50 protein-coding genes, 1 tRNA gene and 4 pseudogenes (1 of these 55 running past the window's edge) are annotated in these 57059 nt (G+C 62.1%); 31 read left to right on the forward strand and 24 right to left on the reverse strand.

Annotation, left to right across the window (positions count from 1 at the left end; translation table 11 throughout):
• Nucleotides 1–225: 225 nt before the first annotated feature.
• The 7 genes from V3B30_RS01575 to V3B30_RS01605 form a co-directional block, all read right to left on the reverse strand.
• Nucleotides 226–681, reverse strand: a complete 456-nt coding sequence (locus tag V3B30_RS01575; protein WP_262082599.1) for a hypothetical protein — start codon at nucleotides 679–681, stop codon at nucleotides 226–228.
• A gap of 43 nt (nucleotides 682–724) precedes the next feature.
• A tRNA-Ile gene (locus V3B30_RS01580) sits at nucleotides 725–827 on the reverse strand.
• Between the two features lie 1945 nt (nucleotides 828–2772).
• Nucleotides 2773–3819, reverse strand: coding sequence for an ATP-binding protein (locus V3B30_RS01585; RefSeq protein WP_262082600.1), 1047 nt, complete (start codon nucleotides 3817–3819; stop codon nucleotides 2773–2775).
• Nucleotides 3816–5465 carry a hypothetical protein gene (locus V3B30_RS01590; protein WP_262082601.1) on the reverse strand — a complete coding sequence of 550 codons (1650 nt, stop codon included), beginning with the start codon at nucleotides 5463–5465 and terminating at the stop codon, nucleotides 3816–3818. The genes V3B30_RS01585 and V3B30_RS01590 overlap by 4 nt, the downstream gene beginning before the upstream one ends.
• Nucleotides 5466–5701: 236 nt before the next feature.
• Entirely contained in the window at nucleotides 5702–6409 is a 708-nt protein-coding gene (locus V3B30_RS01595; RefSeq protein WP_329809620.1) for a hypothetical protein, read from the reverse strand.
• A 2446-nt stretch (nucleotides 6410–8855) separates the two neighbouring features.
• Nucleotides 8856–10820: an AAA family ATPase gene (locus V3B30_RS01600; RefSeq protein ID WP_107432010.1), complete on the reverse strand. Its 1965-nt coding sequence runs from the start codon at nucleotides 10818–10820 to the stop codon at nucleotides 8856–8858.
• Between the two features lie 96 nt (nucleotides 10821–10916).
• Nucleotides 10917–11993: a site-specific integrase gene (locus V3B30_RS01605; RefSeq protein WP_107432011.1), complete on the reverse strand. Its 1077-nt coding sequence runs from the start codon at nucleotides 11991–11993 to the stop codon at nucleotides 10917–10919.
• A gap of 104 nt (nucleotides 11994–12097) precedes the next feature.
• On the opposite strand from V3B30_RS01605, the gene V3B30_RS01610 reads away from it, so the two are divergent.
• A complete protein-coding gene (locus V3B30_RS01610; RefSeq protein ID WP_329809623.1) occupies nucleotides 12098–13039 on the forward strand; it encodes a DNA-binding protein in 942 nt (313 codons plus the stop codon).
• A gap of 221 nt (nucleotides 13040–13260) precedes the next feature.
• On the opposite strand, the gene V3B30_RS01615 is transcribed toward V3B30_RS01610, so the two are convergent.
• Complete coding sequence (locus V3B30_RS01615) at nucleotides 13261–13506, reverse strand: helix-turn-helix transcriptional regulator (protein WP_107379606.1); 246 nt, start codon at nucleotides 13504–13506, stop codon at nucleotides 13261–13263.
• A 95-nt stretch (nucleotides 13507–13601) separates the two neighbouring features.
• Between V3B30_RS01615 and V3B30_RS01620 the strand changes: the two genes are divergently transcribed.
• Together V3B30_RS01620 and V3B30_RS01625 are read left to right on the forward strand one after the other, a co-directional pair.
• Complete coding sequence (locus V3B30_RS01620; protein ID WP_159054961.1) at nucleotides 13602–13742, forward strand: hypothetical protein; 141 nt, start codon at nucleotides 13602–13604, stop codon at nucleotides 13740–13742.
• Between the two features lie 149 nt (nucleotides 13743–13891).
• Nucleotides 13892–14323 (forward strand): NIF family HAD-type phosphatase, encoded by a 432-nt coding sequence (locus tag V3B30_RS01625; protein ID WP_107379604.1) that lies wholly within the window; start codon nucleotides 13892–13894, stop codon nucleotides 14321–14323.
• A gap of 207 nt (nucleotides 14324–14530) precedes the next feature.
• Here V3B30_RS01625 and V3B30_RS01630 read toward each other — a convergent pair whose 3' ends face one another.
• The gene (locus V3B30_RS01630) at nucleotides 14531–14902 is read right to left on the reverse strand and encodes a nuclear transport factor 2 family protein (RefSeq protein ID WP_107379603.1); all 372 of its coding nucleotides are present in this window, start codon (nucleotides 14900–14902) and stop codon (nucleotides 14531–14533) included.
• A 443-nt stretch (nucleotides 14903–15345) separates the two neighbouring features.
• Between V3B30_RS01630 and paoA the strand changes: the two genes are divergently transcribed.
• The 6 genes and pseudogenes from paoA (at nucleotide 15346) to V3B30_RS01660 (ending at nucleotide 22930) form a co-directional block, all read left to right on the forward strand.
• Nucleotides 15346–15960 (forward strand): aldehyde dehydrogenase iron-sulfur subunit PaoA, encoded by a 615-nt coding sequence (paoA, locus tag V3B30_RS01635; protein ID WP_234368037.1) that lies wholly within the window; start codon nucleotides 15346–15348, stop codon nucleotides 15958–15960.
• A complete protein-coding gene (locus V3B30_RS01640; RefSeq protein WP_107379601.1) occupies nucleotides 15957–16904 on the forward strand; it encodes a xanthine dehydrogenase family protein subunit M in 948 nt (315 codons plus the stop codon). Before paoA ends, V3B30_RS01640 begins: the two co-directional genes overlap by 4 nt.
• A gap of 10 nt (nucleotides 16905–16914) precedes the next feature.
• Nucleotides 16915–19112 (forward strand): annotated as a pseudogene (gene paoC, locus V3B30_RS01645) (aldehyde oxidoreductase molybdenum-binding subunit PaoC).
• A 236-nt stretch (nucleotides 19113–19348) separates the two neighbouring features.
• Nucleotides 19349–20287 carry an XdhC family protein gene (locus V3B30_RS01650; protein WP_107379600.1) on the forward strand — a complete coding sequence of 313 codons (939 nt, stop codon included), beginning with the start codon at nucleotides 19349–19351 and terminating at the stop codon, nucleotides 20285–20287.
• Complete coding sequence (locus V3B30_RS01655; protein ID WP_107379599.1) at nucleotides 20287–20892, forward strand: NTP transferase domain-containing protein; 606 nt, start codon at nucleotides 20287–20289, stop codon at nucleotides 20890–20892. The genes V3B30_RS01650 and V3B30_RS01655 overlap by 1 nt, the downstream gene beginning before the upstream one ends.
• A 1579-nt stretch (nucleotides 20893–22471) precedes the next feature.
• The gene (locus tag V3B30_RS01660; protein WP_239496572.1) at nucleotides 22472–22930 is read left to right on the forward strand and encodes a cyclin-dependent kinase inhibitor 3 family protein; all 459 of its coding nucleotides are present in this window, start codon (nucleotides 22472–22474) and stop codon (nucleotides 22928–22930) included.
• 618 nt (nucleotides 22931–23548) lie between these two features.
• Here the strand turns inward: V3B30_RS01660 and V3B30_RS01665 are convergent.
• The 3 genes from V3B30_RS01665 to V3B30_RS01675 all read right to left on the reverse strand — a co-directional run bounded on the left by V3B30_RS01665 (nucleotide 23549) and on the right by V3B30_RS01675 (nucleotide 25955).
• Nucleotides 23549–24604 (reverse strand): alpha/beta hydrolase, encoded by a 1056-nt coding sequence (locus V3B30_RS01665; protein WP_107379597.1) that lies wholly within the window; start codon nucleotides 24602–24604, stop codon nucleotides 23549–23551.
• A 78-nt stretch (nucleotides 24605–24682) separates the two neighbouring features.
• Complete coding sequence (locus V3B30_RS01670; protein WP_199849297.1) at nucleotides 24683–25678, reverse strand: multidrug effflux MFS transporter; 996 nt, start codon at nucleotides 25676–25678, stop codon at nucleotides 24683–24685.
• 4 nt (nucleotides 25679–25682) lie between these two features.
• Nucleotides 25683–25955: a hypothetical protein gene (locus tag V3B30_RS01675; RefSeq protein WP_199849296.1), complete on the reverse strand. Its 273-nt coding sequence runs from the start codon at nucleotides 25953–25955 to the stop codon at nucleotides 25683–25685.
• Between the two features lie 540 nt (nucleotides 25956–26495).
• On the opposite strand from V3B30_RS01675, the gene V3B30_RS01680 reads away from it, so the two are divergent.
• On the forward strand, nucleotides 26496–27311 hold the full coding sequence (locus V3B30_RS01680) for an alcohol dehydrogenase catalytic domain-containing protein (RefSeq protein WP_107379596.1): 816 nt from the start codon (nucleotides 26496–26498) through the stop codon (nucleotides 27309–27311).
• A gap of 63 nt (nucleotides 27312–27374) precedes the next feature.
• Here V3B30_RS01680 and V3B30_RS01685 read toward each other — a convergent pair whose 3' ends face one another.
• The 6 genes and pseudogenes from V3B30_RS01685 to V3B30_RS01710 all read right to left on the reverse strand — a co-directional run bounded on the left by V3B30_RS01685 (nucleotide 27375) and on the right by V3B30_RS01710 (nucleotide 31549).
• Complete coding sequence (locus V3B30_RS01685; RefSeq protein ID WP_107379595.1) at nucleotides 27375–28007, reverse strand: hypothetical protein; 633 nt, start codon at nucleotides 28005–28007, stop codon at nucleotides 27375–27377.
• Between the two features lie 6 nt (nucleotides 28008–28013).
• Entirely contained in the window at nucleotides 28014–28346 is a 333-nt protein-coding gene (locus V3B30_RS01690) for a hypothetical protein (protein WP_199849295.1), read from the reverse strand.
• A 34-nt stretch (nucleotides 28347–28380) separates the two neighbouring features.
• Nucleotides 28381–28557 (reverse strand): annotated as a pseudogene (locus tag V3B30_RS01695) (Tn3 family transposase); the annotation flags it as partial.
• Nucleotides 28502–29305, reverse strand: a pseudogene (locus tag V3B30_RS01700) (site-specific integrase); the annotation flags it as partial. The pseudogenes V3B30_RS01695 and V3B30_RS01700, both read right to left, overlap by 56 nt.
• Nucleotides 29306–29567: 262 nt before the next feature.
• Complete coding sequence (locus V3B30_RS01705) at nucleotides 29568–31301, reverse strand: hypothetical protein (protein WP_159054960.1); 1734 nt, start codon at nucleotides 31299–31301, stop codon at nucleotides 29568–29570.
• Nucleotides 31244–31549 (reverse strand): hypothetical protein, encoded by a 306-nt coding sequence (locus V3B30_RS01710; RefSeq protein WP_239496571.1) that lies wholly within the window; start codon nucleotides 31547–31549, stop codon nucleotides 31244–31246. The genes V3B30_RS01705 and V3B30_RS01710 overlap by 58 nt, the downstream gene beginning before the upstream one ends.
• A gap of 120 nt (nucleotides 31550–31669) precedes the next feature.
• Here V3B30_RS01710 and V3B30_RS01715 point away from each other — a divergent pair, with 120 nt between their 5' ends.
• The 14 genes from V3B30_RS01715 (at nucleotide 31670) to V3B30_RS01780 (ending at nucleotide 43117) form a co-directional block, all read left to right on the forward strand.
• Nucleotides 31670–32020 carry a helix-turn-helix transcriptional regulator gene (locus V3B30_RS01715; protein ID WP_107379593.1) on the forward strand — a complete coding sequence of 117 codons (351 nt, stop codon included), beginning with the start codon at nucleotides 31670–31672 and terminating at the stop codon, nucleotides 32018–32020.
• 174 nt (nucleotides 32021–32194) lie between these two features.
• Nucleotides 32195–32614, forward strand: a complete 420-nt coding sequence (gene copL / locus V3B30_RS01720) for a transcriptional regulator CopL (protein WP_107380821.1) — start codon at nucleotides 32195–32197, stop codon at nucleotides 32612–32614.
• Between the two features lie 109 nt (nucleotides 32615–32723).
• Nucleotides 32724–34592 carry a copper resistance system multicopper oxidase gene (locus V3B30_RS01725; protein ID WP_107379592.1) on the forward strand — a complete coding sequence of 623 codons (1869 nt, stop codon included), beginning with the start codon at nucleotides 32724–32726 and terminating at the stop codon, nucleotides 34590–34592.
• A complete protein-coding gene (locus V3B30_RS01730) occupies nucleotides 34589–36007 on the forward strand; it encodes a copper resistance protein B (protein ID WP_107379591.1) in 1419 nt (472 codons plus the stop codon). Before V3B30_RS01725 ends, V3B30_RS01730 begins: the two co-directional genes overlap by 4 nt.
• 12 nt (nucleotides 36008–36019) lie before the next feature.
• Nucleotides 36020–36352, forward strand: a complete 333-nt coding sequence (locus V3B30_RS01735; protein WP_234368023.1) for a hypothetical protein — start codon at nucleotides 36020–36022, stop codon at nucleotides 36350–36352.
• Nucleotides 36271–36792, forward strand: a complete 522-nt coding sequence (locus tag V3B30_RS01740; RefSeq protein ID WP_234368022.1) for a cytochrome c — start codon at nucleotides 36271–36273, stop codon at nucleotides 36790–36792. The genes V3B30_RS01735 and V3B30_RS01740 overlap by 82 nt, the downstream gene beginning before the upstream one ends.
• 19 nt (nucleotides 36793–36811) lie before the next feature.
• Entirely contained in the window at nucleotides 36812–37321 is a 510-nt protein-coding gene (locus V3B30_RS01745) for a nuclear transport factor 2 family protein (protein WP_012480215.1), read from the forward strand.
• A 173-nt stretch (nucleotides 37322–37494) separates the two neighbouring features.
• Nucleotides 37495–37860, forward strand: coding sequence for a DUF411 domain-containing protein (locus V3B30_RS01750; protein WP_019184727.1), 366 nt, complete (start codon nucleotides 37495–37497; stop codon nucleotides 37858–37860).
• A gap of 70 nt (nucleotides 37861–37930) precedes the next feature.
• Nucleotides 37931–38281 carry a four-helix bundle copper-binding protein gene (locus tag V3B30_RS01755; RefSeq protein WP_012480213.1) on the forward strand — a complete coding sequence of 117 codons (351 nt, stop codon included), beginning with the start codon at nucleotides 37931–37933 and terminating at the stop codon, nucleotides 38279–38281.
• Nucleotides 38282–38459: 178 nt separating this feature from the next.
• The gene (copC, locus tag V3B30_RS01760; RefSeq protein ID WP_005413416.1) at nucleotides 38460–38843 is read left to right on the forward strand and encodes a copper homeostasis periplasmic binding protein CopC; all 384 of its coding nucleotides are present in this window, start codon (nucleotides 38460–38462) and stop codon (nucleotides 38841–38843) included.
• A 10-nt stretch (nucleotides 38844–38853) separates the two neighbouring features.
• Nucleotides 38854–39783: a copper homeostasis membrane protein CopD gene (copD, locus tag V3B30_RS01765; RefSeq protein ID WP_017354978.1), complete on the forward strand. Its 930-nt coding sequence runs from the start codon at nucleotides 38854–38856 to the stop codon at nucleotides 39781–39783.
• Nucleotides 39784–39844: 61 nt separating this feature from the next.
• Entirely contained in the window at nucleotides 39845–42166 is a 2322-nt protein-coding gene (locus tag V3B30_RS01770; protein WP_262082605.1) for a copper-translocating P-type ATPase, read from the forward strand.
• A 28-nt stretch (nucleotides 42167–42194) separates the two neighbouring features.
• On the forward strand, nucleotides 42195–42509 hold the full coding sequence (locus V3B30_RS01775; protein ID WP_049395166.1) for a hypothetical protein: 315 nt from the start codon (nucleotides 42195–42197) through the stop codon (nucleotides 42507–42509).
• A gap of 74 nt (nucleotides 42510–42583) precedes the next feature.
• Nucleotides 42584–43117 (forward strand): DUF305 domain-containing protein, encoded by a 534-nt coding sequence (locus tag V3B30_RS01780; RefSeq protein ID WP_049395165.1) that lies wholly within the window; start codon nucleotides 42584–42586, stop codon nucleotides 43115–43117.
• Here the strand turns inward: V3B30_RS01780 and V3B30_RS01785 are convergent.
• Complete coding sequence (locus V3B30_RS01785) at nucleotides 43114–43335, reverse strand: arginase family protein (protein ID WP_234368021.1); 222 nt, start codon at nucleotides 43333–43335, stop codon at nucleotides 43114–43116. The two genes, V3B30_RS01780 and V3B30_RS01785, sit on opposite strands and share 4 nt — an antisense overlap.
• Before the next feature lie 46 nt (nucleotides 43336–43381).
• Between V3B30_RS01785 and V3B30_RS01790 the strand changes: the two genes are divergently transcribed.
• Entirely contained in the window at nucleotides 43382–43705 is a 324-nt protein-coding gene (locus V3B30_RS01790) for a TonB-dependent receptor (protein ID WP_234368020.1), read from the forward strand.
• Here the strand turns inward: V3B30_RS01790 and V3B30_RS01795 are convergent.
• Nucleotides 43702–44124 (reverse strand): MerR family transcriptional regulator, encoded by a 423-nt coding sequence (locus V3B30_RS01795; protein ID WP_046430629.1) that lies wholly within the window; start codon nucleotides 44122–44124, stop codon nucleotides 43702–43704. The genes V3B30_RS01790 and V3B30_RS01795 overlap by 4 nt on opposite strands.
• A gap of 42 nt (nucleotides 44125–44166) precedes the next feature.
• On the opposite strand from V3B30_RS01795, the gene V3B30_RS01800 reads away from it, so the two are divergent.
• Genes V3B30_RS01800 through V3B30_RS01810 form a run of 3 tightly spaced genes read left to right on the forward strand, consistent with a single transcriptional unit; the run spans nucleotide 44167 to nucleotide 45039 of the window.
• On the forward strand, nucleotides 44167–44523 hold the full coding sequence (locus V3B30_RS01800; RefSeq protein WP_046430614.1) for a mercuric transporter MerT family protein: 357 nt from the start codon (nucleotides 44167–44169) through the stop codon (nucleotides 44521–44523).
• 8 nt (nucleotides 44524–44531) lie between these two features.
• The gene (locus V3B30_RS01805) at nucleotides 44532–44825 is read left to right on the forward strand and encodes a cation transporter (RefSeq protein ID WP_046430611.1); all 294 of its coding nucleotides are present in this window, start codon (nucleotides 44532–44534) and stop codon (nucleotides 44823–44825) included.
• Complete coding sequence (locus V3B30_RS01810) at nucleotides 44779–45039, forward strand: GDCCVxC domain-containing (seleno)protein (RefSeq protein WP_088375505.1); 261 nt, start codon at nucleotides 44779–44781, stop codon at nucleotides 45037–45039. The genes V3B30_RS01805 and V3B30_RS01810 overlap by 47 nt, the downstream gene beginning before the upstream one ends.
• 6 nt (nucleotides 45040–45045) lie before the next feature.
• Here the strand turns inward: V3B30_RS01810 and V3B30_RS01815 are convergent, their stop codons facing one another.
• The 4 genes and pseudogenes from V3B30_RS01815 to V3B30_RS01830 all read right to left on the reverse strand — a co-directional run bounded on the left by V3B30_RS01815 (nucleotide 45046) and on the right by V3B30_RS01830 (nucleotide 51055).
• Complete coding sequence (locus V3B30_RS01815) at nucleotides 45046–48006, reverse strand: Tn3 family transposase (RefSeq protein ID WP_107379589.1); 2961 nt, start codon at nucleotides 48004–48006, stop codon at nucleotides 45046–45048.
• A gap of 36 nt (nucleotides 48007–48042) precedes the next feature.
• Nucleotides 48043–48978 (reverse strand): annotated as a pseudogene (locus V3B30_RS01820) (site-specific integrase); the annotation flags it as partial.
• Between the two features lie 17 nt (nucleotides 48979–48995).
• Nucleotides 48996–50642 carry an NAD+ synthase gene (locus V3B30_RS01825; protein ID WP_046430604.1) on the reverse strand — a complete coding sequence of 549 codons (1647 nt, stop codon included), beginning with the start codon at nucleotides 50640–50642 and terminating at the stop codon, nucleotides 48996–48998.
• Between the two features lie 5 nt (nucleotides 50643–50647).
• Nucleotides 50648–51055 carry a helix-turn-helix domain-containing protein gene (locus tag V3B30_RS01830; protein ID WP_046430626.1) on the reverse strand — a complete coding sequence of 136 codons (408 nt, stop codon included), beginning with the start codon at nucleotides 51053–51055 and terminating at the stop codon, nucleotides 50648–50650.
• Nucleotides 51056–51175: 120 nt separating this feature from the next.
• On the opposite strand from V3B30_RS01830, the gene V3B30_RS01835 reads away from it, so the two are divergent.
• The 3 genes from V3B30_RS01835 to V3B30_RS01845 form a co-directional block, all read left to right on the forward strand.
• Nucleotides 51176–53119, forward strand: coding sequence for a cytochrome c/FTR1 family iron permease (locus tag V3B30_RS01835; RefSeq protein ID WP_049420834.1), 1944 nt, complete (start codon nucleotides 51176–51178; stop codon nucleotides 53117–53119).
• 6 nt (nucleotides 53120–53125) lie between these two features.
• Entirely contained in the window at nucleotides 53126–55513 is a 2388-nt protein-coding gene (locus V3B30_RS01840; RefSeq protein WP_046430586.1) for a heavy metal translocating P-type ATPase, read from the forward strand.
• 459 nt (nucleotides 55514–55972) lie between these two features.
• Nucleotides 55973–57059, forward strand: partial view of a TolC family protein gene (locus tag V3B30_RS01845; protein WP_080342745.1) — the 5' portion only. 200 nt of this gene lie beyond the right edge of the window; the window shows 1087 of its 1287 coding nt (coding positions 1–1087); the start codon lies at nucleotides 55973–55975; the stop codon falls past the right edge of the window.

The raw sequence follows: 57059 nt of genomic DNA on the forward strand, positions 1-57059 counted from the left end.
GCACGCTGCGACCCCAAAGGCTGGTAGAGGTACCAGCTCTAAGGATTTCACGTCAATGCAGGGCGTCTTTTCAGTAGCTCGAGCGAATCCAGGGCATCTTGTCCGAGGGCTCTCAGATCTACGGGCGAACTTCCCCGGCAAGGCGGGCAAGTCTCTTCGGCTACTAGGGTGGCTTGTCCGCGGTAATCAGGAGTCACTCACGCTCAGGCACCGAATAGATAGAGGTTATTCTTCCTCATTGAATTCGATGAGCGCCGCACGCAAGACCGCGGCAGGATCGGTCCTGAGAACCTCCTCAGGGGTCGCGCCGTCCAGTAAAGCGTTGCAACTCATAAACCACTCCACCTCACCCCAGCCGGTCGTGCGACCCTGATCGTCCGGCGTAAACGGCCCTTTTTCTCGCAAGACCGTCAGAATGTCGTACAACTGACTGACGGGCTGGCCATCTTCCCCAAGCTGCCATGCGGGGTAGCGGTAATGGGACGACGGCGGATCCATGTATGCTGCGAGAAGCCGCCACTGCCGGCGGAGCTTCGTTGCTACTGTCGGCAGCGAGTTCTTATGTGCAGGATCGACGATCCTAGATACTTCCGCGGCCGTCAACCAGTGCTCCGCCAACCTCGCGCGCTTGCGGGCAGCGGCGACCAAGATTGGGTGGAGGCTTTCGGAACGGGAACTCACCATCTTGCACCTGCGCTCTAGGACAAGAAGTCCTGCTTGGTGGTGGTGCCCCTGGTCGGAATCGAACCGACGTGTACGCGCTTATCTGGCGCGTGCTCTCACCGGGGTATAAGGCCGGCGCTCTGACCAACATGAGCAACAGGGGCGTGATCGATCTAAGCGATCACGCCGGTATTCGAGGGTCGAGCGAGGCCAGGCAGGTCATAGGACAAGCATACCGGGATCGACACCAGGCTGCCATCAAAGGTGGTTGGTCGTTTGCAGCGCGCAGACACGCGAACGCCGGTGTGCCATAAAGCGAGCGAGTACCTCCGCCTTCCATTTCGGGGCAGCCTTTAGTCAGTTCGTGGTTCCAGAGGGCATCTTTTCGGTCGCCCGTCGGGTCAGGGGCGATTGTTGGTCAGAAAAAGGGCGTCTGTTGGCTTGAGGGAGGGCACTTCTTTGTCGTCATACATGTTCGTCGCATAGTAGTCTGCAGCGTGCATCTTATTGATCTACAAGGTGCGACCCCTCAGTTCCAAGGGCAGATCTGCGTCGGGCATTGCAGAAGATTGTGATTCAAGAATGTTCATTGCAGAACATTCTGATGCGCCAGATATCATTGTAGAAGTTATTGATGCTCCGAGGAGCATCGCGGAAGAAAGTGACTTCCGACTGACCATTGCAGAACATTTCAGCGAGCTGCTACGCCTTTAGGGCCACCAGATGGGTTCACCACTCCCGGCGCGATCTAGTGAGGCACATGTTATGCCAGTACGCATGGCAAGTCTCCCGGCCCTTGCTCAGGCCGGGCGGCGCTAGAGCGCTCACTTTGAGGTCGCTTTCGGCATCCACAGAAGCTTTACGTCGCTGCAGCGCAGCCGGCTTCGTGTCAGCGCAATAGGTTGCAGCGGCGGGGGTGGCCTCTTGCATGCGGAGTATTCAACCTCGCTTAAGGCCTGAAATGCGGCCCGTGCATAGGCCCTGAATAGGATGCGGCTAAACGCGCGATAGTAAGTCGCCAGTCGTGAACCCTCACCGGTGCGCATGGAAATTGCTTCGGCTATCTCCCGCAATGTCGCTTGAGCGGATCGTGATAGCACCCTCCCGTCTAAGAAGAGCCTTCCATGGACAGCATACGCAACCAGGAGGACGACGTGGGCCCTTGGGAATCGGCGCGGCGAATCATCAGTGGTCGACATGCCTAGCAGACGCCTTTCACGTTCAGAGAAGTCACCCGCAGGGAATTTTGAGGCAATGGAGAATGTGATCCTCTCAAGGGCATTGCCCATTTCCCGAGGGAGTTCTAGAAAAAACTCCGCTGCATCCGCGATAGCTGGTGCCAAACCCGCTAGAGCTTCTGATGACAAGGACTGCTCTGGCGTGCATGGGTGCTTTACCACCGACGAGCGAACGAGTGGGCCTGAACTTCCCCTAGTTCCTCCATGCCAAGCAGCTCCTCGTGGAACGAACAACCCAGAGGCCGCTTCAGTCACGCGGGAGTCTCCCTCGCAGCCAAAGAGGTCCCGACGCGAGCGACTTTCATCAGCCCACGTAAGGTATCGCCGCACATGGAATTCCCGCGCTCCTTCTTTCCCCTCAGGATCGGAGAGGAGTATGGATGGCTGAACATGGTCGCGTCCGCAAGAGCAGATGAAAGGCGCAGCGTCAGATTGAAATGATTTCCAGAGGGACGCTCCGCAAGACACGCACTGAGCGACCGTACGCACCCGGTGCCAAGGGCACTGATTGACCCAAGGTAGCTGGAATAGCATAGAGTGATAGCTGCTCTTGAGACACTCCGGGCAGGCCGTTAGATAGGGCCTCCATTGAGCAGCCGCACCATTGAGCGCTTGCCACTTCCGTGGGTCCCACAATGGCGCCAACGCATTGGCCGCCGGCACCTTGTCGACGATCGCGGCCTGTGCTCTGTGTGAATGACAGAGGTGTCTGCACCAATCATCCGAGTACCTTGGCCTAATCCCTAGCAAGCCCAAACTGTCATGGCAGTCTAAGCAGTTGAGCCTGAGAGTCTGAGCCACAAATCCTAAAGGTGAGATGCCCAGCAGCCGGTCAGGCGAATGGTGAAGAATCGCATCGAACGAACGTCCGTCAGGCATCGCCATACTCCATGCCCCCCTCAGGGGCAGCCAGATTTCCCCGATCAGGGGTGAAGTTCAGCTCCGCACAGGCACTGTCGTACTCAACGAGGTCGGAGTACCCGATGGCCATCTTGAGATCCCTGTCTGTCATCTCAGTAAAGCCCGGCCTGGTGATGATCCGTCTTGCAATGTAGTGAGCCATAACGCTCACTGCTTGCAGCGGCCACTCATCGAACTCCTTCCGGCCGGCTGCGGCTCTCTGCTGTACCCCGCAATCCCACAGTCTTTGGCTGCATTTGGCAATCCTGAACGCGCCATCGTAGAGGTGTGGTGCCAGACTCCTGGGTAACGTTGCGCCGGCCCCAGGGGCCATCTCAGCGTCGTCTTCAAACCGCTCAAGAAAGACGCCGAGGTCTTTCGCCGAGCGAATACCATGGAATTGATGAAACTGCGTGAAGAAGCGCCCTCTGATCTGAGGCGGGGCATGGAGCTTGTTGATCGCCTCTTGCTTGTCCGAGGTATGGTTATCCTGGAACAGAAAAATTACGAAGATCGTTTTCCCACGCTTCTCCAATTCGTTATCAAGTGTTGCGAAATGCTGCAGCGCTGCTGTTTCAATCAAATTGGCATCATCGATGACCAAGAGCAGTCGATCCACGTTGGCGTTGTTCAATATCATCTCGATGGTATTGATGACACGATCAATTCTGTTCTGGGCCGACTGTCTCGCGATAGGTCGCTGTCCCAGCTGGGCTATCGTCCAATCCATAAATGCAGACTCGGTGATGCCAATCGCGCGAACAATTGCAGACACGGCCACGCAACTGAATGGACACCAATCTAGGTTTTTGCAGATGTACTGGGAAAGAAATGTCTTGCCAAAGCGAGTTTGTGAATGCAACCCAATGCCGCGGTATCCCTTCTCAATCGCAAGGACGATCTTGGTCAGGGCCTCTTCCATCGCGACGGTTTCAATAATGGGCTCCCCCCTTTCAGAAAAAACTGTTTTGAATGTTCCCAGGCCCGGATCGAGATTCACTTCGTGATTGACATTCATTGCTTATGCCCCCTCCTACCAAGCTTCACCCTTCCCGAAAGGGGAATCACCAGTTCCGCGATGTTGGCTGCTTGAGGCGTGCCTTGAAGTGGACTGTTGGCGATCGTTTTCGGGGGTGCCTCAGGAGACTCGGCCGCGTCGAAGCTGTTCTTGTGCTGCACCTGAATCGAAGCCGCCTCTTTGCTGTCACGGAAGCGTGCCCGCAGGTGGTCCTTATAGGCTAGAACTGCATCCTCGACGCCCAATAGATCAATGTCACCTCGAGCGACCCGCCTGTGGATTAGGCTGCGCAAGGCGAGGCTGTGCTGCGTCCTTGCCCATGGACGGAGTGCGCGAAGCACGACGAACAGCTCTCCTTCCTCGGTGTAGAGGTACATTGTCCGGCCGTCAGTGATGTCGACTTCAGCAGAGTAGTCAGTGCTCACCAGGTCCCATCTATTATTCAGTGCGACTGACCGATATCGTGCGTGTTTGAACTGAACATAGGGCTGCCGGCGATCTTTCTTGCTCCCCTTGATCCGGGCTCGAGTGCTCATGAGCGACATGGCAACTGCGCGCTCCTCGTTGTTTCGTGTCGCGAAAAGCCAGCCGCCGGATGCTGCGTAGTTCCGGAGGACCTCATAAGGGTCGCGCCCTTGGTGAGACCCGTGGCTTTCGACGTTCGACGCGGCAATAATCACATCCATGAGATCCTCCAGTGCATCCCTCTGCAGAGGGTAGTCATCCGGATCGCTGCCATTGGTAAGGCTCTTCTCTGCTTCCTTGCCCCGGGGGCGAAACGCACCAGGCAGTAGGCGGATTGCAGTCTCTTCCTTGCGCTTGTTCCACGCCTCAAGAAGGCCGCGCGTTTCCGGAACTCCACTTGTGCCGTAGTGGATGACTCCTCTTAATTCCGATGTCATGCGCTGACGGTTGACACCAAGGCGGTGAGCCATAGCATTGTCTAAGCTCGTGATTGCTCCGGTTGCTACAAAGCCGAGGGCAGGTGCAGTGCCGATTCCGCTACCAGGGACGTACCTCATGCGTGGGCAGACCAGCTCCTTGGGCTCCCATTTCCGAAGTGTGTTTGCGCAAGTGGTGTTGAAGTCGGCGCCGTTGTAGTTCGTTGCGAATGCCAGTGTCCAACTGCAGCACATGCGGAGTAGCGCAAAGCACCCAGCGATAAGCCAAACGCAGTCGATCTTCTGCATGAACGGATTGCCATCGGCATCATGGCCCTCCACGGAGAAGGAGACGTCTAGTTTGTGACCATCGTATTGGACCCAATCGCCGTATTGGAGAGCAAAGACCTCCTGCAACTGGCCGGCGCTGACAGCGTCTTCCACTTCAAAGTCTTCGTCGACGAAAGGTGTGCCGCGGCGAGAATCCTTGATGAACTCCACGATGCTACGTCGGGCACAAGTTGTGTCGTTTGCAGGGTAGCGATCACCTGGAACCCTCTTGCGAATGAGGGACTTAATCTTCTTGAAGAAGTTCTCGAAAGTGCTGCTGGGAATGTTCCGTTTTGGCAGCTGCCCTGAGTAGGCTGTCAGTCGCTCTTCAAGCTCGGGGAGCAGTTTCAGCACCTTCTTGAAGGCTCCGGGGCCTGCCAACTTGGGAAAGTCTGCGGGTGAGGTGACGATGTTGTTTCGAACTTTGTGCGGCAAGCACGCACGCCAACCCCAAGGCCTACCGTCGGGGGCAATCTGCAACGCGTTTCTGATTGTGGATCCTAACGTGCCAGGATTGACCCCATGACGCCTAGCTGCGCATGCGATAGAAGCGCCTGCGGCTACGGCCTGAAGGGCTTCGCATCGGGCCGTGTAGCTTCGATAGGCTTTCGGCGACAGCTGAGATGGAGCAATCAGATCCCATGATGAGATTTGCTTCAGAGTGAGCATGCTCATACGTCTGCGACCTCTAGGCGCACCTGTGTTCTCGTGGTGAGGCGCTCACTGAAATTGATGCTGAGTACGCCCCTATGGATTAGCAGGCATGTAACACACCGAACGTCCCGCCAGTCGAACGTACCCTTCAGACTGGTCTCAATGCCGTAGAACGAACTCAAGGGGTTGGCATTCATGTGAAGGCAAACAGCGTCAATGAACACATCCACGGCCTTGAGGTCGGCCGCAGACTGGACATACGGTAGAAGTTCAAGGCGTGTCGCATTGGCGACCCGAGCCGTGAGCAGTGACTGCGGCTTACGGATGGTCAGGGCGATTCCAGCGACTTTCGCTGCTTCCATGAGCTTGGCGCAAGCCGCGTTTTCCGCGCGTTCTGCGTAGGTGGTGGGCTTAGTCTGCCGTCGGAACGCGATGAAGCTCTCCGCGCCATCCGTCTTGGCCAGCCAGAAGCAAAGCTCGATCTCCCGGCCTTCGATGGCGAGAGTGCGAGGACGCTCCACGTAGCTCGCCACCGACAAGTCAAACTCTAGCTCCAAGGCCAAGGCCAGTCGGCAGGGCTCGACAACGGCGATGGTCCGGCCACCGTTCTTCGGCGAGAGGAAGTGATAGGCATCAAGCCTGATCTGCTCCCTGGGCGAGAGGCTCCTCGGTGAATAGGGGAGGTGAGACGGGGCCTGCGTGGCGTCAGAACGGGGGCTAGTCATGACGCACCCGATCTAGCCGGCAATCAGGTTCTGCAGACCCAGGTGCACCCTTATGAGATGCTTCCGATTTCGTAGACATTCTCCTACTCCAGTCAGCTCTTTCCCGCACCCGAACTTTCTGAAAGAAAGGGGTGGACGAAGGGGCGAAATGGGAGTAGTTTCGGGCTTGGAATGCATGCCCTAGAGCTACTCCACGCCCGGTTGCCGCCGGGCGTTTTCATTTCTGGCGTCTGCCGCTACAACATGCTCTTGGGGCGCCCGTGTTAGGTTGGCGCATTGACCTGTTTCGATCATGGCTGCGGCGGGCCATGGATCGCAGACGTGCTCTCAAGGAGCCTTAGGTTGGTACTGCCTGGTCAGGAGCCAGGAACTGAGAGGCGAGCCAGTGGGCCACATCCCGTGACAGTGCGAATTTACCGCGCCGCCTCTCTAAGCTGAATACGTGGACTGGAACAGTTCCTCGGGCCTGCGCCTGGCGCAGGCCGTCCAAGGACATGTAACCGAGGGCGCGCCAAAGCTCGTCTTGACCGAGTAGTGGGCCATAGCGATAAAGCAAGTCCCGGGCCAGGATCTCTTCCAGATCCTCTTTGGAAAACGACCGGCTAGCTGATAGCGCGCCACTCACTGACCACCTCCACGCAGGTTCGTCTAGACAACGGTAGACCACCTTTGACTGGAGGGGTTAGAGTAAAGTTGAGCGCGAACTTTACTCTGGTACTACTGGGCCACTCATTGGAGACGCCCTGATGTCCGATAAGGGTTACGCAACATATGACCTCAAGCGCGCGGCCGTGATTCTTAGCCGTGTGGAGGCTGGGGACCCTGTTCGCTTTGCAGACAGGCAAATATGTGTGCTTGAGACCGGAGCTTGGTTTGAAGCCGTTCGACTGAGCGTGGGCACGAACGAAAGCGGATGCCCGCTTACCGCTTACGCTGTAGGGAAGTGCTTGGAACCCACGACTTACATTCCAGGGAAGGACGGCTATACAACGAACAAATGGTCGCGATATGCCGCCGGCTTACATCGACCAACTGTCCGTACACTCAATCAGCTTGATCCGCTGACTCCTGGCGCGAGAGACTGGATTGACGCACCTTACTGGCGATTGCTCAACTGCTCCCGCCCCCTACATGCAGATGACGATGCACTGAGGCAGCTAGCACCCGCTGTTTTCGATGCGTTGTTTAACCGGGCCGCGAGCGGTCGGGGGTTCCTTAAGGCCAAGGCACTCCAAGACCTTTGCCTTGATGAACTAGCTGCCTGCGTCGACGGCATTGAAGCGCTCTGCGCAGCAGTCTGGGTGCTACGCGACGCTCGCGAAAACGGCGATCAGCAGACGTGTCTAGAGGTCGGTGCCCACCTTCACGGAATCCTACTCATGACGGTTTCGTCTGGCGTTCCATTCCTCATGCGATCCTCCCTCATCGCATTCTTTCATAGGCACGTATTTCCCTTGGCGAGTTCAGCTGACGTGATCATCAACCCAACTCTGATGGACATGCTGGCCACCGCAGATGATTTCCTGGTCCATCGGACGCGGCTGGAAGACGAGGGGGAGGTTGGAGATCAGCAGCCTGGGGACACCTCAGGATTGCGAATGATGCTGGACGGCTCCCTGGGCGATGACCTCCTCCACGGGCTCTCTCCCGGGTACAAGCTCAGACCGGATGCCACATCAGTAGAAGCGGCAAGGTTCGTTGCCACCCGCACAGCACTAAAGGCGTGGGGCAAGGAGATCCTCGACGGTCGTAGTCGACAGCGGATTGTCCCCAAGACGGTTTGGCATCGGGTACGCGGCTTGGCGATTGAATCGTTAGCCGGACCCACTGATGTGAGGGTCTTGCAGACCTAAGGGCTGGAGCAACGCCGGGATCCGCACAGGGTTGGTCAACTGACGCTGTGAGAAATTGCCCCGCAGAGGGGAGTAGTTCCTCCGTTCATCAGGAGTGAGGGGGCATGAGGCGTAAGAACGTTTCGGATGAGCAGCACCTTGCTCGCGCTGTCTGTCGCGATAGCACGACGTTATCGGGCTAAGCGGATGGGTAGGAGGCGGCTTGCTGGCTGGTCACGCTTCCGGTAGCGGCTAGCTCAACTGGCAATAGTCAGAAATTACCCCCCCCCTCAACTGCGGAGGTGTGGAGATGGCCTTTGGGCGGTCTCTTGTCAGTTCCGGTGCACCTACTGTCTCGAGAGCATGTCAGAGGTCGCGAAGCGTGGCCCTTGAGCTGGGGCGAACGCCTACCGCATTAACGGATCAGACTGGACTTGGCGCGTCTGAATCGCGCTTTGCGCACTAGGAATCGCATGACCAGAATGGCAGGGAAGGTGCGCACTTGTAGCGCACGATTTCCTGCCACGGGAGCGGGCCCGCCGATGCCCGCGCTCTGTTGGGTGCGCATAGGCAGAGGAAGCTGCTGCCAGCGCGGAGCTCTGCCGGGGGTTCATCTACGTACTGCCCCCTAGCGCCGAATTGATCTCAACGAAAGCCTTCTCAAAGCGGTCCAGCGTTTCGTTGATGGCCATAGTTTCCTCGGCCAGCACGTGCTGATTCTGGATGAGCCAATTGGCAGGGGTGAAATGATCCAGGGGCGGAACGGAAGCCCCCATGACGTTAAACAGTGCTTCGGCCTGTTTGACTTGGCGCGTCAGTGCACCGTTTTGGCTGAATTGCCGGGCGGAAATTTGCCCTTTTCCCTTCAGGCCGTAGGCACCGTTGAGGATGTCGGCGAAGACGGCAGGTGCGAAGAAGTCCTCGATGTCGCTCTCCGACTTTCCGGTGAAATCCGTGGCCACCAAGACGCCGGAAGCCTTCATGATCTGAGACTCCCTCAGCCGCTGGACTTTGCCTTTGTCGCCATTGCCGTAGTCACACAAGGCGACCATGTGGATGCCCTTGCCAGAGAAGAGCGAGGCGAATGATTGCACTTTGTCTATACCGCCTGTCGGGCAGATCACCCACCGGCCGTCCAAGCCTTGGCGCTTGCGCTGCTTGAGCGCGTGCGATGCCGCCTGAAGATAGAGCACATCCGAAGGACCTTCGACCAACAGGGTATGCGCTCCCACAAACAGGCTTTGGGTAACCTCGTAACCGAGATGGGCCTGGAGGGGGAACAGCGTGTCCTGATCGACGCTCAGGACGTCTGCGGAGACCTGTGTGCCCTTCACGGTGGGGCGGCGACGCTGATCGTAGGTGACAACGTCCTCGACGACGCGAACGTCCGCAAGACGATCGGCCGGCACCATAAAGGGCGAGTGGGTGCTGTAGATGACCTGGTGGTCGGGGAGCAAACGTTCGATGATGTAGCGGAGCAGATCAGCTTGCGCCTTTCCATGTAGCGTCAATCCAGGCTCATCCAGAAGGATGATCGCGCCGGGGTTCTTCTTTCGCATTTGCTTGAACTGCGACAGGAAAGAGAAGAACCAGACGAATCCGGCGCTGCGCTCAGACAGGGGCACCGAAACCTTGTGATTGTCATTTCGAATGCGAATTTTGGCTACAGTCCCGGCATTGAAGGGCGCGGGATCTTCGGAGAGGCCTTGGGCGAGCGTTATCTCTACACTAAGCGCGTCGTTCTGGCTCCAAAACTCAAAGATCTCATCGGTAATTTCATTGGAGGCGGCTTGGCAACGTGCGTTGAGCTCTTCCAGGCGTGTGCTGGACTGCAATTCGCTGACCGACGTCCCGGCGTACTCGAGGAAGTCGAGGAAAATCTGGTCACCCGGGGAGACCGTCACGCCGCTTTGGGTGTCACGAGACAGCTTGTCCAGCGATATCTCCCCGGACATGCGATCAAAGTGAGAGGTATAGAAGAACGCCGGCATCCTTTTCTGCAGGATATCGATGGCCGCCAGCGCTGGTTTTCCCTTGCGGAAGCCACCGATGGACCGTTTGACCGCCTGCAATTCGTCAGACAGCTCGGGGTGCCCATCTATCTCGGCTACGAGTCGGTCCAGCGATACCGTGGAAAACTTCTGCCGCTCTTCGCCTGCCACGCCGTGCTGGTCGAGCAGAAAAGCGCGCACCACGTTGGGATCGACTTGAATGCTCCAAGTGCTGTGGCCACTGTAATCTGTCGTTACGTCAACGGTCGCATTACTTAACGCGCCAGCACCCAGGACGTCTGCGACCGCCTTTTGGTCTTCTTGGCTGAGCTCCCAGGTTAGGGTGGCAACCGGTGCGGATTCGCCGTCGTGGCGCTCCTCATACCGCGTGAGGAAGCGGCGGGGGTAGTCGCGCACCGTGTCGTAAGCAAACTGGTCGGCGATGGGATGGGTGCCAAACATCGCCGTTAGAATTGCAGTCTTGCCCGCCTCGTTCTTGCCGACCAAGCAGGTCAGATCTCCGACATCAAACGTTCCGGAATCCTCTGAAGAACGGAAGTTTCGGATCCGTGCCTTGACTAGCTTCATGCTGCCCCCTGATCCCTGTCGTGGATGGTGCGCGTCTCGCGCAGGATAGGGCCGGAGCGGGGCACATTCAACGCGGACTGCTGGCTGGGCGGCGGCTCAGTCCTCATCTATCAGGCGCGCGGCGGGGTTGCTGCCGACGCCGCCCTGCTGGAAGTATCCGATCACGCTGGCCACGGAACGGTGATCGGTCATCGCCATCAGCGCCGGCAGGGCCACCCCACGCCGCGCACCTTCGGTAACAAAGCCCGAGCGCAGGCTGTGGCCGGCAAAGTCCCCGTCCAAACCGGCCAACCGCGCCCGGTCCTTAACAATGGCCGCGACTGCCTTGCCGCTGAGCGCGCCGCCCAGTGACCGCGGCCAGACGCGCCGGAACAGGGGACCGTCGGTAATCTGAGCAACGTCCAACCAGTCCCGCAGTGCGGCGGCTGCCTCGCCCAGGATGGGCTTGTCAGGACTGCTGCCGGCCACTGGCCCGGACTGCAGGGTTTTGCCGTGATCCAGGTGATAGGTATAGCCGCCTTCGGGCAGTCGAGTGAGGTGATTCACCATCGCCTCGGCGACTTCGCTGCGGCGGCGCCCGCCGCTAGCAAAGGCAAAGTAGAGCAGGGCGCGATCGCGCTTGCCCTTGAGGGATGTGTCGCAGGTGGCCGCCATTGCACGTAGATCTGCGGCCAGCAACGCGGTTTTCTTGGCGGGACGCTCGCCTCGCTTGTGAGAAGCCCGGCGCCCCTTGGATAGCAGGGTTCTGACGGCTCGATCCTCGCAAGGGTTGTCTTGGCGGGCCTGCTTGTGGGCCGTCGACAGGACCGCCACCCGGTGGACCAGACTGGAGAACGCCAGCGGCCCAGGCTTCTTCTTCAGGCCCGCATGCACCAAGGCGCTATCCAGGTCTGCAGGCAGATCCCAGCGAAGCCCCGCATCGCCTGAGCGCCCCATGTGATCCACGATGAACTGAACCACTGCCGCCGGGGGGACGGGTAGAGCAATGGGCCTGCCATACCGCCCTTCGAACCAGCCCGCCCAATAGCGCAGGGCGCCGGCGTAGCTGCGGATGGTGTTAGGCGCTTCGGCCTCCTGCAGGATGTCCCGCACAGCTTCTGCGGCGGAGGTGGCCAGCCGCTCCGGAACCAGTCCCGAAACCAGTTCCCTAGACGCAGAAATGATAGTATTCATATGTACTACGTATTGTTCACTATGATTTGGTTGAGCTACATCTGATAAATCTTCCTTATCAGACCTAGCCTACCAATTCCCACGGCTCCGCAGAAGGACACCCTATGGCCAAGGGCATCAGCGAACTGGATGTGCACCAGGCAGCGGACGACATCATCGCCGCCGGCGAACGTCCCACCGTCGAGCGAATCCGCGCCCACCTGGGCACCGGTTCGCCTAATACCGTCACCCGCTGGCTAGAAACCTGGTGGCAGACCGTAGGCTTGCGTCTGCGCCAACGCGCCATTGAGGCGGCGGTTCCGGGCATCCCAGAGCGGCTAGCGCACCTGAGCCATCGTTTGTGGCAGGCCGCACTGCAGGATGCCGGCGAGCTCGCTCAGACCCAGCTCGACTCGGCCCGACACGCACTGGATGAACGCGAGCGCCTGCTGGAGGGGGAGCGGGCGACCTTGGCGCTGGCGATTGAGGCCAGCCAGAAGCGCGAACGGGAGGCTCAGGTCCAGACTCAGTCCGCCGTCGCAACCGCGGAGCAATTGTCGGCACAGGTCTCCCAGCTGACTGCACAAGTGCAGGACCTGCTGCGCCAACGCGATGGGGCCTATGGACGGGCCGAGCGACTCGAGCAAGAACTGGATGCCGTACGCCGAAGTCTGGGCGAGGCCACGACCGCTCACGAAGGAGAGAGGAGGGCGCTCCAGGCGCACGTCATAGCAGTGGAGGATCGTGCCCACACGGAGGTTGACCGGCATCGTCAGGCATTGCGGTCAGCCGAGCAGGAGTGGGGGCGGGAGCGCATAGCCTTGACCACATCATTGCGGGAGAGCGAACAACAAGCCATTGTTACCGCCAACCGCGAGCAACAGGCATTGCGCCGCTTGGAAGGCGTGACTGCGCGGGCTGATGGCCTGGAGGCGCAGCTGACGTCACTGAAGGAAACCACCCGGCGTGTTACGGAGGCGCTCCGACTAAGGAGAGCGGACACGGCACCGACAAGCAAGCAAAGCAAGCAACGCCGCACCGCGCCAAAGAGAGAGAGCGCGCTATAAGGCATTGGATTCACTCAACTACATTAATACACCCATCCGATACTTGACGATTTCGCTCGGCAATCTGCCACTGCAGTTGCCGCACTTAAGGAGATCAAGGAACTGTTCCTAAGAAGGAAGAGATGAGAAAGCAGCGGGGTGCGAACTCGTATGGTTGTTTCCCGCAGTTCAGAGTTCGGCCGGCACCTGGTATGAGCCTACTGGTACGCCACGAAAGGGCTCTATTCTTTGATTCGCTTCTCAAAGTTAGTGATCAGCTTGCGCAGCGAAAGGCCTGTTAGGCGGGCGATATCTCTCAGCTCCACCACATCAACCCTGCGCTTGCCTGTCTCGACGTCACTGATGAACGACTGGCTGCGGCCCAGCATGCTCGACACTTGAGCCTGGGTTAGACCGGCAGCTAGCCGCGCTTCGCGAACAGCCTCAATTAGGGCAGCGTACTCTTTGCGATGGATGGACTTCGACACGGCCGCGCCTTGCTTGAGCGGCCTAAGAAGCTATATCCAGTTCTCCGATATCTAAAAACCCGATATCCTGCCTCCCTCATCAACAGGGGGAACGCATGAGCAAGCGTCAATACCGTTTCATCACCAAGGCCGGAACCAGGACAACTCTGATCCTGGCAGCCGCAGCACTGGTCGATAAGAAGCTGGTCACGAACGGGACAATGCGGGCAAAGCCTACCTGGGTGCCGATCACCTGAAGCGCATTGATTTCCTTGAGAGCCAGCTCAAGCAAGCGCGTGAGTACGAAGATATCTGACGCCACCAGCCCAGCCGAGGGTTCATGCGCTCTCGGCTGAAGCTGGCAGCGATGCTTATGCCGCCATCCATCTAACAGAGACCTCAATCAATGCGACCGACCATCCTCGCCATGGACTTAGAAGGAACGCTGATCTCCAACGCGGTAAGCCAGATTCCGCGCCCGGGCCTCTACGAATTTCTCGAGTCGGCAAAAACGCTCTTTGAGGCGCTGGTCATCTTCACCACAGTCCCAGAATCAAGATTCCGTGAAATCGCCGATCTCTTGACTCGCGAAGGAGCAGTCCCCGGATGGTTTGCCAACTTGCCATACATCGACTGGGCTGGGCAGACGAAGGATTTGTCAAACGTCTCCCCGGCCATCGGCTCTGCATGGCTATTGGACGATTACGCCCCCTACGTCCATCCGGGACAGGAGCACTACTGGATCCCAGTGCAACTCTTTTGTTCTCCCTACCTGGAGGATGATGCCGGATTAGACGATGCCATGGAGGCAATCCGCAGCCGACTGAACGAGTGCTAGGGACATCGTCCACAGCGTAGGAATCTCCAACGGAGTCAGATGCTGTGAGCATCGCCGCCCCCCCCCTCTATGCTGCGCTGGTGCGCGCGCTTCATTTCCGGCTACCTTTCGCGGCGAACGTGCGGACGCGATCCGCGCAGATCGCCAGCGAGGTGGGCCGAGCAGTCCGGCCGCGTCCAGGGGGCCGCGACCGAATGCCCACGCCGATCAGTGCGTGACCAAGCGGGTGAACGAGAGCGATCCCAGCGTCCAGGCACCGCCATTCTTGACGTACACCTCGGTCACCTGGAAAGGATTGCTGACTTCCTTCCCGTCGACGATCGAGTCCATGCGGATGCGGTTCAGCAGGATGGCCGTGTCGCCGATGAAGCGCACGGACGTCTCGAATATCTCCGCGTGCTTGTACTGGATGTACCCGCTCTTTATGACGTCCAGTTCCTGCGCCTTCGAGAACGTCGCGCCCATGTGGACGAACACCGCCTCGTCATGGAAGAGCTTCGACAACTCGTCGAGATTGCGCTGGGACATCCAGAGCCACTTCTGCCTGGAGAGGTCGATGATTTCCTGTTGATTGGCCATTGCTTGTGCTCCGGTGCGACTCGCGCCCTGTGCCGCCTGACGGCCTGCAGCTGGTGGGCGAAAAGCTGCGCAGCCTCACCGAAGAACTGAACACCTGGAGCGAGCTGACGGCCAGCGCCGACTACCGATAAGCCAGGGGCCAGCCCATAGCTGCGCTGCAGGGATTCAGTTTGCGAATGCTGGATTGGCGTCATTTATGAGTTCAGCTCAATAGAGCTTGCAGGCTGAGGTAGTTACTGTGAGCCAGAACCCAGCCTAGTATCAGAAAGACGTATTGGAACCGCATCATCAGCGGTAGAGGTCCAGCGCAGCCAATTCTTAAATTTTCAAACTGGAGTCCTCGCATGAGCAACCAAAGCGATGATGCCGACCAAGGGCATCTGCGCACGGCAGCCAACCATTTGACCGAGTTTGCAGATGACGGAGGCTCCTTTGACCTGCGCCTGTCCCGGCGCGAACTGTTGAAGGCCGGCGCGGTGTCGGCCGCGGCCTTGGCAGCGCCCGTCGCCCTGGCGGCCACCGGGCCGGTTCCCATTCCACCGCCGCAGATGTCGCGCCTGTCCCTGAAGGTCAACGGGGCTACTCAGGAACTGGAGCTGAACACCCGCACCACCTTGCTCGACGCGCTGCGCAAGCACCTGCACCTCACCGGCACCAAGAAGGGGTGCGACCACGGCCAATGCGGAGCCTGTACGGTCATGGTCGATGGCCGGCGCCTCAATTCCTGTTTGACGCTTGCGGTCATGCACCAGCGGGCCGAGGTCACCACTATCGAAGGCCTCGGCACGCCGGACAAGCTGCATCCGATGCAGGCCGCGTTCGTCAAGCACGACGGCTATCAGTGCGGCTACTGCACGCCGGGCCAGATTTGCTCCTCCGTGGCAGTGCTCAAGGAGATCGAGCAAGGCATTCCCAGCCACGTCAGCGCCGACCTGGTCGCACAACCCCTGGTGACGGCAGAGGAACTGCGCGAACGGATGAGCGGCAACATCTGTCGCTGCGGGGCCTACGCCAACATCCTTGCCGCGATCACCGAAGTCGCCGGGAGCCGCGCATGAAGCCCTTCACCTATGAGCGCGTAAGCACCCCGGCCGAAGCCGCCGCCAGCGCCAGGCGCACACCCGACGCCCGGTTTATTGCCGGCGGCACCAATCTGCTCGATCTAATGGAGCTGGAGATCGAGACGCCGGCGCACCTGATCGACGTCAACGGCCTCGCGCTGGACAAGATCGAGCCCATGGCGGACGGCGGCCTGCGCATCGGCGCGCTGGTGCGCAACACAGATCTGGCCGCCGATGCGCGCATCCGCCGGGACTACGGCGTGCTCTCGCGGGCGTTGCTCGCCGGCGCCTCCGGCCAGCTGCGCAACCAGGCCACGACCGCCGGCAACCTGCTCCAGCGCACGCGCTGTCCCTACTTCTACGATACCAACCAGCCTTGCAACAAGCGAAACCCCGGCAGCGGCTGCGCGGCGGTCGGCGGTTTCAGCCGCCAGCATGCGGTCATCGGGGCCAGCGAGGCCTGCATCGCCACCCATCCCAGCGATATGGCGGTGGCGATGCGGCTGCTCGATGCCGTCGTGGAGACGATTCGCCCGGACGGCACCGAGCGCAAGGTGCCGATCGCGTTCTACCGCGCCCCGGGCGATACGCCGCATCGGGAAACCGTGCTGGCGCAGGGCGAGCTGATCACCGCGGTCACGCTTCCTCGCCCCCTGGGCGGCACGCACGTCTATCGCAAGGTGCGCGACCGCGCGTCCTATGCCTTCGCACTGGTGTCGGTGGCCGCCGTCGTGCAACGCGATGGCAGCGGCCGTGTGGCCCTGGGCGGGGTCGCCCACAAGCCCTGGCGGGTCGAGGCGGCGGAGGCCGAACTGCCGCGCGGCGCGCAGGCGGCGAGCGTGCGCCTGTTTGCCGGCGCCCGCCCGACCCACGAGAACGAGTTCAATTTGATCCTGGCGCAGCGCACGCTCGCCTCGGTGCTGACGCAGGCGAAGGGGTGAGCCCATGCCCATGAAATTCGACACCCCCGCGACCGACAACCCCATCGACCAGCTCAAGGTCGTGGGCCGCGCCCACGATCGCATCGACGGTCCGCTCAAGACCACCGGCACCGCCCATTACGCCTACGAATGGCACGACGCGGTGCCCAACGCGGCATACGGCTACGTGGTCGGCTCGGCCATCGCCAAGGGCCGCATCGACGCGATCGACGTGCGAACCGCCCGGCGCGCGCCCGGCGTGCTCGCCATCGTCACCGCCGACAACGCCGGCCGATTGGACAAGGGGGCGATGAACACCGCCAAGCTGCTCGGCGGCCCGGAGATCCAGCACTACCACCAGGCCATCGCGGTGGTCGTCGCCGAGACCTTCGAGCAGGCGCGCGCCGCCGCCGCGCTGGTGCGCGTGCGTTATCGCCGCGAACCCGGCGCCTACGATCTGGCCAAGGCCAAGCCCACCGTCACCGGCCCGCAGGAGCGCGCACCCGATAACCGGCTGGGCGACTTCGCCGCGGCATTCGCCGCCGCGCCGGTCCAGCTCGACGCCACCTACACGACGCCCGACCAGTCGCACATTCCGATGGAGCCGCATACCTCGACGGCCGCCTGGGACGGCGACAAACTCACCGTCTGCACCTCCAACCAGATGATCGACTGGTGCCGCAGCGAGCTGGCGACCACGCTGGGCATCGCCAAGCAGAACGTGCGCGTGGTCTCGCCGTATATCGGCGGTGGCTTTGGCGTCAAGCTGTTCCTGCGCAGCGATGCCGTCCTGGCGGCCCTCGGCGCCCGCGCCGCGAAGCGGCCGGTCAAGTTGGCGCTGCCGCGGCCGTTCGTCGCCAACAACACCACACACCGGCCAGCCACCATCCAGCACCTGCGGATCGGCGCTGAGAAGGACGGCAAGATCACCGCGATCGCCCATGAAAGCTGGTCGGGTAACCTGCCCGGCGGCAAGCCGGAGAGCGCGGTCCAGCAGACCGATCTACTCTATGCCGGCGCGAACCGCCTGACCGGGCTGCGCCTGGCAGTTCTCGATCTGCCCGAGGGCAATGCGATGCGCGCGCCAGGCGAGGCGCCGGGCCTGATGGCGCTGGAAGTGGCCATGGACGAGATGGCCGAGAAGCTCGGCCTGGACCCGGTGGAGTTTCGCATCCGCAACGACACCCAGTCGATCCGTCGAATCCCGACCGGCCCTTTTCGCAGCGCCAGCTGGTCCAGTGCCTGCGCACCGGCGCCGAGCGTTTCGGCTGGAACCTGCGCAATCCCCGGCCGGCCCAGGTGCGCGACGGGCGCTGGCTGGTCGGCATGGGCGTGGCCGCGGGCTTTCACAACAACTTGGTGATGAAGTCCGGCGCGCGCGTGCATCTGGACCCGCGTGGCATCGTAACGGTCGACACCGACATGACTGACATCGGCACTGGCAGCTACACGATCATCGCGCAGACGGCCGCCGAGATGATGGGCCTGCCGATGGAGCAGGTCGTGGTGCGCTTGGGCGATTCCGACTTCCCGGTCTCGGCCGGCTCGGGCGGCCAATGGGGGGCCAACAGCTCCACCGCAGGCGTGTACGCGGCTTGCGTCAAGCTGCGCGAAACGGTGGCCCAGCGGCTTGGCTTCGACCCCAAGCAGGCGGAGTTCGCCGACGGGCAGGTGCGCGTCGGCGGCCGCAGCGTGCCGCTGGCCCAGGCCGCCGGTGCGGGCACGATCACCGTCGAGGATTCGATCGAGTTCGGGGATCTGGACAAGAAGGTCCAGCAATCGACCTTCGCCGCGCACTTCGTCGAGGTCGGCGTGGACATGGCGACCGGAGAGCCACGCGTGCGGCGCATGCTGGCCGTGTGCGCTGCCGGCCGCATCCTCAACCCGAAGACCGCGCGCAGCCAAGTCATCGGCGCGATGACCATGGGCGTGGGCGCGGCGCTGATGGAGGAACTGGCCGTGGAGAAGCGGCTGGGCTTCTTCGTCAACCACGACATGGCCGGCTATGAAGTCCCGGTCCACGCCGACATCCTGGAGCAGGAGGTGATCTTCCTCGAAGAGGCCGATGCGGCATCTTCGCCGATGAAGGCCAAGGGCGTGGGCGAACTCGGCCTGTGCGGCGTCAGCGCGGCCATCGCCAATGCGGTCTACAACGCCACCGGCGTGCGGGTGCGCGATTACCCCGTGACGCTGGACAAGCTGCTCAAGCGGATGCCTACCTTCGCTTGAGCGACGTGGCCCTGGGCGCAGCCTCCGCCACACCTGGGGCCCTGCAATGCGCGTGGCTGGCGCGTGCGCCGCGGTCGCGCCGACGACGTGCGCGGCGGTTCGCGTACCAACCTCCACCGATGCTCTCGCCGGCCGATTGCCGACCCGCAACCGGCCTGCACGATGGCGCATGCCGTCATGCCCCGAGCGTCCGCTGTGCCAACGGTGATGAAGTGCCACAACAAGCCCCGGCCGAGATGGCCAACCACGATCTGCCAGCGCCTACGCCACATCCAGCGTTCCTGACCGACGACAGCCTCGACGTGCTGCGCTTCGCCGCCGATGCCTTCGCTGGCGGCGTGGCGACGGTCCTGGTGACCCTGGTGGAGATCCGCGGCGGCGCAGCCCGTCCGCTGGGTGCGCACATGGCCGTGCGGGAGGATGGCCTGTACTGCGGCTTCGTCTCGGGTGGCTGCGTCGAGCGCGCCGTCGCCTTCGAGGCCCTCGACGTCATCGCCTTGGGCGGCGACCGGCAAATGCGCTACGGCCAGGGGTCACCGTACATCGACATCGTGCTGCCCTGTGGCGGCGGCATCACGCTGAGCCTGCACAGGCTGCGCTGCGCGCAACCCTTGTGGGCGGTCTTGGCGGCGGCGGAACAGCGCAGGCCAGCAGGCCTGCGCTACGATCCCGCGCAGCAGACCCTGCAAAGCCTGGCTCACGGTGTGGGCACCGGCTGGAAGGGCCAGCGCTTCGAGGTGGGCTACCGGCCCTGCACCCGTGTGCTGATCCTCGGCCGCTCCGCCGAAGCCGAGGTGACCGCCAGGCTGGCGCAGGCCGCCGGCTACGAGGTCCATGCCAGTGACGGCGCCGAACCGGGCGCCCTGTCTGCGCTGATCGACGCGGACACCGCCGTCGTCCTGCTCTTCCATGACCTTGACCGCGAGCTGCCCATCCTGCAGGCCGCCTTGGCGGCCATGCCGTTCTACATCGGTGCGCTCGGCAGCCACCGGACGCACCAGGTGCGCGTCCGAACGCTGGCCGGACTTGGCTATCTCGCGCAGGACATTGCCCGGATCAAGGCGCCGATCGGCATCTTCCCCAAGGCGCGTGACGCCGGTTCGCTGGCGCTGTCCGTCCTAGCCGACGTGGCCGCGGCGCGAAACGGCGTCCCCGGCAAGACAGAGGCGTTTTGATGCCCGCGCCGGCCACGGCCACCGGACTCACCGTAATCGTCCTGGCCGCGGGGCGAGGCGAGCGATTCCTCGCCTCGGGCGCGACGACGCACAAGCTCGATGCGCTGCTGGATGACAAGCCCGTGCTGTGGCACGTCCTGCGTGCGGTCGAATCCTCGGGCCTCGACTGGCACCTAGTGCGCCCGACTGGACGCACCGCGGGCATGGGCGATTCGATCGCGATGGGCGTCCGGGCGACGGCCGGCGCCTTCGGGTGGCTCGTTCTGCCCGGCGACTTGCCGCTGGTTCGCGCGACGTCGCTGCAGCGGGTCGCCCGCGCCCTGGAAGACCACGCCATCGTCGTCCCCCACCATCGACAGCGCCCAGGACACCCGGTCGGCTTCCGACGCGAATACCTGGAGTCGCTGGTAGGCCTGTCGGGCGACGTAGGCGCTGCGGCGATCGTGCGCGCGTGCAGACAACACGGCGAGGTGCTGGACCTGCCGCTGAGCGATGCCGGCATCGCGTGCGACATCGATTCGCTGGACGACCTGGTGCACGCCGAGCGGCTGCTGTGCGCGCGAAGGCGACGCGCGGCGCGCGATCGGCGCGCCAGTGGAGGCTGAAAGAACCGCTCGCATTCATGAGCTAGGTTCAGTAGCCCTTGCGCAGACATCGCCTTAATCCCGAGGACCTCGCTGCGTACGATTTGCTTGGGGCAGTGGTTCCTCACGGCCTTGCTTTGTGTCCCTTGCTTGCCGGGGAGCAGCCGATATCGCCGAAGCGAGCGACCGGCGCCGTTCACCGGCACGATCACGGTGGTGTCCGAGTACATGGAGTGGCTCAGGCACTGCCTGCAGAGCCGCAAGCTGATCCTCGACGACGCCAAGGCTCCCTTGCATACCGTGGACGATAGGTCTCCAAGGCCAAACAGGCTCAAGCAAGATCCAACGCTACGCAGGAAATCCGTCAATGCAGAATGGGGTGTTATACCCACGGCAATCGTGGCCTAAGCCCCCCCATACGTCGCATCGACAGCAAGTCGGCTCCTCACACCACTAGCCAAAATTCCTGGGTACTTGGCGCACCCCCGGGATTGGAGTATTTCCTCCAGCACTAGAGCTTCCAGCTGCTGCTAGCTTCCAGCCAGTAGCTCATGCCCAACGGCAGGAAAGTCTCCATCGCAACATCCAGGATCAACGGCCGTCGCCAACCTTGACCTGGCAAGAAGCAAAAATCCTTCAGGTCGAGGGTTCCAGCTTGATCTCGTCCAGCCAACCAGATGCATCTGCGTTTGATCTCGCGATCCAGTGCTCGCCTCGCGGCATCTTCATCTAGACCGCTTTGTATGAACTCCGACGCAGAATTTCGCATGCTCGCCCACAGTACGTAGCGCTTTCGCCCTAAGCTGAGTGCGTGCCATTCAGGCGATCCAACTGACTGAAGCCTGTCTCCAAGCTGTGGTTCCAGCCGATGTTTCCGCAGAAGGTTTGCCAAATACGCTCGAGCTTCAGTGGATGCGATTGAAACACCCAGACTCCTCCTCACATCGGGCGCGCACTCGGCCGACCACTGGGTCAGTGATCTGGTCAATGCCGCTTCGAGGTTTAAGTCACTGCTAGACCACGGAGACCTGTAGGACCACGCTAGGGGTTCATACAGAGATCTTGCAGCAAGCCGAGAACGTTCGATTGGCACCCGATGAAGCACGCGCAGTGTCGCAAGCGTGTCAAGCGCCTGCGAGGCCAATCCTTCAGCAGCTATTGGTGAACTCGCGGTTCTCGAGCGTTCTAGCGCGCACCACGCGCACGCAAGAAAGGGGCCTATTGAACGAACGAAATTGTCCAGTTCAGGCCAAGGCGGGATGAGGGTCGGTTGGCTAACGACATAGGCCACAGAGCCCTCAAATCGCGATACCAACCGTCAGGATATCAACCTGCCCACCGCCTGTCTATCTGACTTTCCGATACGCAGCGTCATCAACTCCATCTGGTTCTCCGATATCTGCAATTACGATATCCTTGCTGTGGTGCTAATGGACTGCAACGCTCCAAAGCACAAGGCAACGCGTTCAGGCAGGTTGGGAGAGCCGATATGATGCGCACCAGTTTGAGCCACCCGCTACTGATTGCAGGACTCCCCGTCGGGGCCTGCGGAGGGGGCATTGGCGTGACATTTGCGCCCGGCAAGTACCAGGAAGTATCCATGACTGGAGCGTGGGCGAGAGACCTAGAAGCGGACATCTTGGCGATTCGCCACTGGGGTGCTAAGCATCTGATCTCCCTGCTTGAACCTTGGGAGTTCAAAGACCTTCGAATCGAGAGCTTACCGGAGGTAGCGGCGGCGAAGGGCATCTCATGGTATGGATTGCCAATCACTGATGGAGCAGCACCAGATGACAGGCTTCTCCAAGATTGGCTACAACTAAGTACAGAGTTCGTCGCCGACATGCGAAGTGGACAAAAGGTCGTGGTCCACTGCAAGGGCGGACTCGGACGCGCTGGAACGGTGGCTGCCATGCTTTTGCTACAGTCTGGAGAGGCTAAGAAGGCGTCGGATGCCATCCACATGGTGCGACACGCCAGGCCCGGCGCAGTTGAGACCAGAGCTCAAGAGGAATTCATAGAGCTCTGGGCGCGCAGCCTTCATCCGGGCGAAGCTTGACGCTTGCCTGCCGGGGGGCAGGGGAGCAGGGGAGCAGCCAACTTGACGTTGCGCCGAATGGTTCTAGCGGCGACAGAGCACTTGCAGAATGATAATGCAGTGCATCCACGAACCACATTGTGATCAGGTAAGAGACGCGCCAAAGTCGACAACATGACCTGCGTGCAGCCACTCTGGGGCACTGCTGCTAAGAGAGGCTCGGGCCACGGGCCTGAACTCTCGAGCTTCTTGTGCATGTCTTCCACGCCAGGAAGATTTCTGGCCTCCTGCAATCCAACCAATCTCAGGAGCCAACAGCCGTTCAAGTTTGCTGTGACTTGCGACGTGAAACGCCAAGTCGCACGAACTAACGCCTCACTTTAAGGGGCATGGAGATAGCTGGCTGCGATGGAGTGCAGATCAGAGTTTGGCCAATCGAATCGATCGATGGACCATCCACATAACGCCTTCACAGCCCTGGAACGGAGGACCCGGTCCTAAGACCCGATCCCCGTAGGCCTGTCGAATCTCGCTCAAGACTCCTGCTGAGCTCGATTGCGTTGACCCAGTTCTTTTGCCTTCCTGTTCTGACACTGAGAAGCACCGGAAAGCCAACGTATCTCGATCACGGCTATTCAATCAGAGGGTTCGCCCAAAGAAGCTCTTCAGGCGATCCGAGATCTGATCAACATACTCCGGCACCCAGTACGTTTGGATATGCGAGGCACCGTCGATGAGGACAAGCTCTTTGTCCTTGGTGCCGGTGGCCTTTTGAATCGCCTCCTCGGACATGTAGAGGCTGTCGGCCCGGCTGCCTGCAATCATGAGAAGCGGCTGATCAAGAAGCTCCAATTGATCAGTTGCATCCCACGTCATCAGGTCCATCATGCTGCTAAGCGTGTAGCGAGCCTCAGAGTTTGGGTGCGCATGGGTCTTGGTGCAATACACGATCCCCTCCCGGTACATTTCAAACGGCAACCTGGCAACCTGCTCGTCGGTCAGTGCAACGGCATTCGCATATGGGACTTCCTCACCTGCAGCCTCAGTCGCTCGCGCCTGGGCAGCCTCCTGCAGTCTCTTTCCAATGGTAGGAATCTGCGAGTCCATAAATCCATTCCGGCGAACGCGGCCGGAATTGAACATGCTGATCGTGGCAACGGCTTTGAAGCGCTTGTCCGACTCGGCAGCTTTCAGCGAGTAGCCACCGCCACCACAGATACCCAGCAATCCCAAGCGTGATGCGTCCACGCCGGCATAATTGGAGATGAAGTCTGCCATGCCATGGATGTCCTCAACGCGATTCTTCGGCTTGTCGACATAGCGCGGAGAGCCGGAAGAACCGCCTTGGTATGCGGCATCGGCCGTGATGGCAATGTACCCTTGCTCAGCAAGACGCTGCGCGTAGAGCCCAGCCACTTGTTCCTTTACACCTCCATTTGGATGCGCGACAACGATTGTCGGATACTTGCGGTCGCGCCCATAACCTACGGGAGTGTACACATTTGCCGCAATTTCCAGGCCATTAAGCACGTACCTGACCGGATACATGTTCACTTTTCCAGGTGCATTATCCGTGATGGCTCCTTCATAGGCCAGGGTAAAGGGATTCTTGCGGTAGTCGGCTTCGTCTACGCTCATGGTCGTTGCACCAAGTACCGCGGCAAGCGCGGCGCTCTTCAATTTAATGCTGGGCATGTTACTTATCCTGGATTGATTTACGTTGAAAATTGGTAAGCGAGGACATTTCAGGACCCATCGCTCTACACGTGTCTGTTATTGGCAGGCTCGACGGTGGATCCACGTTAGGGCGAGCAGGACAACAAGCGACGCCGAGCTCCCCACGGCCGCTGCGCCCATGATTATCGCCATGGCCGCGGGGGTCCCATCGGAGAACCACCCCACCAAGGCGGCGCTGAATATTCCACTCCCGTAGTGAAGCGCCCCTAAGAGCGAGGACGTCGCTCCGGCGCGCTGAGGGTGATCTGCCAGGGCGCAGGCGACGGAGTTGGCCACGATCAGGCCATTCATCGATACGTATACGAGTACTGGAATCACCAAGCCGGCCAGCCCCCCAATCCCGGTCACACCGGTAATTACGATTGCCCCGCCTGATGCGAGAAGTATGGTTACGCCCACGCGGAAAATCTGATCACTGTGAAAACGTGGCAGCAACCGGGCATTAGCCATGTTCGCGGCCATCATCCCTACAATATTGATGCCGAACAGCCAGCCATAGGCCTGGGCAGACACGCCGTAGAAATCAATATACGCAAACGGCGTCCCGACGATAAAGGCATACACGCCGCTATAAAAGAATGCTCCAGACATCGCATACGCGACTAGTTTTGGGTCTTGGATGAGGATCCAATAGTCCTTCAGGGCGTGCACCAATGGCGCGCGTGCTCGCCGGTGGGGAGGTAGGCTTTCCGGAAGCCAGAACAGCGAAGCACCCGTGACCAGCCCAATTCCCGCAAGTAGCCAAAAAATTTCGTGCCAGGAGCCAAGCGCCAGCACCTGACCGCCGACCAATGGTCCGGCGAGCGGCGCAATGCCCATGATCAAGATTAGGGTGGACAGCTTCTTGGCAGCCTGCTCGCGGCCATAGAGGTCGCGAACCATCGCCCTTGATAGAACCGGCCCCACGCAGGCTCCCAACGCCTGAAGTACGCGCCACGCCGTCAACTGCTCAACAGTAGTAGACATGGCACATCCCGCGGAGCCCACTACGAACAGACCCAAACCAACAGCAGTAGGGCGGCGACGGCCCACTCGGTCACTCAAAGGGCCATATCAGTTGGCCTAGGCTGAATCCAATCAAAAAGCCGGAGAACGTCAGTTCGATCGAAGCTGCGGTAGTGTGCAGCGCATCCACCAGACTCGGGAGCGCGGGAAGGTAAATATCTGTTGAGATTGATGCAAACGACATCAATGCACTAAGGATCAGGAGGACCCTCAGCTCCTGCTCAACGGCCGTTGTGCTGCGGCCCGCTTCCGGCCCATCGCCGAGGCATGTGCGTTCACGCTGGCAGGAATCTTCGTGCGACATCGAATATGGATCGTCCGTAGAAGGGGGAGCCGACGTTATGCGGCTTAGATGATCCTAAGAGGCTGTCGTCACGGGATTAAGCCCGCAGGCAAGGACTCACTACTGAGCCATCCTGATAAATAGGCGCCGTCACTGAATCGCCCCCGGTTGCACGAGGGGGGCGGCGCGGTGATTCATCGGTCTGACTCAGCAGCCTATTCGCAATGACGGCATGTAATGGGTGCGGCCGAATGGATACGCTCGGAGCGTGGTGTCGCGCGCCTTGAGCGCCTGATACGTCAATCGCCCTAAATGGATGGCCAACAATGCACAACTCCAGCGACAACCCATCAGAGACTGCGACAGAAACAACCCAGGCCGGACGCCGGCAGACCCTAAAAATGGTAGGGGCCGGCCTCCTCGCCGCGCCCGCAGCCGCCGTGCTGGCTCAAGCAACGCCTAGGAACCATAACGGCTTGGGAAGCGGCGCACACACTTCGCAGGCTACTGCCGGCACAAGCCGTAAGCGGATTGCGCAAATGACCGCCTTCCGGGGGGGGCGTGAACGTCATCGAGATGCCGATCGAGCGTCCCCGTCCAGACGGGGCCATCATCAAGATTGAGGCAAGCGGCATTTGCCGTAGCGACTGGCACTTCTGGAACCAGGACATGACATGGCTCGGCCTCAATCTGCGACTGCCCGCGAACACCGGACATGAAATCGGTGGCGTTGTGGTTGAGGTAGGGAACCAGGTGCGCAGTGTAAAGGTCGGCGACCGTGTGACCGCTCCCTTTCATGAATCCGACGGCACCTGCCCGCACTGCCGCGCAGGTCTCCAGAACCTGTGCGACAACGGGGTTGTAGCAGGGGTTATGCGCGATGGTGGCTGGGCAGAATACGTTACGGTGACCTCTGCTGATCTCAACTGCATCAAGCTTCCTGACGAGGTATCCACGGTTTCTGCTGCGGCCTTGGGATGTCGATACATGACGGCGCATCGCGCTGTTCAGGCGCAGGGCAGGGCGCGACCGGGCGAGTGGGTGGCAGTTCATGGCTGTGGTGGTGTTGGACTGTCTGCAGTGCAGATCGCCAGTGCGAGTGACGCGTTGGTGGTCGCCGTAGATGTCGATGACCGCAAGCTTCAAAAGGCAAAGGAAGAGGGAGCCCAGTTCACAATCAATGCTACTGGTCTGACGCCGCTTCAGGTCGGTGAGGCCGTGAAACAGGCAACGCAGGGTGGGACGCATATCTCCATTGACGCGCTGGGCCGCGCCTTCACCTTCCATCAGTCCTTCCATTCGCTGCGTAAGCGCGGCAGGCACGTCCGAGGGTCGGCAGGGATTCGTGAGAAAAACAGCCTAGTTGCGCTCAACTAGCTGATTCGATTGGATTCTTGCGCACTTCGATCCCAGTAAATCGCATCTCTAGTGCGAACGCCCTCAAGCTTTGGCCTGTTCTTGCAGCCACTGCTGGGCCAAGCCCACGAGGTCCGGATAAATCAGTTCCTCGTACTCCAGATCTGCGGCGCCACAGATGTCGGGAAGCTCTGCGGAGAATCTTGTATAGGCGTTGAATATTGCCGTTTGCCCAGGAATCTTCGACCTGCCTGACTCGGCCACCAGCCACGAGCGAACGATTCGGCACAGCGTTTGCGGCTGGCCGCCATGGGCCTTCAGATCCTGGCCCGCGATATCCGAAAGACATTTCTGACTCGTGTACTTTGTCTGTTCGAGGATAAGCACCGAGCGTGAGGCATAGGCGCGACCAGCGATCTTCTTGCAACCAATTACCATCCCAAGCTCAAACGGCATATTGAATCGGGGTAGGTTGTTTGTGTCGTCAAGCGCCACCGCCGACAAGTCATGAATGCTGTAGGTCGACTCTTTGATAAGACGCACAATCTTATCCATCCTGACATCCCCGCCATCAGCCGCCTCTAGCGCGGAGCGCGGTTGGAAGCCACATGCCAGGATAGTGAAGACCATGCAATCAAACAGGGCGCGATAGTCTGTCGTGAAAGGGCAATTGATGAAGACGTAGTCAGGGTTGATTGCTGCCTTAGTCCTTGCCATGGTCGGCTACTTCTTCTTGGCCACTTTCCGGACCGCAGCGCTACGCTCTGACTTCGACAGCGTGCTGCCGATGATGGCGAAGGACTTGACCGGAAACGCACTTGCCGAACGCTGGGTCAGCACGCTGCCGGCTAAGCTTTTCGCACTCTTGGAGCTGCCTTTGCTGGTCAGCGTCTTGGATGCCAGTGATGCTGCGCGTTCGGAAGACTTGTTCTTGGTGCGCGATTGAGACAGCGCACTGCCGGCAAGAGACTTGGTGGTCTTCGACGCAGCACTGTTTCGCAGGGTCTTGGACGCCTTGCTGGCCACTTTCGCCCCGGTTCTCTCATTCTTCGGCATACGTCACCTGTAATCGCTTCAATGTTGTCAGAGTCTATTTGAGCGTTGGTTCGATCATAATCTCGGTAAACTCAAGCGGTGCCACCTCTCGCTCAAGGTCCAGGGTGTAGTCGCCAAACCGGTTGATATGACTGGTCCGGTAAGGGGACAGGCCCCCTAACACTTCCGGATTCAATTCTACGCCTTCGGCCTGGAGGACTGCCAAGGTGCGGGTCGGCGGGTGATGCGGTCAGCTGGTACTGGGTGCCGTCCATGTCCAGGCGGTGCGCCCGGTAAGGTGCCAACGTCATGGCTTCCATCCGGGCTCGGGCCTTGGCAACGCCGCGTCCCTTGGGCGTGAACGGGGTCAGCAGCAGACGCAGTACGAGGGTGATCTGCGGCGGTGGTTCGGCCGCCGGACCAGGCAACGCCACGGTAGTGCCTGGGGGGCTTTGCAGGCCAGCCTCCATTTTGTGCCGTGCAAACGGGTCACGACCCTGGATGTAACGCATGGCAGAGTGGACATCACGCCATCCCACGTATTCCATCAAGGCCTTCACATCCCAGCCATTGTCGTTGGCCCATCCGGCAAACCCACGTCGCAACGAATGGCTGCTGTAGCCCGCCACCGCCTCCAGTCCGGCGCAGGTGAACAGATCGCGTAGCAGCGGGATCAGACTGTTGGGGTGCAGCGCTTTCTCGCCGAGATGTCCCCATTGGTCGACGCCATGAAACACGGGACCGGAGGTGATGGCGCAGGCCTGCAGCCATTGCGAAGTGGCAGTGACCGGGCACAAGCGCGATAGGGCGGGGACCTTGTAGGTGTTGCCCTGGGATTGCCGATCGCCCTTGCTGCGGGGCAGGAAACAGATCATGCCTTCGTTGGGCACGATGGTCAGGTGCTCGATCCGCAGGCGGATCAGCTCATCGCCGCGAAATCCCCGCCAGAAGCCCAGCAGCACCAGAGCCCGGTCACGCATGGCCCTCAAGGCGCCAGCCTGGTCGCTGCGGCCCTGACTGGCCAGAATGGACGCATCCAGCCAGTCGGCTACCTGGGTCAGTTGGCTCAACTGCAGGGGCGTAGCCTGCTTCTCCACACGTGGGTGCAGGGTCTGAATCCCCTTGAGGACCTTGCGTACCAGGGGGGCACGCGTCGGATCCACGAAGCCGTGTTCGCCGTGCCAATGCGCCAGCGCCGCCAGACGCTGCTTGAGGGTGTTGATGGCCAGCAAGGGCGCCTGCTCAGCCAGGTAGCGGGCGACGCTGTCGGGTGTGGCGGGCAGGTGGCCGCCCCATTCGATCTCGAAATGACGCAGCGCCGAGAGGACTGTTGATCACCCCCACCATGCGCGTTTGCCGATGGTTGAACTGCAGCAGGTAAGCCGGAGGCGCGTCGGTCTGCATCGGTACCTCCCACATGCCTTTCTCGCTCGCCGCATCCGCCGCCGCCTTGAAGCGGCCGCCATCTAGCAGTTCCACCGGCGCGCAATCCGTCGGGCAGAGCGCGGCCAGACCCGGTGAGCGGAGAGAGCTGTCGTCCAAGGCCACGGCCTGCAGCAGGTTGAAGGCGCGCTCGTGCACGGCGTCCTGGGAGAACATGCGCTTCATGTCGGTGCGGCCAACCGGTGTGCAAACATGCACGATGATGTACGCCACCGCTTCGACTGCCTTTTTCTGAAACTCCTTTGTAGTTGCATAGGACGACAGCGTCCCGCGGGCAAAGCCCAGTCTCAGGACTAGATCACCGCATTCGTCCTCGTCCAGGGACACAGATAGCGAGCGTGAATGTTGGGAGTCATCCACCTTGACCAGCAGGCGATCATTGCTTGGGGCCAGACGATCAGCAAAGGCCGTGGCAGCAAATCCTTCCAGGGCTGCGAAAATCGCCATCACCAATGCATGCGATTCGTACGTGGTGACACCTTCAGCGATCACTTCGCACCCGACGATGCGTGTGCGCAGCGTCTGGGCGAGGCCTGCCTCCCACTCGATGCGACCTGCGTCGGCTTTCCAATCCATCGCCTGGATCGCGGCCAAGTCGGTCCCATCGGTCATGTCCTTCAAGGCTTGTTGCGGGTGACCAAGCAACGCCAAGGTGACCTGCTCGGCCAAGTCCAGTTGACGTTCGGCCAGGATAGGCGGTGCGATTGAGATAGCGCGCGCGTGCTCAGGTGTGGCTTGTGCGATTGCCCAGGCCAAGCGAGCTTCGATGGCTTGCCGTTCGTCGAAGTAAGCCGTCTTGGCGTGGTCGGACAAGTCCAGTGCACTGGCCATGACATCGGCGTACGCCAAGGCTTCCAGCAGCAGCGGCAAGCGACCGGCCGCCAACTCCACCCAGGCTAACCGCAATGCGAAGTTGAGCGAGTCGAAAGAGATCTCCGCATCCTCGATCACGCTGCGCAACGAACGGCTCAGGCCCAGCAGCAAGTGCGCGCGGGCTGCCCAGAACAAACCCACCTCGCAATACGCTTGGGAGGCGATCCAGGCTCCTTCTAGGTAAAGCTCACGGGAGTGCTGTCGCTGCAGCAGCCCAATAGCACGCCCCAGCAAGCGCAAGGCCTCCTCCGGCGCCTTCTTCTCTACCTTGTGTGTTGCGCGGTCCAATAGCTGGCGCGCTTGAGCGTGCGCGCCGAGGCGCTGGCCCACCAACTCGCCAGCACGATCGGCGATGGCATCGATCCCCTCAACCGTGAACGGGAGTTGGGCAAACACGGAAATCGTCTCGCACAGCGACTCCACCGGGTAATCGGGCAGCCTCTCGACTTCACGCAGCAACGTATTGAACCCCTTGACGATCTCGGCTTGCCGTTGCGGATCGTGCGGATCGGCTAGGAAGCCCAAGCGCAGAAGATGGGTGTGTGCCATGGCCGCATCGGTAGGATGCGAGCGGCGCTTGGCCAGCGGTTCTAACCGCTGGCTCAGCCGCTGACGTCGTGCTTGCAGATCGGCAGCACCGGCAGGCAGGCGAAAGCCCATTGCAGATCTTCGATGGGCGTGACCTCAGCATCGGGTCGGATCTGCCATCGATCCGCTGGCCAGGGAACTTGGATCAAGGCCAAGTCTCGCAGCGCGTCCAGCACCAGCAAGGTAGAGCGGCGTGTGGGCGCCACCGGTATGCGTCGTAGCTGCGCGGCCAACAGTGCGGCCAGGAAAAGGGTGCCACGAAGGCCCAACTCCTCGATGCTGGCGCCCCCAGATGGCGTCATTGACGAGGTTCCGGGCATTCGGTTTCCGGGGATGAGGGAGCGGCGTGGCTCCTGGCGGTGACGGCGCTACCGGTGTCGCCGGTTGCCTCAAAGCTAAGAATATCTTAGTATGCAAGCCAGGGTACATCCGCCATCCTTATGGGGTCTCCATGGGGTGCGCGCGTGACTTTGTCCGTCGACTCAACACCGACCTTCGCTCGACGCCTCAAACAAGCCCGCCTGCACACGGGTTTGTCGCAGAAGGAGTTGGGCATCCGGGCCGGTCTGGATCCTCACGTAGCCAGCCCCCGAATCAACCAGTACGAGCGTGGCAAGCACGAGCCCAAGCTGGAGACTGCTGAGCGGTTGGCCCAAGCGTTGGGGATCCCCGCCGCCTTCCTTTACACCGACGATGATCTGCTGGCCAAGTTGCTCCTGCGCTGGGGCTCGCTAAGCAAGCAGCAGAAGCGCGAGTTGGTGACGCTGATCGAGGCCACGCCCGAGAAGTAAACCGAACAAGCGCTCGCCCTATGGGCAACTCTTCGCCTCAATCCGCCCTTCGGGTGCTCTTGGAGGGAACTGCAATAGCCGTGGCTAGTGCGACTGACAAGTCGCGGCATCTCAGTCCTGCTTGAGATTTTGTTCACGACCGATACACGCGCGCCTTGTCTAAAGTGGTTTACCATGTCGCCCGTGTCAGCCTCCTCACTACTACTGCGACTGCTTCTGATCGCCATGCTCGTGCTCAACGGCGCGTGGTCGGCGTTTGCGTCCGTCAGTATGAGCCCGGTCATGGAAGAGCAAGCCAGCGAAGTGGCTGCCGCGGTGCAAGTGGTCGAAGACTGCATCGCCCATCACAGTGCTGAGCATCATCCCGATGCCACATCGATTGAAAAGGCTGGCACTGGGCATGGCGACCATGCCGGTCCCGACTGTTGCAAGTCTTCTGCGTGCCGGTGCGCCTGCGTACACGCCTGCGCGAGCGCACTTCCTGCGCGCCTGCATGTTTCGGTGCAACTGGCCTTGGGCCTGGATGTCATGCCGCTGCCCCTCGGGCATGCGGCACCTGCCTTGCCTCATCTGATCCGACCACCGATCGGCTAAGCGTCCCTAGGCGCCGCGATGGCGCTGCTGGTGTGGCATGCCTGTTTAGGCCAGCCGCCCGCTCTGTACCACCGCCCGCCGGTGGCAACACGACGCTTGGAGCATTCTCATGTCGCATGATGATTTTCGTGGTCCACTCGGTGGACCGCTGCTGCCTTCGCGGCGGCGATTTGTCCAAGGCTTGGCCTTGGGAGGCGCAGTCGCAGGATTAGGTTTCTGGCCCAAAGCCAGTTGGGCGCTCAAGGGGCCGGGGCAACATAACGTACTGTCGGGCACCGAGTTCGACCTGACCATTGGCGAGACGCCGATGAACTTCACCGGCAAGACCCGCACCGCGATCACGGTCAACGGGTCCGTTCCGGCGCCGTTGCTGCGGTGGCGGGAAGGCACCACGGTCAACTTGCGTGTCTCTAATGCATTGCCCGCTAACTCCATCCATGGCGCGGACACCTCCATCCATTGGCACGGCATCATTTTGCCGGCCAACATGGACGGCGTGCCGGGCCTGAGCTTTGACGGTATCGGACGTGGTGAGACCTACCACTACAGGTTCACCCTGCATCAGGGCGGCACCTACTGGTACCACAGCCACTCAGGGTTCCAGGAACAAGCCGGGCTCTATGGCCCGATCGTCATCGACCCATTGGAGCCGGAGCCCTTCAGCTTCGATCGCGACTACGTCGTGATGCTGAGCGATTGGACAGACCTGGACCCGACGGCCCTGTTCGATCGTTTGAAGAAGATGCCGGGCCATGACAATTACTACAAGCGCACGGTCGGCGATTTTGCGCGCGATGTGAAGCGCAACGGCCTGTCGGCAACGTTGGAAGATCGCAAGATGTGGGGCGTGATGCGGATGACGCCCACAGACCTGTCCGACGTCAACGCCAACACCTACACCTACCTGATGAACGGCACGACCTCACTGGGCAACTGGACCGGTTTGTTCCGCAGTGGCGAGAAGGTGCGCCTGCGTTTCATCAATGGCTCTGCCATGACGTACTTCGATGTGCGTATTCCGGGGCTGAAGATGACCGTGGTGGCGGCAGATGGCTTGTATGTCCATCCGGTTTCCGTCGACGAGTTCCGCATCGCGGTCGCAGAAACCTTCGATGTGATCGTGGAGCCCTCCGGGCAGGACGCATTCACCATCTTTGCCCAAGACTCCGGTCGCACCGGCTACGTCAGCGGCACGCTCGCCGTGCGCGAAGGATTACGCGCGCCCGTTCCGTCTGTGGATCCCCGGCCGCTGCTGACGATGGCAGACATGGGCATGGATCATGGATCGATGGATATGGCTGGCGGCAGCAAGGGCATGGAAGGCGGCTGTGGTGCGGCCATGGGCATGCCTGGCATGACCCCACCTGCCAGCGGTAACGCGACCTCGGCCCATGCAGGCCATGCGATGCCCGCCGCCGGCGATGGTGCCATGGCAGGCATGCAGCACGGGGGCATGCAATCACACCCGGCCAGCGAGACCAACAATCCCCTGTTGGACAACCAGGCCATGAGCGTGAGTTCGCGCTTGGATGATCCGGGTAATGGCCTGCGCGATAACGGCCGTCATGTACTGACGTATTCCATGCTCAAGAGCACCTTTGAAGACCCTGACGGACGCGACCCCGGTCGCGAGATCGAGCTGCATCTGACCGGACACATGGAGAAATTTTCCTGGGGCTTCAACGGTCAGAAGTTTTCCGATGTCGAGCCGCTGCGGCTGAACTACGGCGAGCGTATGCGCATCGTATTGGTTAACGACACGATGATGACCCATCCCATCCATTTGCACGGGATGTGGAGTGACGTGGAGGACGACAACGGCAACTTCATGGTGCGCAAGCACACGGTGGATATGCCGCCGGGTAGCCGACGGACGTATCGCGTGCGAGCCGATGCGTTGGGCAGCTGGGCGTTCCATTGCCACCTGCTTTATCACATGGAAGCCGGAATGATGCGCACGGTGAGGGTCGACGAATGAACATCAATAGACGCGATACCACCCTGACTGCGCTGACGCTGGCTATCTCGCTGGCCCTGGCCAATGCGGCCAGCGCCCAATCCATGCAGCACGGCTCCATGCCGATGGAGCAGGGCGCGCAGACTCAGGATCACTCTGCACATCAGGCGCCTACATCAAAACCTGCGCCAGCCCAAACGCCTGCAACACCGGCCAAGACGAGCGAAGCGACGATCGATCATGCGGCGATGGGCCACGCCGCGCCGCCGGCTAAAGCAGCCGAGCCTGCCATGCAGGGCATGGACCATTCGCAGATGGGGCACGGCTCGCCCGCGAGCACACCTGCGGCGCCCACAGCACGGGCGCAGTCGATGCAGGGCATGGATCACAGTCAGATGGCACGGCCCGCTGCAGCCGACACCTCTGGTACGGCCACGCCTGCGATGCAGGGGATGGACCATTCCAAGATGGGGCACGGCGCGCCTCCGAGCACACCCGCAACGCCCAAAGCGCAGACACAGTCGATGCAGGGCATGGATCACAGTCAGATGGCACAGCCCGCGGCGGCCGACACCTCCGGCACGGCCACGCCTGCGATGCAGGGGATGGACCATTCGCAGATGGACCATGATTCGCCCGCGCCCGTTACACCAGAAGCGGGAATGCAATCAATGGAGGGCATGGACCACAGTCAGATGGGACACGGGCCTGCAGCGCCAACGCAGCCGCGCACCCCGATTCCCGCGGTGACGGACGCGGATCGCAAGGCGGCCATCGCGCCGGAACACGCGCATCCGGTGCATGACAACTCGATCAAAAGCTATGTGCTGCTCAATCGCCTGGAAACCTGGGATGCCGATCCGGGCACCGGGCTGGGCTGGGAGGCCCAGGGCTGGATCGGTACGGACCTCAATCGCGTCTGGCTCCGCAGTGAAGGCGAACGCACGGATGGTCAGACCGAGTCGGCTGATCTGGAAGTGCTCTACGGCCGCAGTATCTCCACATGGTGGGATGTGGTGGCCGGTGTGCGTCATGACTTCAAGCCTGGGGCATCGCAGAACTTCGCCGCTATCGGTGTACAGGGCTTGGCGCCGATGAAGTTCGAAGTGTCCGCCACAGCCTATCTCGGCGAAGGGGGCCAGACGGCCGCCAATGTCGAGGCCGAGTACGAATTGCTGCTAACCAACCGGCTGATCTTGCAGCCGCTGGTGGAAGTCACCGCCTATGGCAAGAACGATCCATTGCGCGGGATAGGTTCGGGTCTGAGTACCGCTGAGGCGGGGCTACGACTTCGTTATGAGTTCACCCGAAAGTTCGCTCCCTACATCGGCGTGGTGTACGAGCGCGCGTTTGGCAATACCGCAGACATGCGACGCGAGCATGGCGAGTCCTTTGAAGACACGCGCTTGGTCATCGGCCTTCGTACCTGGTTCTAAGGGGAACTGACAATGAAATCCAACAAGAAGATGTGGGTATGGCTCGGTGCCGGCTTGGGATTGGTTGCGGTGGTCGCAACCGCCACGGTCTCTCTGGGCGTGTACAACGTGGCCGCCGACGATCCGCATAGTCGCCCGGTGTATGCGCTACTTGAAACGGCGCGCGAGCGTTCCATTGAGGTGCGCGCCGCCAAGCTTCAGCTACCCACGAACCTTGATGATCCTGAGCGTATCCGCCAGGGTGCGGGCAACTACAACGCCATGTGCGTGACCTGCCATCTTTCACCAGACGCGGCGGCCACCGAGATGAGCAAGGGCCTGTATACCCCGCGCCACCGAACCTAAGCAAACAGCCGGTCGCTCCAGCTGAGGCGTTCTGGGTGATCAAGCACGGCATCAAGGCCAGCGGCATGCCCGCTTGGGGCGGCAGCATGGACGATGAGTTCATATGGAACATGTCGGCCTTCCTGCAGAAGTTGCCCACGCTGGACGCGACTGCGTACAAGGAACTTGTCGACAGCAGCGAGGGCCATTCGCATGGCGGCGGCGAGACGCAAGGCCACCATGACGACGAAAAGGCCGAGGATCACCCTGCCTTATTCGAGCCGGGCAACAACTCCATGCCGCATGCGCACCAGCCGGGCGTGGACGACGATCACCACGGCCCGACACCCAGCGACACGGAAGTCGGGTTGGTGAGCCACGGCCATCCCGACGGCAAGGTGGAGTCGCACCCTGCACCACACACGCCCGTGGCCGATGACGGCCATGCGCACACCCATTGATCTCCTTGGAGCCCACGCAATGAACGCAACAGCAATCTCGTTCACCCTCGCACTGGCACTGGCCGTCGTGTCCCCCGCAATGGCGCAGGCGACACAGCCGCACGCACATCACCCCGCTGCCGCGGCATCTGCGGACGTCGACGTCCCAGTCACTGCAGAGGCCGCGGTCGCCGTAGCGGAGCGTTTCAACAGGGCCCTGTCTAGCGGCGATCTGGCCACGGTCGAAGCCCTGCTCGCTGCCGACGTTCTCATCCTCGAGTCCGGGGGCGCCGAACGCAGCCGCGAGGAATACATGGGCCATCACGCAGTCAGCGATGCGGCGTTCCTCAAGGGCGCCCATCGCCAGCTGCTCCGTCAGCGCGCACGAGCCGCTGGCGAGTTCGCGTGGGTCGGAACCGAAAGCGAGTTGCATGCCCAGAAGGACGGCCAGCCACTGACCGTCCAGAGCGCCGAGACGATGGTGCTGAAGGAGACCGCGGACGGCTGGCGGATCGTCCACATCCACTGGTCCTCGCGGACCAAGCGCTGAGTCGAGAGATTGAAATGACTACGCTCACATTGCACCGTCTGACTTTTGTGGTCCTTGCCGTGGCTGGTCTGGGTGCTTGCACCCAGGATGCTTCATCCGCGCAACCCACAACCTCGCCCTCCGCACAGGTTGTCGTCCAATCAGCCGACGCGACTCCAGCAGCCCTGCCACGCATGACCGTCCACAAGACCCCGACCTGCGGGTGCTGCGGTGTCTGGATCGACCACGTGCAGAAGGCGGGATTCACCGTGGATGTGCACGACATGGATGACCTGGGTCTGGTCAAGGAGCGGTTGGGTGTCCCCTATGCAAAGGGCTCCTGCCACACGGCCGAGATCGGCGGATACGTCATCGAAGGCCACGTTCCGGCCGCGGACATCAAGCGTCTCCTCGAAGAAAAGCCGAACGCACGCGGCCTGGTCCTCCCAGGGATGCCGCTTGGTTCTCCGGGCATGGAGGTCCCGGAGGGACGCCAGCAGCCGTTCACGGTCGAGCTGATCCATCGCGACGGAACCACTGAACCGTTCGCACAGCACTGATCCGTCGCAGCAACAGGGGACGGTGTTGCGGGCGCGCCGATTCTCGCCCGCGAGGAAGAAGGAGAACTACATGACTCACCATTCCGCAGCACACCGGCCCCAGGCCATGAACGAGTGCATCGACAACTGCACGCAATGCCATGCGATCTGCCTGGAGACCATCAACTACTGCCTGACCAAAGGAGGTGTTCACGCGGCCCCGGAGCACATCGCCCTGTTGGCGACGTGTGCCGATACCTGCGCAACCAGTGCCGACGCGATGCTGCGCGGTGCCAGCGTTCACGACGTGGTTTGCGGTGCCTGCGCGGAGATCTGCCGCCAGTGCGCCGATGCATGCGACGCCATGAACGACCCTGAGATGACGCGCTGCGCCGAAGTTTGTCGCCGCTGCGCGGAAAGCTGCAGCGCCATGGCAGCGTAATGCGTCGAGGATCCCGCCTGAGCCGGTGGGATCCTCGTCTCGCGAAAGCGGAAGTATCAAGAAAATCCGACAAATCGTGGTTTCAGTGACAGTCCGACATCTAACGCTTGTCGCATCGAACACAGCGCGGCCCCTCCCGAACGGGCTTTGCATCACATTCCAATGAGGATTTATCCATATGAAGTCGTCCAACGTCATTCGCTCCTTCGCGCTCGTCCTCGCAATCGCGGCCGGGCAGTTTTCGCTGCAGGTCGCGCACGCCCACGCCGCGCTGCAGCAGTCCACACCGGCGGCAAATGCGGTGGTGGCCTCGCCAGGCCAGATCGATCTCGTGTTCAACGAGACATTGATTCCGCGGGCGTCGCGTCTCAAGTTGCTCATGAAGCACGGCAGTTCCACCATGCCGATCGAGAATTTCACGACCGAGATCGTCAACAACGGCAAGACCCTGCGTGCCAAGTTGCCTGGACCGCTGGCTCCGGGCGTCTATACCGTGGAATACCGCGCCGTCGGTGGTGACAACCACCCCATGCCGGGCAGCTTCAGCTTCACGGTGCGCTGAGGAGTCGCGAATGTTCGACCTGTCGGCTTATGCACTGAGATTCTTGGAATACCTTGTCATCATGGTTCTTTTCGGGGTTCCACTCTTCGGTTGGTACGGGTCGCGTCGATCGGCACTCGCCGACGCCTTGGCCGGGTGGTCACTCATGGGCGTTCTATTGGCGGGTGCCGTAGCCGGTCTCGTGCTCACCGGGCTCGATGTCGTCTTCAAGACCGCGGGCATCATGGGAATGCCGCTTGCCGAGGTTGATCGCGCATCGCTTGGCTGGTATCTGCTCGAGACGTCCGCGGGCCGGGCAGCCATGGCGAGAGGCGCGCTGCTGGTCGCTCTGATGTTCGTGCTCGGATGGCATCGTCGCCGCGGGAAGGTGGAGACCGCCTTCCCGCTGGGGGCGATGCTGGCGGGCGGCGCACTCGCTTCGCTGGCATGGAACGGCCACGCCGCCGCTGGCGAGGGCTTGGCAGGCGCGGTCCGGCTTGCTGCAGGCATCGTCCATCTTCTCGCGGCAGGCGGCTGGATCGCAGCGGTCCTGATGTTCCTTGCCATGCTGCTGCGCGGCAAAGAGACGAACGGCAGCGGGCGTCTGCGATCAACGCATGACTTTCTGCATGGTTTTTCGACGCTGGGAACGATCTTCGTTGGTGCGCTCATCGTGTCCGGCATCGCGCACTACGGGGATCTCACCGCGTGGTCGTTTTCGGCCCTGTTCCAGAGCACCTACGGGAAGTTGCTGCTTTTCAAACTGGCCCTGTTCGCTGGAATGCTGGGTTTGGGAGCGCTGCACCGATGGACGCTGGTGCCGCGCTTGGAACGAGCGCTGACCAGCGGAGATCCCGCGCAGGAGGTGCGGGCTTTGCGGCAGAGTGTTACGGCTGAGGCCGCGCTGGCCATCTTGATCCTGATTGTTGTTTCAGTGCTCGGGACGCTCAGCCCCGAATAGCTGTGTAACCCGCAATGGCACACTGCCTTGGCAGTCCATCCCCACTAAAGCGAGCATCGGCATGAACTCACCGTCGTCCCATGACCATCACCATTCTGCAGGCGCAGCCCCTGTCGAGGCTGCGGATGGACGGGTCATCACCAATCCCGTCCGCTATACGGACGATGCTCCCCAGCAAGTTGAAGTGACCGCCCCAGCAGCGGTGGCCCAACCCAGCGGTACCCACGCCACGGTCTACACCTGCCCGATGCATCCGCAGATTCGTCAGCCAGGTCCCGGCACCTGTCCGATCTGCGGCATGGCGCTGGAGCCGGAGATGCCCTCGCTGGAGGAGGACGACAATCCGGAGTTACGCGATTTCACCCGACGCTTCTGGTGGACGTTGCCTTTGACCTTGATCGTCCTGGTCTTGGCCATGCTGGGACATCGTCTGCCCGGCTTGTCCACGCAGGCACGCACCTGGATTGAGCTCGTGCTGAGCGCCCCGGTGGTGCTCTGGGCGGGGTGGCCTTTCTTTGAGCGCTGCCTACAGTCCATCGGCAATCGCAGCCCCAACATGTGGACGCTGATCGGCATCGGCGTGGCCGCCGCGTTTGGCTACAGCGTGGTGGCCACCGTGGCACCGGGCCTGTTTCCGGACTCTTTCCGCGAGCATGGACGGGTAGGGGTCTACTTCGAGGCGGCAGCGGTCATCGTCTCGCTCACCCTGCTCGGACAGCTGCTGGAACTGCGGGCGCGTTCCAAAACCTCGGCGGCCATCAAGTCCCTGCTGGGATTGGCGCCCAAGACGGCTCGCCGCGTCAAACCCGATGGGGGCGAAGAGGACGTTGCGCTGGATCACGTGCACGTGGGTGATCTGCTTCGCGTACGACCGGGCGAGAAGGTGCCGGTCGATGGGGAAGTCATCGAAGGCCGCACCAGTGTCGATGAGTCGATGCTGACCGGTGAACCCATTCCGGTGGAGAAGGCTGTCGGTGATCACGTTATAGGCGCCACGCTCAACGGGACGGGCGCCTTGGTCATCCGGGCGGACAAAGTCGGATCCGGGACGGTACTGTCGCAGATTGTGCAGTTGGTAGCCCAAGCCCAGCGCTCCCGCGCGCCGATGCAGCGTATGGCGGACAAGGTGGCGTACTGGTTTGTCCTGGCCGTGCTGGCCACGGCGGTGCTCACGTTCTTCGGATGGGGCCTGTTTGGACCCGAACCGTCCTGGACTTTTGCCGTCCTCAATGCCGTATCGGTTCTGATCATTGCGTGCCCGTGTGCCTTGGGTTTGGCTACCCCCATGTCGATCATGGTCGCCACTGGCCGCGCTGCGCAGGTCGGGGTCCTGTTCCGCGATGCTCAGGCGATCGAACAGCTACGTCTGATCGACACGTTGATCGTGGACAAGACCGGTACGTTGACCGAGGGGCGTCCAGCCTTTCGCGACACGCTCTCCTACGCCGGCTTCGATGCTGATCAGATCCTCAGCTTGGCTGGCAGCTTGGAGCAGGGCAGTGAGCACCCCTTGGCCGAGGCTATCGTGGCTGAAGCCCAGCGACGTGGCTTGATCCTGGTGACCGCCCAAGATTTTGATTCGCTCACCGGTCAAGGCGTTCGCGGGCGCGTGTCCGATCAGGATGTCGTGCTTGGTAACCAAAGCTTGATGGCATCGGTAGGGGCTGATGTTGCGCCCTTGCAGAGCAGCGCCGAGCGTCTGCGCAAGGAAGGCGCCAGCGTGATGTTCCTGGCGGTCAATGGACGATTGGCCGGCGCCATTGCGGTAGCAGATCCCATCAAAGCCACGACCTTGCCTGCCTTGAACCTGCTACGTGCCGATGGCCTGCACGTGGTGATGGCCTCTGGTGACGCACAGGCGACGGCCGAGGCCGTGGGGCGCACGCTGGGCATCGAGGATGTGCGTGGCGGCGTCAAACCTCAGGACAAGGCCGAACTGGTCCAGCAACTCAAAGCCCAGGGTCGTCGTGTGGCCATGGCTGGCGACGGCATCAACGATGCGCCGGCCCTGGCGGCAGCCGATGTGGGCATCGCGATGGGGACGGGCACGGATGTGGCCATGTCCAGCGCCCAGCTCACCCTGGTCAAGGGTGATCTGAGGCGCATCGTGCAAGCCCGTGCCATCTCGTCTTCGACGGTGGCCAACATGAAGCAGAACCTGGGCTTCGCCTTCGTCTACAACGCCATCGGCGTGCCTATCGCCGCCGGCCTGCTGTATCCCAGCTTCGGCCTTTTGCTCAGTCCGATGATGGCGGCCCTGGCCATGAGCCTGAGCTCGGTTTCGGTGGTCACCAATGCCTTGCGTTTGTCCGGCTCCACCGTTGTTGCCACCTCCCCCCCTGACCGCGCCGATGAGCCTGCGCGCGGCCATTCCTGTCACTGATGGCTCATATCCCACAAGGAGTACTGCAATGAAGCGTTATGCCTCCCTCTCGATGATGGCCCTGTTTCTGATGGCGGGCGCGGCCTTCGCCGGCGGCCAGACCACCACGCCCACCACCGACCACGGTCAGCACAAGCCGATGGACCACAAGAAGCAGGAGCATGGTCAGCACAAGCCGGCCGCGGCCGATGCCGATTTCACCAAGCTCGATACCAACAAGGATGGCGCGCTGTCCAAGGAAGAACTGGCCAAGCACAAGCTCGCGCCGCACTTCGGCATGCTTGATGGCAACAAGGACGGCAAGCTGAGCCCGCAGGAATTCGCTGCCGGCAAGGGTATGTAACTGCTATCTCCCCGGGGGCTGGTTCATTGGCTCCCGGGATTCGGCGATGTTCTGCCATTCCCACGGAGATCGACATGTCTTCTTCGCACGGTAAGCACGAAAGCACGCACACGCAGCATTCAGAGCAACACGCCTCGCACGGAAGTTCCGGTCAGACGCATCAGGGCCACTACGGTCGCCTGCTGCTGATGATGGCCTTGTCGTTCCTGGCCATGTACGCCCTGATGTATGCCATGGTCGATCAGTTGGCCAACGTCTATCACAACGTCAACCAGTTCTACATGGCAGGGCTGATGGCCGCGCCGATGCTGTTGATCGAGCTTTGGCTAATGTCCAGCATGTACCCCGATCGTCGGCGCAATCTGATCCTGGCCGGCGTGACCGTGGTGTTCATGCTGTTCTGCTGGTGGGGAATTCGCACGCAGGCCGCGGTGACAGATCGGCAGTTCATCCGCTCCATGATTCCCCATCATGCCGGCGCCATTCTGATGTGCGAGGAAAACCGCCTGAAGGATCCCGAGCTGGTCAAGCTCTGCCAGGAGATCATCACCTCGCAGAAGCAGGAGATCGCCCAGATGAAACAACTTCTGGCTGAGCGCTCCCGCTAGCTCACTGCCTTTTGCCAGCCGGTGTCACCCCACTGAGCCTGCGCGCTGACCATGCGGTGGATCAAACGCGCGGCCACACGTGCGGTGGCTTGATCCGGATCCAGGGGCGGACACAGTTCCGCCACGTCGACCACACGTACCTTGCCCGACGCCATGACCAGATCCAGCAGGGCTTCCAGGACCTCCAGACTCACCCCGCGTGGGTTGGGGGCGCTCACGCCCGGGGCCACCACCATTGAGTACGCCGGCAAGATCACCAGCGGCTTGGGTAGCTACACCCAGTGGCGTGGCTTGGGCTCACTGCGTATGGGCAAGAACCGTTGGACCGGCGTCTATTCGGCGCAGTACATCGGCAGCGCGGACGACATCATCGCCGTGCCCGGCACGATCGGCTCGCATGTGTCCAGCGTGGTGTACCACAACCTGCAACTGAGCTACGGCACTAAGAAGAAATGGGATATCTCCGCCGGCGTTGAAAACGTGCTCGATAAGAAGGCGCCGTTTGTGCAGAACAACCCGGGGTTCAGCCGAGATACGTGTAAAAATGCCCCACAAAACTCAAATAATTCTTTCAGGGTAATGAGTTAGCCGATATTTTTCTTCTCGACTGGTTGCGCCAACAGATCGAGCGTCGGGCATGGCGCGCCTGTCACCACGTGGCGACACTCCTCCACCAAATGCTCAAGGTCGACTTCCAATTGTCTTAGCTCGTCAAGGCGTCGGCGCACCTCGGCCAATTTCTGTTCGGTCAGTTGCCGCGTCTGCTCGCAGGCGCGCTGGCCTTTGACCTCCAGCAGCCCCGCTATCTCGTCGAGACTGAATCCCATCGTCTGTGCTCGACGGATGAACTGAAGCCGGCCGACTTCGTTGGGGCCGTACCGGCGCACGCTGCCCATTGGGCGCTCAGGCTCCGGCAGCAGGCCTCGCCGCTGGTAATAACGGACCGTTTCGATATGCACACCAGCGGCCGCGGCCAGCCGACTGATCGTCATTACGTGGGTGGCCATCGGCTTGACTCCGTACTCAGGTACGGAGATTAACATGCGGGTATGGCCCAACGTCCCGCACAGTCCTCCTTACCTGCCCTCTTGGGCGCCGCGGTCGCGGCTATTGGCGCGTCCGTGTGTTGTGTCGTGCCCTTGGTGCTGGTCCTGATGGGTGTCAGCGGGGCCTGGATCGCCAACCTCACCGCCTTGGATGCGTGGCGTCCCTGGTTCAGCGTTGCCACGCTGGCGTGCCTGGGCTGGGCGTTCTGGACGCTGTATCGCCCGGCGTCACGTTGCCGGAACGACGGAGCCTGCGTCGATCCGATGCAATTGCGACGCCGTCGGCGCTGGTTATGGATTGCCACAGGATTGATCGCGATGCTGCTGCTCTTCCCTTATTACATCGGCTGGTTCCTGTAGGAGTCTCCATGCGCAAGATCCTTCTCGGTTTGGTATTCACGGCATGGATGGGCCTGGCTTGGGCGGCTACCCCAAAGCAAGTTGTCCTACAAGTGAAAAACATGACCTGCCCGGCGTGCAGCATCACGATCGAAAAGGCGTTGGACAACGTGCCGGGCGTGACGGCGCGCCGTGTCGACACTCAGGGCGCCACCGTGACCGTGACCTTCGATGCCGAGCGCACCGACGCGGCCGCCATCGCGAAGGCCATCACCGATGCTGGCTTTCCGGCCACCGCCAAGGCGGACGCGAACGGTGGCTGAGGTGAAGTTGCAAAGCACGCTGGCATGCCCGGCATGCGGGCACCAGGCGACCGAGACCATGCCCACCACGGCGTGTCAATTCTTCTACGAGTGCACGGCTTGCCATACTCTGCTGCGCCCCAAGGAAGGCGATTGCTGTGTGTTCTGTTCCTACGGCACGGTGCCGTGCCCGCCCATCCAGCAACACAGCCCCTGCTGCGGCAGTACAAGTTGACCCACGCTACGCGGCCAAGGCCAATTCGATTTCGTACGGTTCCGGAAGAGCGTCCACGTCGATCAGGTAATCGCCGAAGCGCTTCACGTGGCTGGTCACGTAGGGGCTGAGTGCAGCCACGTCCTCCGGGGTGATCTTCCAACCTGCTCGCATCAGCGTCTTGATGATGCGGGTCTGTTCGACCACGTTATGAAAGATGACGGCGTTGGCGACTAGGTCGTTGTACTTGACCGCCTTCTCTTGTTCGAGGGGATCGTTATCGGCAATGACGCCCTCTCCACCGAAGAAGAAATACTTGGAGAACCCGTTATAGGCTTCGACCTTGTTGGTGGAGGCCGTGATCTGCTCACGCAGTTCGCGGTCAGAAATGTATTGCAGCAGGAACAACGTGCGCACTGCGGCGCCAAGCGCCCGGAAGGCTTGGTACAGGCGATTCTTGCGGCTGTAGTTACCCAGTTTTCGCAGCAGCGTCGAGGCGGCGATCTTGCCGGACTTGATCGACAGCACCACCTGCATCAGATCCTTCCAGTGGGTCTCGATCAGGTCCCAGTCCATGTCCTCCCGGAACAGCGCATCGATGTGCTCGTAGCGGCTGTCCTCGTCCGGACGGAAGAACCGATAATCGCGCCAGTTGCGGATGCGCGGCATCAGCTGGATGCCCAACAGGTGCGATAGCCCGAAGACCGGCAGCGACTGACCTTGGGTATCGGCGTGAACGGTGTCGGGCTGGATGTCGGAAGTGTTCTTCAGCAGTCCGTCGATGATGTACACCGCTTCCCAGACGCCGCACGGAATAAAGTGACTGAAGAGCGCCACATAGGTGTCCGAGACGTGATGATAGGCAATGCCACCGTAGCCGCCATAGCGGATGTGGTACGACGCCAACAGATTCTGGTCGTACAGGTCGTACTTGGTACCGTCGGCTGCGGCACGCTTGCCATCGCCCCAGAATTTGGGAAGCTGCAGGCCGGCGTAACTGTTGATGACGTCGCGGCAGGCCGCTGCCAGCTTGTTCGCATCCACGTGACGACGATTGACGAACGACAGCATGTGCGCGGAAGCGGCGCCACGGAGGTGCCGGGCGGCCTGGGCCGGGCCGAGGTTGCAGCCGTAGGTGAATGCCGTCAGCACGTAGCGTTCGGTGGGCTGGTCGATCTTGGTGTCGGATCCGGACAGCGGTCCGAAATGCCGTGGCCAGCGGGTCCAGTGGGCCACGTCGCACAGGATCTCGATGACGCTGCGTTCGCGCAGGCGAGCAAGAATCGCGGTTTCCAAAGCGCGGGCACCGCTGCTCATGTCCTTGGCCTTGTGGCGCTTGAGTACCGGCAACCCGTCGTCGCCGATGATCACCTGGCCGTTCTCCAGGTAACCCTGATCGGTCAGGTCCGCGACTTGTATCAGTTTGGACTGCAAGGCATTGACGAATCCCACCGCAGAGGTCGGCAAGCCCACCTGGCGGCAGTAGTCGTCCAGCAGCGGTTCGCATTGCTCCCAGGGCAGCAGCTGTTCGCGGTAATCGGCGTAGGTTTCCGAACCACGCACGGCCACGTCACCGGATTTGAGCTCGTTCGCCAGCGACGAGAACACGCATACCTCGAACAGACGGCGGCGAATGCGCTCCTCGCCCTGCTCGGTGCGATGGGTGATGGTCTTCCGCCAAAGCTGGGTCGTGAACGCCAGATCGACCGGTTCGTCGAGCCAGTCGCCGCGGGCGCGCTCCTGCGACAGGATCAGTTCGATCGCGTTGATCAAGGAACGGTCTTCGGTGGTGGATTCCAGGTCCAGCATGCGCACCATGCGCAGGATGGTGGCGCGGTGGCTTTTATAGAACGGCCAGAGCAGTGGTAGATGGTTGTCGCCGCTGTGTGCGGCGATCGCGTCGCAATCGGCCTGCAGGGTCTGAACGCCCCCGCGTGTGCTGACCAACCGGCGAATTTCCCGCCCCGCATCGGTGTCGCCCGGGTGACGGTCGAGCACCTGGATCACATCCGACATCGTGGCGACGATGGCCTCGGTCTTCTCGCGATAGCGCGCACGTAGTCGCTCCAGTTCCTCTTTGCCGCGGTTATGGAGGTTGCCCATGCGTTTGATGAACATCTCCGCCAGGTCATCGCGGGTTTGCACCCGGGCGCGATGGATCAGGCACAGCAGTAGCGCGTGTCGCTTGGCCGGGCCGAAGTCGCGCAACTCGGCAGCGTCCAGCACCCGGGCTTCGGCCGCGAAGTGCTTGCGCTTGAGTTCCGGTACGTCCGCCAGATGCAGTTCGCTGCTGACCAGTTCGTCCAACGCCGCGATATGGTCGATTAGTTCCTGGAAGTGCTGCAGCGAGGAGCGTTTTGGCAACCGCTTGATGGCCTGCAGCGGGCTCTTGATGCGAGCGTCGGTGACGACCAGCAGATCGTCCAGCCGTTGCTTCTCCTCCGACGTCAACCGCGCGTCGATGAGGGCGAAGTAACGGCCATTGACCAAGGTGCGAATCCGGCGCCCCAGGCGATCCAGCGCGGAAAACGCAGGCAGTTCGATGCGATCGCGGACAAGCTGTTCGATCGCCACGTTGATCAGGTCGGCCGGATTGTCCATGACTGCGGCGGCTTCATGGATGGCGCGGGCGGCCACGTCGAGGCCGCCGTCGGCGTAAGCCCGAACCTGAAGATAATCCCGGATGCGCTGGAAATAGCGGTAGCGCTTGTTCGGCGCGATGTCGGCGGGCTTGGTCTGGACCCGGTACCGCAGCGCGTTGCGGAGGTGCCGGACGACCGCAGCGGGCACTTCATCGATTGCGGGGAAGTAGCCCAGTCGCTGGAAGGATTTCAGCAGCAGTGCCAACGCCAATCGATGGCCCGGTTGGCGAGCATTGTCGGTGATGAAGGCCAATTCGGCGTCGGTCGGCGTATAGGCGGCGACCAGTTCCCGGACGACGGGATTGCGCTTGAACTGGGGATACGCGGTCCGTTCGATCGACGCCATTGAAGCCTCATTCGGTCAGGGTGCGGGTAACGCCGGCGGTGGCAGGCTCGCCTCGATGCGCTGGCGCGCAAACGGGTCGCCGCCATCGAGGTAGCGCATGGCCGAGTGCACGTCACGCCAGCCGACGTACTCCATCAATGCCTTCACATCCCAGCCGTTCGCATTGGCCCAGCCGGCGAAGCCTCGGCGCAGGGAATGGCTGCTGTAGCCCTCGACGTTGGCCAATCCGGCATGCAGGAACACCTGCCGGAGCAATCGGATCAAGCTGTTCGGATGAAAGGGGGCGTCGGCAATCCGGCTCCAGCGACCGACGCTCCGAAACAGCGGGCCGGAAGTCAGCTGTGCGGCCTCGAGCCAGTCCCGTGTCGCCGCTACCGGGCACAGACGCGACAGGGCCGGTACTTTGTAGGTCTTGCCTTGGGCTTGGCGGTCGCCTTTGCTGTGCGGCAGGAAGCAGACCATGCCTTCCCCAGGGACCAGGCGCAGGTGTTCAATCCGCAGCCGGATCAGTTCGTCACCGCGAAATCCCCGCCAGAAGCCGAGCAAGATCAGCGCCCGATCGCGTCGATAACGCAGATCCGCGGCGTGTGCGTTCCGCGCCTGGGCGGCGATGATCGCCCCGTCGAGCCAGTCCACGACCTGCGCCAGCTGGGTCAGCTGCAACGGTGTGGCCTGCTTCTCCTCCTGAGGGTGCAGGGTTTGGATGCCCTTGAGCACCTGGCGCACGAGCGGCGCCCGGGTCGGATCCGCAAATCCGTGTGCGGCATGCCAGTGCGCCAGGGCAGCCAGGCGCAGTTTCAGGGTATTCACGGCCAGCCGTCCGGCGTGTTCGGCCAGGTAACGGGCCACGCTGTCGGCCGTGGCCGGCAGGTGCCCATCCCAGGCGACCTCGAAGTGCCGCAATGCCGAGGCATAGCTGCGCCGCGTGTTGTCGCGGGTGGCGGCTTGCAGGTAACGGTCGATATCGCTCATGCCGTGCCTTCTTCTGACTATTCCGCCGTGTCGGCCCACGCGTCGGTAATGGGATATCGCCGCTCCCGACCAAAGGCGCGGCGCGAGACCTTCGGTCCTGGCGCCGCCTGATGCCGCTTCCATTCGCCGATGCGCACCAGACGAAGCACGTGGTCGACCGTTTCGGGGGTGAATCCTGCCGCGACAATCTCCTCTCGCGACTGCTCCTGATCGATAGAGCGGAACAAGATGGCGTCGAGCACGTCGTACGGCGGCAACGTGTCCTGGTCGGTCTGGTCCGCGCGCAACTCCGCCGAAGGTGGACGATCGATCACCCCCCATGGGACCACTGGAGCGCCCGCCACGGCGTTGCGCCAGCGGGCGAGCGCGGAGACTTCTGTCTTGTACAGGTCCTTGATCGGCGCATAGCCACCGCACATATCCCCATAGATCGTGGTGTAACCGACCGCGTATTCGCTCTTGTTGCCGGTGGTCAGCAGCAGGCCGCCGAACTTGTTGGCCAAAGCCATCAATAGCGCACCGCGAATGCGCGATTGCAGATTCTCCTCGGTCGCATCCGCTGGCGCCTGCGCAAACAGCGGCGCCAAGGCATCCAGGTACCCTTGGAAAGGCTCCTCGATCGGCAGCGTCACCAAGCGTACGTCCAGGACGCGGCACTGCTCCTGGGCCAGGTCATTCGACACCGCGGCGGTGTAGCGCGAAGGCAGACGCACGGCTGTGACGCGGTCTGCGCCAAGCGCATCCACCGCCATCGCGAGCACGACCGCCGAGTCTAGGCCACCCGACAGGCCGACCCAAGCGCGGTCAAAGCCATTCTTGCGGCAGTAATCGCGTGTGCCCAAGACCACGGCCCGCCACGCGAGGCCATCGCGGCTTTCGTCGCCTTCGATCGGCCACGACACCGGTAGCAGCGTGCGATTTTCGACGTCGTAGTCCGCGATCAGCCAATGCGGCTCGAACGCGATGGCCACCGGATGCACGCGGCCGTCTGCGTTGGCCAGCAGCGAGGCGCCATCGAAGACGATGCCGTCCTGCCCCCCAACCACATTCACGTAGGCAATCGCGACGGCGGCATCGCGCGTGCGCTCGGCGAGCAAGGCGTCGCGTTCGGCGTGCTTGTCGCGCTCGAAGGGCGATGCATTGGGCACCAGCACCAGGTGCGCACCGGCGGCCGCGGTTTCAATGAGTGGTTCCAGGCCCCACAGGTCCTGGCAAATCAGCAGCCCGATGGGAACGCCCTTTACCTCGAACACGCAGGCGCCACCGTCGGGATCGACGGCGAAGTAACGCCGCTCGTCGAAGACCGCGTAGTTGGGCAAGTCGCGCTTGCGGTAGGTGGTCGCGATAGCACCATCGCGCAAGACGCTGACCGCGTTATAGACCACGGCGCCGGCCGCTTCCGGCCAGCCGACTACCGCTACGATGCCGCGGGCCGCCGCCGCGATGTGCCTCACGGCCGCCTCGCACCCGGCGAGGAAGCTGGGACGCAGTAGCAAGTCCTCGGGCGGATAACCACTCAGCGTGAGCTCCGGAAACACCACCAGATCGGCGCCGTGGATATCGCGGGCCTCGGCGATATATGCCGTGATCCGCTCGGCATTCCCGATCAGATCGCCGACGGGAAAATCGAACTGCGCCAGCGCGAGTCGAAGTGGCGTGGTCATCGGCGTCAGGGGGAGGAATGGTCGGGGGATCGCCGCAGCGTTTCGAGGATCGTGCATTGCCCGCGCTGGCCGACGCGACAACTGCCGATGGTGCGCTCCAGTTCGCTGGCCATCCGCTGCAAATCCCGAATCCGGGTCTGGATGTCGTCCAGGTGCTCGCGCGCCAACCGGTCGACCTCGGTGCAGGACAGCGCCGGATCCTCGGCCAGCTGCAGCAGACCGCGGATCTCCTCCAGGCTGAACCCCAAGTCGCGACCGCGCGTGACGAAGCGCAGGCGCTCCACGTCGGCCGTGGTGTATTGTCGGTAGCCGCTGCGCGTCCGTCCGGGCCTGGGCAGCAGGCCGACGCGTTCGTAATAGCGGATCGTTTCGAGGTGGCAGCCGCTGGCGGCGGCAGCGTCACTGATTTTCATTCGCATTACTTGACTCTGTAGTAGGTACAGACTCTAAACTAGAGGTCTCCGAAATTCCACGCCCTGGCTACTCGGCCGCCATGGGCTCTTATCTGGTCGCATGCAATGCCCTTTTTTTTGATGAAAGTCCTGCGTCACTGCGCGCTCGCCCTCCTGATTATGGCGCTCAGTGCTGGCGCGGCCGGGGCGGCCGACCCACAGGCCGAAGCCCGGCAGGCCTGGCAGCTGCTCGATTACATCGCCGTGGATTACGGCGGGGCCGTGCGCGGCGGCCAAGTGGTCGAACCGGGTGAATACAGTGAGATGCAGGAGTTCGCGGCCACGGTGCGCACGAAAGTGGCCGGCCTCCCGGCGACGCCGCAGCAAGCTGCGCTGGTGAGCTCGGCCGAGCGGCTGCAGGCGGCGGTCGCCGCCCGCGCCGAACCGGAAGTCATTGCGAAAGCTGCGCATGCACTGGCCGCCGAATTGCTGACGGTTTATCGCATCGAGGCGGCGCCGACGACCCCGCCGGACGTGGCCAGCGCGGCCCCGCTTTACGCCCAGCAGTGCGCCGGATGTCACGGGGCCCAGGGCCGCGGAGATGGCCCTGTAGCCGCCAGCCTCACGCCACGGCCAATTGCGTTCACTGACGCAGAACGCGCGGCGCAGCGCAGTCCCCTGGCGCTGTATCAGGTGATCTCGCAGGGTTTGAACGGCACGGCCATGACCAGCTTTGCCCATCTGTCCGAAGCCGATCGCTGGGCACTGGCCTTCTATGTTGGGGGATTTGCCTACGACGACGCGGCGCGCAACCGCGGCGAAATCCTGTGGCGAGAGGATCCGAAACTGCATCAGGCGCTCCCGACATTGGCCGCCTTGTCCGGTTCGAGCGAGGCAGAGTTGGGCCAGACGTTGGCGGCGGCACAGGCCAAGGCGATCACTGCGTATTTGCGCGCTCGCCCGGCTGAAGTGGTGCCGCATGCCGCTGTCGGGGCTGGCCCGTTCGCACTCGCGCGGCAACGCCTGGCGGGCAGCCTGCGGGCGTATGCGGCCGGCGATGCAGTGCAAGCCAAGACCCTGGCGTTGTCGTCTTACCTGGATGGCGTGGAGCCAGTGGAGCCGACCTTGGCCGGCCGCGATCGTGCGCTGATGCGCCGGATCGAAGCGAGCATGGCCCGATTCCGCGATGCGCTGGGGCGCCGTGCGCCGGCCGCCGAGGTGACCGCTACGGCGGCGGAGATCACCGGCTTGTTCGATCGCGCCGAAGCGGTACTGCAAACGTCCCACACCGATACGACCACGGCCTTCCTGGGCAGCTTCACCATCCTGCTGCGGGAGGGACTGGAAGCGCTGCTGATCGTCGTGGGCATGATTGCGTTCCTGCGCAAGGCCGAACGGCGCGAAGTGCTGCCCTACGTCCATGCCGGTTGGGTCGGCGCCTTGCTGGCTGGCGTGCTGACTTGGGCCGTCGCCACGCATCTGGTCGACATCAGCGGCGCCAATCGCGAGGTCACCGAAGGCGTGTCTGCGCTGTTTGCCGCGGTGGTCCTGTTGAGCGTGGGGATCTGGATGCACCAGAAGAGCCTGGCCGGGCGCTGGCAGCAGTACCTGCACGCGAAGATGTCGGCGGCGTTGACGCGGCGCTCGGCGATTTTCCTGTTCTCGCTCGCCTTCATCGCGGTCTACCGCGAAGTGTTCGAGACGATCCTGTTCTTCATCGCCATGTGGAGCGAACAGGCGTCCGGCGCGATCCTGGGCGGCTTGCTGGCCGGTGCCGTGGTCCTGGCCGGGGTGGCCTATTGGATGCTGCGCATGAGCAAGCGCCTGCCGATCGGCCAGTTCTTCTCGGCGAGTTCGATCCTGATCGCCGTGTTGGCTGTGGTCCTGGTCGGCAAGGGCGTCGCGGCCCTGCAGGAGGCGGGCTGGATCGCGCAGGCCCTGGTGGCGGCCCCGCGTATCGAATGGCTGGGCATCTATCCCTCCTGGCAATCGCTGCTGGCCCAGTTGACCGTGGCCGTCGTCGCCATGATCGGCTTCCTCTTCAACATGCGCTCGCCCGCCCCGGTGCGGACCACCAAGGCCTAATCCCCCATGAGCCAAGCAGACTCCAAAACCTGTGGTTGTTCGGCGGCCGCAGCGGCAGCCCCCGAGGCGCACCTTCACACGCCCGCCGCGACGGTTTACCGCATCGAGAACATGGACTGTCCGACCGAGGAGGCCTTGATCCGCAACAAGCTGGCGGGCGTGCCGGGCGTCGAGCGCCTGGACTTCAATCTGGTGCAGCGATTGCTGACGGTGCACCACGCCTTGCCGTCGCTGACGCCCGTGGAACAGGCCTTGGCGGCGATCGGCATGCGTGCGGTGCCCGTTCAAGGGACGCCGACGGACCAGTCAACGACGCTGGCCATCGCCAAGATGGATTGCCCGACCGAGGAAGCCTTGATCCGGGCCAAGCTCGGGACGGTGTCGGGGGTGTCGAATCTCGTTTTCAATCTGGTGCAACGCACCTTGCAGGTCCGCCATACGCCCGATGCCTTGCCCCAGGTGCTGGCGGCGCTGAGGACGCTCGATTTTGAAGCACACGTCGTGGAGGGAGCCGGTGCCGTGGCGCCGGCGGCGGCGACCCCAACGAAATGGTGGCCGTTGGCGATTTCCGCGGTTGCTGCGATCGCCGCCGAAGCGATCTATTGGCTCAACAACGGCAATCACTGGTCCGTCATTGCCTTGGCCTTGGTGGCGATCCTGACGGGCGGCCTGCCGACCTACAGGAAGGGCTGGATCGCGCTGCGCAACCTCAACCTCAACATGAATGCGTTGATGTCGATTGCGGTCACCGGCGCCATGCTCATCGGGCACTGGCCCGAAGCGGCGATGGTGATGGTGTTGTTTGCGCTGGCCGAAGTGATCGAGGCCAAGTCCCTGGATCGTGCTCGCAACGCCATCCGCGGGCTGTTGGATCTCGCGCCGGAACGGGCCACGGTGCAGCAAGCCGATGGCACGTGGCAGGAGATGGAGGCCAAGCACGTCATGATCGGCAGCCGGGTGCGCGTCAAACCGGGCGAACGGCTTGCGCTCGATGGCGAAGTGCTGGAGGGACGTTCCACCGTCAACCAAGCGCCGATCACCGGTGAGAGCCTGCCCGTGGAAAAGGCGCCGGGCGACCCTGTCTTTGCCGGCACCATCAACGAATCCGGTTCGTTCGAGTTCCACGTTACCGCCACCGCGAGCAACTCCACACTGGCGCGCATCATTCATGCGGTGGAGGCCGCACAAGGCAGTCGCGCACCGACGCAACGCTTTGTCGATCAGTTCGCCCGCTGGTACACCCCGGCCGTATTCGCGGTCGCGCTCGCCGTGGCCATCGTGCCGCCACTGGTGATCGGCGGGCCGTGGCTCGATTGGGTCTACAAGGCCCTGGTGCTCCTGGTGATCGCCTGTCCTTGTGCACTGGTCATCTCGACCCCGGTGAGCATCGTCAGCGGTCTCGCCGCCGCTGCTCGCCACGGCATCCTCATCAAGGGCGGGGTCTACCTCGAAGGCGGGCGCAAGCTGCAATGGCTCGCCCTCGACAAGACCGGCACGCTCACCCACGGCAAGCCGGTGCAGACGGATTTCCTGACCTGGAACGAAGCGGCGCCGACCGCCGCGCGGGAATGGGCGGCCAGTCTGGCTGCGCGCTCCGACCATCCGGTATCGAAGGCGGTCGCGTTGGCCGCGCAGGCCGACGGCGTAGTGCTGCAAGCGGTCAGCGACTTCGCCGCGCTGCCCGGCCGTGGTGTCCGCGGCCGTCTCGGTGATGTGACCTACCACCTGGGCAATCACCGCTTAGTGGAAGAACTGGGCGTCAGCTCGCCGGAGCTGGAGCGCCGCCTCTCGATGCTGGAGGCCGAGGGCAAGACCGTGGTGATGCTGATTGGAGACAGTCGCGTGCATGCGCTGTTCGCCGTGGCCGACACCGTCAAGGACAGCAGTCGCCACGCGATCGCCGAGCTGCATGCCCTGGGCGTCAAGACGCTGATGCTAACCGGCGACAATCCGCACACCGCGCAAGCCATTGCCGCGCAAGTCGGTATCGATCGTGCCCAAGGCAATCTGCTGCCGGAAGACAAGCAACGCGAGGTCGAGCAATTGGCCCGGGCCGGGACGGTAGGCATGGTGGGCGACGGCATCAACGATGCGCCGGCGCTAGCACAGGCGGACATCGGGTTCGCGATGGGCGCTGCCGGCACCGATACCGCTATCGAGACGGCCGACGTGGCCCTGATGGACGATGACCTGCGCAAGATCCCCACCTTCGTGCGCCTCTCTCGCGCCACGGCAAGCGTGTTGATGCAGAACATCGTGCTGGCGTTGGGCATCAAGGCGATCTTCCTGGTGCTCACTTTTACGGGGCAGGCCACCATGTGGATGGCGGTGTTTGCCGACATGGGCGCCAGCTTGCTGGTGGTGTTCAACGGGTTGCGGTTGCTGCGCCAATGAGGACGCGTCCGGCCGCACTCCGCACCGTGCTCGCTCGCCTGCGCGCCTCGACGCGTCTAGCGGTGCTGGTACTGCTGGTCTTCGCTTTGAAGATCGGTGCGGTGGCCGCTTGCACTCAGTCCGACTTCGCCGAGTTGGACTTCGGCGGCGGTGTGGGTAAAGGCCAAGCGGCTGGGATACATGCGCCCGCGGGCGATAAAAGCACTGCCCCCGATCAAGCCAAACGGGTCAGCGTCGGCGCCTGCCAGCACTGCAGCTGCCACATTGCCGCCATGCCCGCACCGGATACGGGTGTCATGTTCAGCGGATTACCGCAACGAGCTGTCGCCGTGCGTACGCCGGGCATACCACCGCGCGCTTCGCCACGGCCAGAGTTGAGACCACCGATCGTCTAAGTCGCAGTGTTGTTGCACCTGGCGCATAGCGCCCAGGAATGATGTCGACTCAGAGGATTCCTTCATGCACTTTGTTCGTTTGCCGCGACGACATTCTGCCGTGCGGTTGGCTGCCGTCATTGCGCTGGCCTTGACGCTATCGTTGCCGGTCATCGCGGCCGAGATGCCGTCCACGCTGGCGCCTGCCGCCGTACGCGATGCCTTACAGGCCGCATGGCAGCGCCACCCCACTTACCGCGCCACGGAAGCCCAGTTGGCGGCCGCTCGCGCCCGCCTCGATGCAGCGGCACAGCCGCTGTACAACCCGGAAGTCGAACTGGCCTCCGACGACGAAGGTCCCGAACGCACCACCAAGGCGGGGCTCAATCTCACCCTCGATCTCAGCGGCAAACGGCGCGTGCGTCGGGAGGCGGCATCCGCCCGTGTGGACCATGCGACCGCCGAAGCGCGGTTGCATCGACGCGATTTCGCCAAACAATGGTTCGCCGGATGGACCGAACTGCAGACGGCGAACGAGCGCGTGCGCACCGGAGAACGGCGTTTGGCGCTGATGACGCGGTTCGGTGACCTGGCGCAGAAGCAGTTCGCCGCCGAGGACATCTCGGGTCTGGAACGCGATCTCGCTTTGCTGGCGCGGGATGAAGCGCAAGCCGAGCAATCGCAGCTGATCGCCGAGCAGGCCGAGGCGCAGGCGCGTTTCCGTGCCCTGGGCGGATCGCCGGAATTGCTGGCCGATCTGACGTTGCCCACCGGAACGTTGCCGCCACCGACCGGCACCGCCGGGGAAGTCGAGCAACTGCCGGACTGGCAGGTCGCCCAGGCCGCTGCAGTCGCGGCCGAGCGCGAAGTCACGGTCGCCCGTCGCAACCGGATCGCCGATCCCACGTTGGGCGCTTACGGCGGACGGAAACGACTCGATATCGGCGGCCCCAGCGACAACGTCGTCGGCGTGTCGATCAGCGTGCCGCTGTTCGTACGCAACTCTTATCGCGCCGAAGTGGTGGCGGCGCAGGCCGACGCCGATGTCGCGGCCGCGGACCGCGACCGCGTGCGCATCGAACTGGAAGCCGATCGACAGCGGGCCATCGACAGCTACGCGGCGACGCAATCGACCTGGACGCGCTGGCAGGCCAGCCGCGGCACCGACGTCG

The sequence above is a fragment of the Stenotrophomonas sp. SMYL41 genome, from assembly GCF_036319965.1.
Lineage (GTDB): Bacteria > Pseudomonadota > Gammaproteobacteria > Xanthomonadales > Xanthomonadaceae > Stenotrophomonas > Stenotrophomonas maltophilia_R.

Bases quoted from the DNA above. Each gene is read 5' to 3' on its own strand.
- V3B30_RS01605 (WP_107432011.1), bottom strand. From the start codon at position 11,993: ATGAATACTATCATTTCTGCGTCTAGGGAACTGGTTTCGGGACTGGTT.
- V3B30_RS01745 (WP_012480215.1), top strand. From the start codon at position 36,812: ATGAACGCAACAGCAATCTCGTTCACCCTCGCACTGGCACTGGCCGTC.
- V3B30_RS01755 (WP_012480213.1), top strand. From the start codon at position 37,931: ATGACTCACCATTCCGCAGCACACCGGCCCCAGGCCATGAACGAGTGC.
- V3B30_RS01640 (WP_107379601.1), top strand. From the start codon at position 15,957: ATGAAGCCCTTCACCTATGAGCGCGTAAGCACCCCGGCCGAAGCCGCC.
- V3B30_RS01630 (WP_107379603.1), bottom strand. From the start codon at position 14,902: ATGGCCAATCAACAGGAAATCATCGACCTCTCCAGGCAGAAGTGGCTC.
- V3B30_RS01805 (WP_046430611.1), top strand. From the start codon at position 44,532: ATGCGCAAGATCCTTCTCGGTTTGGTATTCACGGCATGGATGGGCCTG.
- V3B30_RS01675 (WP_199849296.1), bottom strand. From the start codon at position 25,955: ATGTCGCACGAAGATTCCTGCCAGCGTGAACGCACATGCCTCGGCGAT.
- V3B30_RS01830 (WP_046430626.1), bottom strand. From the start codon at position 51,055: ATGAAAATCAGTGACGCTGCCGCCGCCAGCGGCTGCCACCTCGAAACG.
- V3B30_RS01595 (WP_329809620.1), bottom strand. From the start codon at position 6,409: ATGACTAGCCCCCGTTCTGACGCCACGCAGGCCCCGTCTCACCTCCCC.
- V3B30_RS01725 (WP_107379592.1), top strand. From the start codon at position 32,724: ATGTCGCATGATGATTTTCGTGGTCCACTCGGTGGACCGCTGCTGCCT.
- V3B30_RS01620 (WP_159054961.1), top strand. From the start codon at position 13,602: ATGAGCAAGCGTCAATACCGTTTCATCACCAAGGCCGGAACCAGGACA.
- V3B30_RS01705 (WP_159054960.1), bottom strand. From the start codon at position 31,301: ATGGGCTTTCGCCTGCCTGCCGGTGCTGCCGATCTGCAAGCACGACGT.
- V3B30_RS01775 (WP_049395166.1), top strand. From the start codon at position 42,195: ATGAAGCGTTATGCCTCCCTCTCGATGATGGCCCTGTTTCTGATGGCG.
- V3B30_RS01600 (WP_107432010.1), bottom strand. From the start codon at position 10,820: ATGAAGCTAGTCAAGGCACGGATCCGAAACTTCCGTTCTTCAGAGGAT.
- V3B30_RS01750 (WP_019184727.1), top strand. From the start codon at position 37,495: ATGACCGTCCACAAGACCCCGACCTGCGGGTGCTGCGGTGTCTGGATC.
- copL (WP_107380821.1), top strand. From the start codon at position 32,195: ATGTCGCCCGTGTCAGCCTCCTCACTACTACTGCGACTGCTTCTGATC.
- V3B30_RS01665 (WP_107379597.1), bottom strand. From the start codon at position 24,604: ATGCCCAGCATTAAATTGAAGAGCGCCGCGCTTGCCGCGGTACTTGGT.
- V3B30_RS01685 (WP_107379595.1), bottom strand. From the start codon at position 28,007: ATGGCAAGGACTAAGGCAGCAATCAACCCTGACTACGTCTTCATCAAT.
- V3B30_RS01650 (WP_107379600.1), top strand. From the start codon at position 19,349: ATGGCCAACCACGATCTGCCAGCGCCTACGCCACATCCAGCGTTCCTG.
- V3B30_RS01735 (WP_234368023.1), top strand. From the start codon at position 36,020: ATGAAATCCAACAAGAAGATGTGGGTATGGCTCGGTGCCGGCTTGGGA.
- V3B30_RS01800 (WP_046430614.1), top strand. From the start codon at position 44,167: ATGGCCCAACGTCCCGCACAGTCCTCCTTACCTGCCCTCTTGGGCGCC.
- V3B30_RS01730 (WP_107379591.1), top strand. From the start codon at position 34,589: ATGAACATCAATAGACGCGATACCACCCTGACTGCGCTGACGCTGGCT.
- V3B30_RS01715 (WP_107379593.1), top strand. From the start codon at position 31,670: ATGGGGTCTCCATGGGGTGCGCGCGTGACTTTGTCCGTCGACTCAACA.
- V3B30_RS01610 (WP_329809623.1), top strand. From the start codon at position 12,098: ATGGCCAAGGGCATCAGCGAACTGGATGTGCACCAGGCAGCGGACGAC.
- V3B30_RS01625 (WP_107379604.1), top strand. From the start codon at position 13,892: ATGCGACCGACCATCCTCGCCATGGACTTAGAAGGAACGCTGATCTCC.
- V3B30_RS01660 (WP_239496572.1), top strand. From the start codon at position 22,472: ATGACTGGAGCGTGGGCGAGAGACCTAGAAGCGGACATCTTGGCGATT.
- V3B30_RS01770 (WP_262082605.1), top strand. From the start codon at position 39,845: ATGAACTCACCGTCGTCCCATGACCATCACCATTCTGCAGGCGCAGCC.
- V3B30_RS01815 (WP_107379589.1), bottom strand. From the start codon at position 48,006: ATGGCGTCGATCGAACGGACCGCGTATCCCCAGTTCAAGCGCAATCCC.
- V3B30_RS01795 (WP_046430629.1), bottom strand. From the start codon at position 44,124: ATGGCCACCCACGTAATGACGATCAGTCGGCTGGCCGCGGCCGCTGGT.
- V3B30_RS01585 (WP_262082600.1), bottom strand. From the start codon at position 3,819: ATGAATGTCAATCACGAAGTGAATCTCGATCCGGGCCTGGGAACATTC.
- V3B30_RS01710 (WP_239496571.1), bottom strand. From the start codon at position 31,549: ATGCCCGGAACCTCGTCAATGACGCCATCTGGGGGCGCCAGCATCGAG.
- V3B30_RS01840 (WP_046430586.1), top strand. From the start codon at position 53,126: ATGAGCCAAGCAGACTCCAAAACCTGTGGTTGTTCGGCGGCCGCAGCG.
- V3B30_RS01825 (WP_046430604.1), bottom strand. From the start codon at position 50,642: ATGACCACGCCACTTCGACTCGCGCTGGCGCAGTTCGATTTTCCCGTC.
- V3B30_RS01655 (WP_107379599.1), top strand. From the start codon at position 20,287: ATGCCCGCGCCGGCCACGGCCACCGGACTCACCGTAATCGTCCTGGCC.
- V3B30_RS01835 (WP_049420834.1), top strand. From the start codon at position 51,176: ATGAAAGTCCTGCGTCACTGCGCGCTCGCCCTCCTGATTATGGCGCTC.
- V3B30_RS01780 (WP_049395165.1), top strand. From the start codon at position 42,584: ATGTCTTCTTCGCACGGTAAGCACGAAAGCACGCACACGCAGCATTCA.
- V3B30_RS01810 (WP_088375505.1), top strand. From the start codon at position 44,779: ATGCTGGCTTTCCGGCCACCGCCAAGGCGGACGCGAACGGTGGCTGAG.
- copC (WP_005413416.1), top strand. From the start codon at position 38,460: ATGAAGTCGTCCAACGTCATTCGCTCCTTCGCGCTCGTCCTCGCAATC.
- copD (WP_017354978.1), top strand. From the start codon at position 38,854: ATGTTCGACCTGTCGGCTTATGCACTGAGATTCTTGGAATACCTTGTC.
- V3B30_RS01690 (WP_199849295.1), bottom strand. From the start codon at position 28,346: ATGCCGAAGAATGAGAGAACCGGGGCGAAAGTGGCCAGCAAGGCGTCC.